Source organism: Streptomyces shenzhenensis (assembly GCF_003688995.1).
Classification (GTDB): Bacteria; Actinomycetota; Actinomycetes; order Streptomycetales; family Streptomycetaceae; genus Streptomyces; species Streptomyces shenzhenensis_A.
In genome coordinates, this window is record NZ_PENI01000049.1 from 1 (window position 1) to 54,704 (window position 54,704).

Sequence of the window (54,704 nt, forward strand, 5' to 3'; positions counted from 1 at the left end):
TTGATCTGTGCGGTGTGCCGCCAGGTGGTGACCGGATCCCCCCATGCCTCCACGTGGTAGGTCCAGTGGCCCATCGCGTCCGGGGTGACGTCCGCGCCCCAGCGGTCGGTGCCGGGGGCCAGTTCGCACATCGGGGTCCAGGGGCCGGGCCGGCCCTCCGGATCGCACAGCACCACATTGGCGGCCACCGCGTCATGGCCCTCGCGGAACACGGTCGCGGAGACCTGGAACGTCTCCCCGACGACCGCCTTCGCCGGGCGCCTGCCGTGTTCCACGGCCGGCCGGACGTCGCGTACCGGGATGCGGCCGATGGCCGGGGTCGCACTCATGGGTCTCGCCTCCGCCGTGCGCGAAGCCGGGCCCGGGGCCCGGCTGGGGATCCGATGTCGGGAACCTTCAGTGCCTTGCCGCCCTGGAACACGGCTTCGCCGGGGGCGCCCGCCGGACCCCGCCCCTGCGTCGCGGCCCGCCGCCCGGCTCCCGCAGGCAGCCCTCCCGGCCACCGCGCAGATAGCGCTCGGCGGCTTCCGCGGCCTCCCGTGCGCAGCGCTTGCCCATGAGCACGCACAGGGTGTAGCCCGAGTCCTCGAACGTGGCCCGCACCGCGCGGTCGGACGGCGCCGCGAGCATCGCGCGTTCCCACGCCCGGTACCGCCGCAACTGCCTGGCCACCTCGGCCTTCGCGGGTATCAGCATGGCCCTGTTCACCCTCCACGGTCTCGACCGGGCGCGTCTCCCGACGGTCGGGTGGACTCCGGGCACGGAGCGGCGCGGATCCGTTACGGCGATCGAGGCATTTCACCCATGGTGCACGGATGGACACGCAGCGTCTTGTTGGTTCTTCAACTACCTCGGGTGTCCTCGTGTTGCACGAATGGCGTAGTGCAGCCACTGTGGATCTGACTCAGAAGCGACCAGCGCTCGACGCTCCGTGATCGGGGCCCATGCCCTTGGGGGGCGATGACGAGCGGGAGTTTCGCCGGTGAGGAGCAAGCGACGATGAAGACCGCAGTGCCCCGCTACTACCACCTCGACGTGGAAGTCAGCCCCGAGCGGGTGGGACAGGTCAGCCGCATCCTGGCCGCCCACCTTCGCTACTGGGACCTGGAGAACCTCGTGGTCCCCGTCCGCAGCGGCGCGGAGCTGCTGTTGCAGGCCATCGACGAACACACCACGGACAAGCAGGCGTCGATCGAGATGTGGTGGAACGGCCAGCATCTCATCACCGCCGTCGGCGACGACGACCGTGATCTGCGCCCCGACCAGGACCTGCGGGCCTGCCTGGCCCGCATCGCGGCGATGAGCGACGGCTGGGGGTGCTGTGCGTCGGAGACCGGCAGCAAGATCATCTGGTTCTCGCAGCGCGCCCGGGCCGGCGAACGCGTCCCGCTGGTCCCGACGGTCCCGGCGCCCAGCCTGCGCCATGTGCGCCAGATGCCGCGCGGCACGCCGGTCGCCGCCCTGGCGGCCCCGTCGCCGGGCGCCCTGGCGGCCGCCCGGTGACGGCGTCGAAGTCCGGTACAGGGGTGTCCGTGTGGAGCGGGCACCCCTACCCGCTGGGTGCCGCCTTCGACGGGCAGGGCACCAACTTCGCCCTGTTCAGCGAGGTCGCCGAGCGCGTCGACCTCGTCCTGGTCGACGACGTGGGCACCGAGACCCCCGTGCCGCTCACCGAGGTCGACGGGTTCGTCTGGCACGGATACGTGCCCGGGATCGGGCCGGGCCGGCGATACGGCTACCGCGTGCACGGCCCCTGGGACCCCGGCCTCGGCCACCGGTGCAACCCGGCGAAGCTGCTCCTCGACCCGTACGCGCGCGCCGTCGACGGGCAAATCGACAACCACGCCTCGCTCTACGAACGCGCCGCTGTCGGCCCCGCCCCGGCCGACAGCGCCGGGCACTCCATGCTCGGCGTGGTGACCGACCCGTACTTCGACTGGGGCGACGACCACCCGCCCCGGCGGCCGTACGCCGAGACCGTCGTCTACGAGGCACACGTACGCGGTCTGACGCGCGCCCACCCGGACGTCCCGGAGCGGCTGCGCGGCAGTTACGCCGCGCTCGCCCACCCGTCCGTGGTCGGGCATCTGACCGCGCTGGGCGTGACCGCCGTCGAGCTGATGCCGGTGCACCAGTTCGTGCAGGACGGCGTGCTCCAGGACCGCGGGCTGTCCAACTACTGGGGCTACAACACGATCGGCTTCTTCGCGCCGCACAACGCCTACGCCGCGTTCGGCACCCGCGGCCAGCAGGTCAACGAGTTCAAGGCGATGGTCAAGGCGCTGCACGCGGCCGGGCTCGAAGTGATCCTCGACGTGGTCTACAACCACACCGCCGAGGGCAGCGAGCACGGCCCCACGCTCTCCTTCCGCGGCATCGACAACGCCTCGTACTACCGCCTCGTGGACGGCGACTGGGCGCACTACTACGACACCACCGGCACCGGCAACAGCCTGCTGATGCGGCACCCCTACGTACTCCAGCTGATCATGGACTCGCTGCGTTACTGGGTCACCGAGATGCACGTCGACGGCTTCCGCTTCGACCTCGCGGCGACCCTGGCCCGGCAGTTCCACGAGGTGGACCGGCTGTCCGCGTTCTTCGACCTGATCCAGCAGGACCCGGTGATCAGCCGGGTCAAGCTCATCGCCGAGCCCTGGGACGTGGGGGAGGGCGGCTACCAGGTCGGCAACTTCCCGCCGCTGTGGTCGGAGTGGAACGGCAAGTACCGGGACACCGTACGGGACTTCTGGCGGGCGGAGCCGGGCTCGCTCGGCGAGTTCGCCTCCCGGCTCACCGGCTCCTCGGACCTCTACGCGCACACCAGGCGCCGCCCTCGGGCCAGCGTCAACTTCGTGACCGCGCACGACGGTTTCACGCTGCGCGACCTCGTCTCGTACAACGACAAGCACAACGAGGCCAACGGCGAGGGCAACCGGGACGGCGAGAGCGTCAACCGGTCCTGGAACTGCGGGGCCGAGGGGGACACCGACGACCCCGCGGTCCTCGGTCTGCGGGCCCGCCAGCAGCGCAACCTCCTGGCGACGCTGCTGCTGTCGCAGGGCATCCCGATGCTGTGCCACGGCGACGAACTCGGCCGCACCCAGCGCGGCAACAACAACGCCTACTGCCAGGACAGCGAGATCTCCTGGATCGACTGGCGGCTGACCGGCGAACAGCGCACGCTCGCCGGCTTCACCCGGTACGTCATCGGCCTGCGCGCCGCCCATCCCGTGCTGCGCCGGCGCCGCTTCTTCCGCGGCGAGACGGCCACCCACGCCGGACAGCCGCTGCCCGACCTGGTGTGGCTGCTGCCCGACGCGCGCGAGATGACCGACCGGGACTGGCAGCGCTCCGACGCGCACTCGGTCGGCGTGTTCCTGAACGGCGACGCCATCGCCGAACGCGACCCCTACGGGCGACGGGTGATCGACGACTCGTTCCTGCTGCTCCTCAACAGCTACTGGGAACCCGTCGACTTCCACCTGCCCGACGACACGTACGGTGAGCGCTGGAGCACCCTGATCGACACCGCCGAGCCCGACGGGATCCCGGACGAACGGGAGCGCAAGGCGGCCACCAGGCTGCACGTCGAGTCCCGCAGCCTGGTACTGCTGTCCCGACCGCCACACACGCCCCCCGACTGACCGCCGAAGCCCCAAAGAGGACGCAGGGAACCGGGCCTGCAGCGCCCCGAAAGGCACGCGGGAATTGTGTCGGGCTGCCCGGAGTGGGACGACTGCAGTGCCCTGAAAGGGGCGCGGGGAACTGCGCGCCCAGCCACCGTGCTGCCCGGGGTGGGACGACGGCAGTGCCTCGAAGGCCGCGCGGGAGTTGTGTCGGGCTACGCGGAGTGGGGCGACTGCAGCGCCCTGAAAGGGGCGCGGGGAACTGCGCGATCAGCCACCGTGCTGCCCGGGGTGGGGCGACGGCGGTGCCTCGAAGGCCGCGCGGGAGTTGTGTCGGGCTACGCGGAGTGGGGCGACTGCAGCGTCCTGAAAGGGGCGCGGGGAACTGCGCGATCAGCCACCGTGCTGCCCGGGGTGGGACGACGGCAGTGCGTCGAATGGCGCGGGGGAATTGTGTCGGGCTACGCGGAGTGGGACGACTGCAGCGTCCTGAAAGGGGCGCGGGGAACTGCGCGATCAGCCACCATGCTGCCCGCAGCCGGGACGACACACACAGCCACGGAAGCCGGACCGCCCCGCCCGAAGCGGAGCGCTCAGGTCACCGCCCGCGCCGCGACGTCACCGTGAACTGCGCGCCGTCCGGATCGCGCAGCACGGCCTCGGCGGCATCCTCCCGCAGCACGCTGCCGCCGTGCTTCTCCGCGGCCCGCCCGCACGTCGTCACGTCGGTCACGAAGAAGTGGATCTGCCAGTGCGGCCGGACCGTCGGATCGGGCGCGGCCTCCACCGCGCCCGAGTCGATGCGTGCCACGACGGCACCCTGGCTGCGCAGCACGACCTCGCCGCCCTCGTACTCGACCTCGCAGCAGCCGCCGGGGATGTCCGCGGCCCAGTCGAGGATCTCGCCGTAGAAGAGGGCCGAGTCGAAGGCATTGCGCGTATGGAGCCGGATGAAGGTCGGTGCCGCCCGCCGCCACGACTCCCAGTTGGAGATCAGCTGGCCCTCCCAGATCCCGAAGGTCGCGCCGTCCCGGTCGGCGAGCAGGGCCGCCCGGCCCGGCGGGAAGGACAGTGGTCCGACCGCGGCCGTACCGCCGCGCTCCCGGGCCCGGCTCACGGCCACGTCCGCGTCCCGCACCGCGAAGTACGGCGTCCACGTCACCGCCATCTGCCACATGGCGGCGACCGCCGCGATCCCGGCGACCGGCACCCCGTTCGCCAGCGCGATCCGGAAGTGGTCGCCGAGCCGGACACTGCGCCACCGCCAGCCCAGCACCGCCGAGTAGAAGTCCGCCGTGGCCTGGAGGTCACGGCTGGTGAGACTCACCCAGCACGGTGCGCCGAAGACGGAGTGCGTGGAGATGACGTCCTTCTTCCTCGGTCCGCCGGAAAGGGGCGTGTCATGGTTCATCACAGTCGCGTCCTGGTCTCGGAGACCGGTGCCCACCGGTGTCTGCCACCAGTGTCCAACCGGAACCCGCTCCCGTGCCTGTCGAGCAGCCCGGTGGCAGGCGGCCGGGCGAGTGAGGACGATGGAGGAACGGGTGACTCCGATGCCGTGGTGGACAGGCCATCCGCAGAGTGGTCGCGCTCGAACGGCGCAACGTCGCCGCACTCGTCCTCATCCGGGGGCGTACGGGAGACACGCCCCCCCGAGGCCGGCGCCGGACCGGAGGACGCGCCCGACCGGCCGGCTCGGTCTCAGCCCGGCTCGGCGAGCAGTTCCTCGCGCAGCCGGTCGCAGCAGCCGCTGATCAGCCGGGAGACGTGCATCTGCGAGATGCCGAGCTGGCTGGCGATCCGGCTCTGCGTCATGCCGCGGAAGAACCGCAGGTAGAGAATGGTGCGCTCGCGTTCGGGCAGCGCCTCAAGACAGGGCCGTACGGCCGCCCGGTCGACGACGAGGTCGAATCCCGGATCCGGCGCGCCGAGGGTGTCCCCGAGGGAGTGGCCGTCGGCGCCGGGCGTCTCCGCGTCCAGGGACAGCGCCGCGAAGCACTCCAGGGCCTCAAGACCGGTGCGCACCTCCGCCTCCGTCAGCCGTGTGTGCTCGGCGATCTCGGCGACGGTGGGCATCCGGCCGGCCGTCGCCGACGCCAGCTCCTTGACGGCGCCGCGGACCCGGTTGCGCAGATCCTGGACCCGGCGCGGCACGTGCAGGGTCCACATGTGGTCGCGGAAGTGGCGCTTGATCTCACCGGTGACGGTCGGCACGGCGTAGGCCTCGAAGGCCCGGCCGCGCGCCGGATCGTAGTGGTCGACGGCCTTGACCAGGCCCAGCGCCGCCACCTGGTAGAGATCCTCCAGTGCCTCTCCCCGGCCGCGGAAGCGGACCGCGATCCGTTCGGCCATGGGCAGCCAGATCCGGACCAGCTCGTCGCGCAGGGCCCGGTGCTCCGGGCCCTCGGGCAGTGCCGCGAGCCGTTCGAACGCGGCGGCGGTGTCGGGGGCGTCGTCGTGCGGATGGGGCTTCGCCCTGGTGGTGGTACCCATCATGGGTGCGCACCTCCCTCAGCGTGTGCCGGATGGACGGACAGCGTGGGAGACGCGCGTTCGGACGGTCGGGAGGGTTCCGGGGCGGCCCGAGAACCGGGTCTCCCACGGAAGTGCCTCCTGTCCGAAGCACTTCCCTGCGGATTCCCGTGACCCGCTATATCGAAACAAATCCATCTGAAGAGTGATGTCAAGCGAGCCCTTCTTGACGTGCTCTTTGGGCTTCCGTGAACGAAATACCTCTGTAGGGGAGGTAATTTTGTGGCGTGACAACGGATCGCCCGGCGACGGACACTTTCTCCGAGGAACTGGCCGACGCGTTGGTCGGGATCCAGCGGCTGATCCGCCGCCGGCTGCGCGGCGGGGTGACCGGCCCCCGGCTGCGCGGCGCCGAGGTGGAACTGCTCCGCCTGGTCCAGACCCGGCCCGGCATCGGCATCAAGGAGGCCGCCCGGGAACTGCACCTGGCAGGCAACTCGGTGTCCACCCTGGTCAACCGGCTCGCCAGGGACGGCCACCTGGTCCGTGAGACCGACCCGGCCGACCGGCGCGCCGCCCGCCTGCAGCTCACCGAGGCGGCCCGCAAGCGGCTGCACGACTGGCAGCGGCGCCGGGCCGCCCTGGTCGACCGGCAGGTGTCCCGGCTGACCGAGGCGGAACGCGGCGCCCTGCGCGCGGCGCTCCCCGCGCTGCACAGGCTGGCCGCGACCCTGCACGAGGAGGCCGAGGAATCATGACGCGCGACACCACCGCGGGCCCGGCCGAGGCCGTCACCTGCACCGCCCTCGCCTACACCTTCGGCGAGACGAGGGCGGTGGACGGCCTCGACCTGTCCGTGCGGGAGGGCGAGGTCTTCGGGCTGCTCGGCCCCAACGGCGCCGGCAAGACCACGGCGATCCGCTGCATCACCACGCTGCTGCCCGTCCCCGCCGGCATGGTCCGGGTCTTCGGCCACGACCCCGCCGCCGAGCGCATGGCGGTGCGCCGCCTGCTCGGCTACGTCCCGCAGCAGCTGTCCGCCGACGCCGGTCTCACCGGCCGCGAGAACGTCGTCCTGTTCGCCCGGGTCTTCGACATCCCCCGCCGGGAACGCGCCGACCGGGTCGCCCAGGCCCTGGCCGCCGTCGGCCTCGCCGACGCCGCCGACCGGCTGGCGAGCACCTACTCCGGCGGCATGGTCCGCCGACTGGAGCTGGCCCAGGCCCTGGTCAGCGCGCCCCGGCTGCTGATCCTGGACGAGCCGACGATCGGCCTCGACCCGATCGCCCGCACCGGCGTCTGGGACCACATCAACGCCGTCCGCGCGGTCACCGGCATGACCGTCCTGGTCACCACGCACTACATGGACGAGGCCGACCAGTACTGCGACCGCATCGGCCTCATGCACCGCGGCCGTATCCAGGCCCTCGGCACCCCGGCCGAACTGCGGCAGGGGCTCGCCGACCGCCGCCGGGCCGCGGGCGCGCCGGCCACGGACCCGCTGCCCACGCTGGAGGACGTCTTCCGGGACATCGCCGGCAGCGGTCTCGACGACCAGTCAGGAGGTTTCCGCGATGTCCGAAGCACCCGCCGCACCGCCCACCGCGTCGGCTGACCGCACCTCGGACGCCGGTACGGCCCTGCTGCTGCGTCCGCCCGAGCCACGGGCCGGCTGGCGGCTGCTGCCCGCCCGGATCGTCGCGATGTGCGCCGTCGAACTGCAGAAGCTGCGCCACGACCGCACCGAGCTGTACACCAGGGCGGTCCAGCCCGCTCTGTGGCTGCTGATCTTCGGCCAGACCTTCACCCGGATCCGGGCGATACCCACCGGCGGCATCCCCTACATCGACTACCTGGCGCCCGGCATCATCGCCCAGTCCGCGATGTTCATCGCCATCTTCTACGGCATCCAGATCATCTGGGAACGCGACGCCGGCATCCTGAACAAGCTCCTGGTCACCCCGACCCCGCGCGCGGCGCTCATCACCGGCAAGGCCTTCGCCTCCGGTGTGAAGTCGCTGATCCAGGCCGTCGTCGTCATCGTGATCGCCGCGCTGCTCGGGGTCGCGCTCACCTGGAACCCGCTGAAGCTGCTCGGCGTCGCGCTGACCGTGGTCCTCGCCTCCGCCTTCTTCTCCTGCCTGTCGATGACCATTGCGGGCATCGTGCTCAGCCGCGACCGTCTGATGGGCTTCGGACAGGCGATCACCATGCCGCTGTTCTTCGGCTCCAACGCCCTCTACCCGGTGTCCGTCATGCCCGGCTGGCTCCAGGCGGTCAGCAAGGTGAACCCGCTGAGCTACGAGGTCGACGCCCTGCGCGGCCTGCTCCTCGGCACCCCGGCGCATCTGGCGCTCGACTTCGGGGTCCTGGCCGGCGCCGCCGCCCTCGGTGTCGCCGCGGCCTCGTCCCTGCTCGGCCGGCTGGCCCGCTGATCTTGCCGCGGACGTGATGTGCGGCACGCGCCGCGAACCGTCCCGAGGCCCCCGGAGCGGATTCCCGCTGCGCAACGCTTGATCAGCGATCAAAGCGGGCGAATCACCTGGCCACAGTGCAATCCACTCATTTGACAGTGTGCTGAGCGCACAGATAAACAGCAGCTCTCCGAGGTCGAAAGGTGCGCTGTGTACGAGCCGAACGTGGTCGGGGACTGGCAGGAGTACGGCGAGCACGCCGGTCTGCGGGTCCGCGTCCACCGTCTGGAGGTGGTGGAGCCGCCGCGCGGACGCGACGACGCCGCCGAGGGGCTGACGTACTTCAGTGTCCGGGTGACCGTCGAGAACCGGGGCGCGCGGCACTGCTCCGTGCAGCTGGAGGACGGCCAGATCGACGTCCGGGTCGGCTCCGACGGGGAGGGCGCGTTCATCGACTGGCGCAATTCCCAGTTCATCGAGGGCTTCGACGTCTACCCGCTGCGCCGGGTCACCGCCGTGCTGTACGCGGCCGGCGCCGAGGCGTCCCTGTCACAGGTGGACGTCCAGGTGCAGCTGCGGGTCGACGACGAGTGGACCGACCGCCGGCTGTGGGCGGGCGGCATCGGGCTGGCGCAGGGTTCGGTCGCGGCGGCCCCGGCGGGCGCCGGTCAGGGCGGGCTTGCCCATCAGGTGAGCGCGTTCCTGCGGGACCAGGCGGAGCCGGACACGGCCTGAGCGCCGCCCGGGCGTTCAGTGCGGGATGCCGTCGATGATCTCGCGGGCGCCCTGCCGCAGCAGGGACACCGCCACCGAGGTGCCCAGTGTGGCGGGGTCGAGCGGGCCCGCCCATTCGTGGGCGTTCAGCCGGGTCTTGCCGTCGGGGGTGAACACACAGGCCCGCAGGGACAGTTCGCCGTTGCGCTCGGCGCGCGCGTAGCCGGCGATCGGGCTGTTGCAGTGCCCCTGCAGAACGTGCAGGAACATGCGTTCCGCCGTCGCCTCGCGATGGGTGTCCGGGTCGCCGAGCCCGCTGACGGCGTCGATCAGGTCGGCGTCGTCCTCGCGGCACTGCAGGGCGAGGATGCCCGCGCCGATCGGCGGCATGATCGTCTCCGGTGACAGCACCTCGCTGATCATGTCGGCCCGCCCGATCCGCTGCAGCCCGGAGACGGCCAGCAGCAGCGCGTCCGCCTCGCCCGCGGCGAGCTTCGCCAGCCGCCGGTTGGCGTTGCCGCGGAACGGCACGCACTCCAGGTGCGGGTGGGTGGCGGCCAGCTGGGCGACGCGACGCACCGCGGAGGTGCCGACGCGGGTGCCCGCCGGGAGTGCGTCCAGGGTGAGACCGCCCGGGTGGACGAGTGCGTCACGGATGTCGTCGCGCTTCAGGAACGCGGCGAACACCGTGCCCGCGGGCAGCGGCCGGTCGGCCGGCACGTCCTTCACACAGTGCACCGCGAGATCGGCGTGACCGGCCAGCAGCGCGGCGTCCACCTCCTTGGTGAACGCGCCCTTGCCCTCGACCTGGGAGAGGTCGCCCAGCCACTTGTCCCCGGTCGTCCTCACCGGCACCACCGCGGTGCGCACCTGCGGATACAGCGCCGTCAGCTCGGCGCGGACGCGCTCCACCTGGGCGAGCGCCATGGGCGAATCACGGGAGACGATACGGATGAGTTCCGGAACGGCCATGGAGACACGATAGACCCTCACCCCGCCCCGGCCGCCCGCGCGCACCGGAAGGCGGCCCCCGTCCCCGCCGGCACACGCTCGGGCACGCGAGCCGGGCCGGCCCACGCAGCCGACCCGGCGCCGGACGTTCCCCGACGGCTGGGGGCGCCGTCTGCCAGCTCGGTGGGGTCGGTGGGCGGTCCGTCGTCACCGGGTGACCGGCCGCCTCGCGGACGTCCAACGTCCTTACGGGGCCGACGCGTTGCCCGGCCGGGGCCACGCCCCATCGTGGTGGGGCGTGGCCGATGCGCTCAGGCGTACGGGTCGAACGCGATGCCGGACGGCTTGGCCGAGGCCAGGTGCGAGGCGAAACTGGCGTCCTTCAGGCCGAAGTTGGCGCTGCCGAAGTCGTACGCGCTCAACTTGTCACGCAGCCCCGCCGGGTAGCCGTTCCAGCCGACCAGCGGCGGGTACTGCCAGGTGCCCTTGTGGTTCTCCGGCGGCTCGTCGTTGGAGTTGGCGAGCCGGAAGCAGTGGGTGCTGATGCCGTCCTTGTGGTAGACGATCTTCGCGTGCGTGCCCTCGAAGCGGACCGAGGACGCCGCGTGCACGGTGAACGAGCCGTGGTTGGACGTCGACACGTACTGCACCTGGCCGTTCTGCACCCACACCGCGACGTGCTCCCAGTCGTGCCGGTGGCCGCCGATGCTGGTGCCGGCGAGCGCCTGGTCCTTCTCGAAGTACAGGTCGTACAGGTAGGCGCACCAGCCGTTGTTGCACTTGTAGCGCGAGTAGCCGTTGGTGTTGTCCAGGTCGGAGGCGTCGCGGCACTGGCCGTTGAGGGCGCCGGTCGGGTTCAGACCGCCGTTGATCGTGCCGTCCGGGCCGATGGCGGGCGACGAGTAGCAGCCGTCGGTGTCGTAGTCGAAGGCGGGCTGGTACGTCAGCTCCGCCGCCTCGGCGTTCTGGGGCAGAGCCTGCGGCGGTGCGGCGAAGGCGACGGCGGGGAAGGCGATGACGAGGGCGGCGGCACCGGCCAGCCCGGTGAGCCAGCGCCCGGGCCGGATACGGAACGTCCGTGACGACACTGCGTCCTCCAACGGCTGTGGGGGGTGGGGGAGTTCAGGATCCTGGTTGATCTGTACATTGCCAAGATGCCCTGGGCGACCCATCGGTGAAGCCCCGCCCAACACTTCGCTCCCGGCACTCTCGTCACATGACGTCGTCGGGCAGGTCGGCGGCCGACTCCTCGGGCGTGAGGTCATTCCGTAGCCGGTACCAGGACGGCTGGCGCAGCAGTCCCGCCCGGGTGCGGGTGCTGTAGCCGACCTCGCCGACCAGCCGGGGCAGCACCCAACGGGCCCCGGCGATCCGCGGGACCGGGTCGAAGGGGCACACGCCGGTCTCGGCGGCCCGCAGCAGCGCGGTCAGTTCAGCCCGTTCGGCCTCGCTCCAGCCGGTGCCCACGCCGCCGACGTACCGCAGCCGGCCGGCCGCGCGCTGGCCGACGAGCACCGCGCCCGGGAGGCCCGCGAGCCGCCCCTTGCCCGGCAGCCAGCCGCCGACGACGACGTCCGCGGTGCGCAGGTTGCGGATCTTGATCCAGGCGCGGGAGCGCACACCCGGCTCGTACACCGAGTCCAGCCGTTTGCACACCAGGCCCTCCAGGCCGTGCTCCCGGGTGGCCCGCAGTGCCTCGGCGCCGTGCCCGACCACGGCGGCCGGGGTGGACCAGTAGGGGCCGTCGAGCGCCAGTTCCTCGAGCCGGGCCCGGCGCCGCGCGTACGGCAGCGCGAGCAGGGGGCGGCCGAGGTGCGGCACGTCGAACAGCACGAGGTGCACGGGGACCTGGGCCGCCCGGCGCGCCGCCCGGTCCGGGGCGTGCGCCAGGCCCATGCGGCTCTGCAGCAACTGGAAGTCGGCGCGTCCGCGGTCGTCCAGGGCCAGCACCTCACCGTCCAGGATCGCGGGCGTGGCGCCCAGGACGCCGCCCAGCGGGCGCAGTTCGGGGTAGGCGCCGGTGATGTCCTCGCCCGAGCGGGCGCGCAGCAGCAGGCTGCCGTCGCCGGGCAGATAGGCCATCACGCGCTGGCCGTCCTGTTTCGTCTCGTAGGCCCACCGGGCGTCCTGGGCGGCCGGCGGCAGTGTGCCGGGGGTGGCGAGCATCGGCGGGATCGTCGCAAGGGTCGCGGTCACGGCAGAAGGTGTCGACCGCGCCCGGCGCGCTCACGCGCCTTTTCCCGCCGGTTCCCCTGAACGGGCCCGTCCCGGCGGACCGCGCGGCGCCGCCCGGCCGCCCCCGACCGGCGGACCACCGGGGCGAGTTGGCGCGCCCGTAGCCCGACCGGGCCACCGTTCGCACCGGACCGGTACGGCACGCGGATCCACGCGTACGGGCTGCTGCGCGGCCATGGCCTACACCGGTGACCTGCCGTCGGGGTGCCACCGGGGGCGATCCGCCCGTGGCGGCAGGCCGTCGCGCCCGGAGCCGCCTGACGGGCCCCGGGCCGGTCGGCCAGCCGCGTGCCGCCGGCAGACTCAGCACGCCGGCGACCACGACCGCCCCGATGCCCGTACGCGCGGCGGCCCCCAGTCCCCGGCCGAGCAACCCCCCGGCGGACCGGGGCGGCGAGGCAGGGCACGGCCGAGGAGAGGACGCCTGGTCGCGGCGACCGCGCGGGCACCGGCGGCCGACGCGGGCGAGGGCATCTGCCGCCACGGGGCACAGCACCGCGGCGCGGACCGCCATCTGCGGGCAATGTGTCCGACAAAATTGTTGACAATATTGTCGGGCTAGATTTACGTTCGACAGGCACTCACTCAGGGAGGGCACATGCCGAACGAAGCCCGTCCGAGCACCGGGGAGCAGGCCAAGCAGCATGCGCTCGCGCGGCTGCGGCAGGCGATCGCGCACGGCGAGATGGCACCGGCCCAGCGGCTGGTGGAGAACGAACTCGCCGAGCAGTTCGGTGTGACGCGGGCCAGCATCCGGGCGGCGCTGATCGATCTGGAGGCCCAGGGACTGGTCGAGCGGATCCGCAACCGCGGCTCGCGGGTGCGGGTGGTGACCGTGGAGGAGGCGGTCGCGATCACGGAGTGCCGCATGGTCCTGGAAGGACTGTGCGCGGCGAAGGCGGCCGTCGCGGCCGACGACGAGCAGCTGACCGTGCTCGCGGACCTGGGGGCGGCCATGACCAAGGCCGTCGCCGACGGCGAGCCGGTCACGTACTCCGCGCTCAACCACGAACTGCACGACCGGATCCGGGAGTTCTCCGGCCAGCAGACCGCCGTGGAACTGCTGGAGCGGCTCAACGCCCAACTGGTGCGGCACCGCTTCCAGCTGGCGCTGCGGCCGGGGCGACCGCAGCAGTCCCTGAGCGAGCATCTGGCGATGATCGAAGCGATCGGGGCCAGGGACCCGCAGGCGGCCGAGGCGGCCGTCCGTGCCCACCTCACCAGCGTGATCGACGCGTTGCGCGACTGACGCACCGGACGCGCGGGGCGGGCGCCCACCTGTCCACCAAGGAGACCTCTGCCATGACGTACCCCAACGCGCCCGCCCGGCCCCCACGCGCCACCCTCGTCGTCACCGCGCACGCCGGGGACTTCGTGTGGCGCGCGGGCGGCGCGATCGCCCTCGCCGCCGCCCGCGGCGAGAAGGTGACGATCGCATGCCTGACCTTCGGCGAGCGCGGCGAGTCCGCGAAGGCGTGGCGCGAGGGCAGGAACCTGGAGGAGATCAAGGGGATACGCCGGGAGGAGGCCGAGAAGGCCGCCGCCGTACTGGGCGCCGGGATCCGCTTCTTCGACGCCGGCGACCACCCCCTCGTGGCCACCGCCGAGCTGACCGACCGGCTCGTCGCCCTCTACCGTGAGACACAGCCCGACGTCGTGCTCACCCACCCTGCCGAGGACCCGTACAACGGCGATCACCCGGCCGCCCACCGCATGGCCCTTCAGGCGCGGAACCTCGCCCAGGCCATCGGCTACCCGGGCCCTGGCGGCATCATCGGCGCCCCGCCGGTCTTCTGCTTCGAGCCGCACCAGCCGGAGATGAGCGGGTTCAGGCCCGAGGTGCTGCTCGACATCACCGAGGTCTGGGAGACCAAGCGCCGGGCGATGGAGTGCCTCGGCGCCCAGCAGCACCTGTGGGACTACTACACCGACCTAGCCGTCCGGCGCGGAGTCCAGCTGAAGCGCAACGCCGGAACCGACCTGGGCCTGGCCCACCGGACGACGGCCGAGGCGTACATGCGGCCCTTCCCGCAGATCACGAAGGAGCTGGGATGAGCGGCGTGATCGTCACCGGCCCGCCGAAGGCCGACCCCCGGGACGTCGACGCACTGGCCGGCTTCGGCGTCGCCACCGTCCACGAGGCGATGGGCCGCACCGGACTGCTCCCGCCGCGGCTGCGTCCCATCCAGCAGGACACCCGGGTCGCGGGCACGGCGGTCACCGTGCTCAGCTGGCCGGGCGACAACCTCATGATCCACGCGGCCGTCGAACAGTGCGGCGAGGGCGACCTCCTGGTCGTCACCACCACCTCGCCCTCCACCGACGGCATGTTCGGCGAGCTGTTCGCCACCGCGTTGCGCCGCCGCGGGGTGCGCGGCCTGGTCATCGACGCCGGTGTCCGCGACACCCGGGAACTGCGTGAACTGGGCTTCCCCGTCTGGTCCGCCGCCGTGTCCGCGCAGGGCACCGTGAAGGCGACCGGCGGCTCGGTCAACGTGCCCGTGGCCATCGGCGGCCGGATCGTCCGGCCGGGCGATGTGATCCTCGCCGACGACGACGGGGTCGTGGTCGTGCCCCGCGAGGGGGCCCGCCGGGCGGCCGAGGCCGCGGCGGCCCGGGAGGAGAAGGAGGCCGCGGCCCGCGCCGCCTTCCTGGAGGGCCAGTTGGGCCTGGACCGCTACGGACTGCGCGAGACCCTCGCCCGGCTGGGCGTGACGTACCAGCGGTACGAAGAGCCGGAAGAGCACGCAGCGCACGCAGTGCAGGTCCGGGACGGAGCCGGCGCGTGACCGGGACCGCGCAGGTGCGCTGCATGCTCATGCGCGGCGGCACCTCCAAGGGCGCCTACTTCCTCGCCGCGGACCTGCCCGCCGAACCCGCCGCGCGTGCTGCGCTGTTGCTGCGCGTGATGGGCAGCCCCGACCCGCGCCAGATCGACGGCCTGGGCGGCGCGCACCCGCTCACCAGCAAGGTCGCCGTGGTCTCCGCGTCCCGGGACCCCGGGGCCGACGTCGACTACCTCTTCCTCCAGGTCGCCGTCGACCGGCCCGAGGTGACCGACCGGCAGAACTGCGGCAACATCCTCGCCGGGGTCGGCCCGTTCGCCGTGGAGCGTGGGCTGGTGGCCGCGGGGGACGGCGAGACGTCCGTCCGCATCCGGATGCTCAACACCGGGGAGCACGCGGTGGCGACCTTCCCGACGCCGGGCGGACGCGTCGACTACGGCGGTGACGCCGTGACGGCCGGGGTGCCCGGGACCGCCGCGCCGGTGCTCATCCGGTTCCCGCCCGGCGACCGCCCGCTGCTGCCCACCGGCAAGGTCCGCGACACCGTCGCCGGTACCGCCGTGACCTGCGTGGACAACGGCATGCCGACCGTGCTGATCCCGGCGTCCGCGCTGCGTGTCACCGGGTACGAGTCGCCCGCGGACCTGGAGGCGGACCAGGCGCTCGGCGAACGGCTCCACGAGATCCGGCTCGCGGCCGGGCGGCTGATGGGCCTCGGCGACGTCGCGCGCACCACGGTGCCCAAGCTGAGCCTGCTCGCCCCGCCCCGGCACGGCGGCGCGGTCACGACCCGTACCTTCATCCCCGTGCGCTGCCACACCGCCATCGGCGTGCTCGGTGCCGCGAGCGTCGCGGCCGGGCTGCGGCTGCCCGGCGGCGTGGGGGAGGGGATCGCACGGCTGCCCGGCCGGGGCGACCGCGTGCGCGTCGAACACCCCACCGGATTCCTGGACATCGACATCAGCGTCGACCCCGGATCGGCCGGCTCCGCGCCGCGGGCCCGCCGCACCGCCGTCGTCCGCACGGCCCGCAAGATCTTCGACGGCACCGTCTTCCCCGCGCCGGCACCAGCCCTTGGAGGCAGCGATGGCCCCGCCTCTCGGTGACATCGCCCATCTCGGCCACGCCCAGTTGTTCACCCCGGACCTGGACGCCAGCGTCGCCTTCTTCACCGACTACCTCGGACTCACCGTCAACGGGCGCCGGGGCGGCACCGTCTACCTGCGGACCTTCGACGACTACGAGCACCACAGTCTCGTCCTCACCGCCCGCGACCGGCCCGGACCCGGCAGGCTCGCCCTGCGCGCCTCCGGCGAGGAGGCGCTCCGGCGCCGGGTCGAGGCGGTCGAACGGGCGGGCGGCCCGGGCCGCTGGGCGGAGGACGAACCCGGCCTCGGCAAGCTGTATGTGACGACCGACCCGGACGGGCACGAGCACGCCCTGTACTGGGAGAGCGAGCACTACCGGGCGCCCAGGGAACTGCGGCCCGCCCTGAAGAACCAGCCGCAGGCCAAGCCCAACCGGGGCGTCGGTGTGCGCCGCCTGGACCACGTCAACTTCCTCGCCGCCGACGTGCCGGCCAACGCCGCGTTCCAGGAACGGGTGCTGGGCGCCCGGCCCACCGAACAGATCCGGCTCGACACGGGGCGGATCGCGGCGCGCTGGCTGACCTTCACCGACAAGTCGTACGACGTCGTCTACACCGCCGACCGGACCGGCTCGGCCGGCCGGCTGCACCACCTCGCCTTCGCGACCGACACCCGCGAGGACATCCTGCGCGCCGCCGATCTCGCCGTCGACACGGGCGTGTTCATCGAGACCGGCCCGCACAAGCACGCCATCCAGCAGACGTTCTTCCTGTACGTGTACGAGCCCGGCGGCAACCGCATCGAGCTGTGCAACCCGCTCACCCGGCTGGTACTGGCGCCCGACTGGCCGCTGATCACCTGGACCGAGGCCGAGCGCGCCAGGGGACAGGCCTGGGGACTGAAGACCATCGAGTCCTTCCACACCCACGGCACACCACCGGCCGGCTGAACGCGGCGGCACCGCCCGTCCGTTCACCGCTGTGCCGCGGGGTCCGCGCCCTCGGCGGACTCGTCGGAGCCCAGGCCCGTGCAGGCCCGCCTGCCGTCCACCTCCGCGCACGCCTCCACGCCCCGGGCCGAGGGCACCGCGAGCATCGGGCTGGTGTACCCGGCGGAGTCCGCGCCGGAATAGGTCGCCGACAGCACGTCCTGGCCCACCCGCACGGACACCTCCCGAGGGCGCGGCGAGCGCACCCGCACCTCCGACCAGGCGGTGCCGCAGGCGGGCGAGTAGCGCAGCCGGACGTCGTACCCGGTGTCCGACACGGCACTCTCGGTCCGCGCGTCCCGCGCGCAGGCCGATGTGTCCGGCAGCGCCCCCCGGCACGACGCGGCGTGGCAGCGGGGGGACGCCATCGCGTTCTGCGCCCCCTGCGGCCCCTGCCGGCCGGACACCGCGAACGCGGTGGCCGTCGCGACGGCCACGGCCAGCAGCGCGAGCGCCGGCAGCGGCGGCCGTGGCAGCCGCGGCAACCGGGGCCGTGGCGGGCCGAGCCGGCCGGCCGTCGCGGGCGCCGCCGGGGACGGCGGGCCGCCGCCGGTCTCCCACAGGGCGACGACCGGGCCGGGGTCGGTGTCGGCGAGCCGGGCGAGCGCCTCGACGGCGGAGCGCGGCGGGCGCTGGATGCCGGCCAGATACCGGTGCCAGGCGGACTTGCTGTACGGGGTGCGGGCGGCCAGCGCCGCCAGGCTCAGGCCCGTACGGTCCTTGAGCGCGCGCAGCCGCACCGCCAGCGGCTCGTCGGGAGAGGTGGGTCCGGGGGGTGGCGGCTGCCGCATGGTGCGTTCCTCGACTCCCTTTCCGCTATGGGCGCTTCGCCCCTGATGTCGCCATGGCTTCCCGGCCGGGCCACGGCCCAACCGGAGTGGGGCAGGAGATGAGTGAGGTGGCGACAGGTCGAAGGCCCGTTCGGGAACGCGAGGTTTCCGAACGGGCCTTCGGCGGTCAGGGTGTCGGGTGGGCCTGAACCGTCAGCACCACGGCACGGCGGTGCCGACCCGTACGTAGTGTGCGGAGACATAGCCCTTGTGGTGCGCCAGCCGGTACCAGGTGCGGGTGCCGAGCACCCGCGAACCGTGCTTCTTGCAGGTGATCGTCACGAGCCGGTTGCCGTGCCGGTGGCCGACCACGCGGTAGCCGGTGCCCGGCCCGGAACGGACGTTCAGGTGGGCGTGGCGGGTGGTCACCCGCCCCGTGGTGACCATGCCGTGCCGGTACGTGGTCCGCCGGGCGATGCTGTGCACCCGGTGCGTGGCGTGGTGCGCGTGGTGCCGCCGGTGCGTGGCGCGGTGCCCCGCCGGGGCGTGCCGGGCGGGGGTGGGCAGCAGGGACGGCAGGGTGGACGGGGCGACGGCGGCCGGCGCCGGGAGCGGTGCGGTCCGGCCCGCATCGGCGGCCGAGGCCGCCGTGGGCAGGAGTGCGAGCGCCACGACCGTGGCCAGCAGGCCGCTCTTCATGGTCCGTCGGATCATGGAAACCTCCGGGCTGTCGTTCTCGTGACCACGAGCCGTGATCACGACAGCCAGCGTTTCCGTGACGGCCGGCCGGAATGCCGTTCCCGCGTCCCGCGGGACGCCCGGGACGTGCCCGGGACGGACCGCCCGCGGGCGGCATGACGGCCGGTGCCCTGCGGAGCCCCGCAAATTACTTGAGTTACGCAACGATATGGTAAAGTGGCGAGCATGTCCCCAGAACCGCTCCCCGCCGCCCCCACCGCCTCTGCCGAGGTCGTCGAGATCGAGCGCGCCCTCTCGCGCATCACCTACCTGAGCACCCGGACCCGGCAGCACGACCGGCTGATGGCGCTGGCCGGAGTGCCGCTGGACCGCGCCGCGGTGGCGCTGCTGCGGCAGATCGTGGACGCCGAGCCGCTGCGGCCGGGCGAGCTGGCCCAGCGGCTGGGCGTCGAGGCGTCCCATGTGACGCGCACGGTGCAGCAGCTCCAGCGGTCCGGCTACGTCAGCCGCGTCCCCGACCCGGACGACCGGCGGGCCCAGCGGATCGAGCTGACCGACGCAGGGCGGGAGGCCATCGGCCGGGTCCGGGCCGCCGGGGCGCGCGGCATGCAGATCGCGCTCGCCGACTGGACGCCCGAGGAACTGCGGCAGCTGGCCACCCTCTTCCACCGCATGGTCGACGACTTCCTCGCGCACTCCGTCGAGGACGAGCCCGCCGAGGCCCCGGCGGCGGACGTGGTACCCCGGCCGTCTACCGTCGAGTAATATCCGGCGGCAGGCCGCCGGCGAGGCGGTGTCGCGCGGAACGAGGAGGGACAGCGGTGACGGAGCGAGTGGACGTCGGTGACACGGTCGAGGACTTCACGCTGCCGGACGAGTCCGGCACGCCACGGCGGCTGTCCGAACTGCTCGCCGACGGGCCCGTGGTGCTGTTCTTCTACCCCGCCGCCCTGTCGTCCGGCTGCACCGCCGAGGCCTGCCACTTCCGCGACCTGGCCGCCGAGTTCGCCGCGGTCGGCGCCCGCCCCGTGGGCATCAGCGGCGACTCCGTCGAGCGGCAGCGGGAGTTCGCCGGACGTCACACCCTCGGCATGCCGCTGCTCTCCGACGCCGACGGAGCGGTCCGCGCGCGGTTCGGCGTACGGCGCGGCTTCTCGCTCGCGCCCACCAGGCGGGTCACCTTCGTCATCGCCCAGGACCGCACCGTCGTCGAGGTGGTCCGCAGCGAACTGCGCATGAACACCCACGCCGACCGGGCCCTGGCCGTGCTGCGCACTCCGCGGAACTGAGGCGGGCCGCCCCCGCGCTTGATGCGCCGCGGCAATGGGATCATCCTGGGGCATATGGAGCATCTCGCGGCCACGGCGGTGATCGACGCCCTCGGAGTCGTCACGGCGTGGAGCGAGGGCGCGCAGAAGCTGACCGGTCACCGGGCCGAGGAGATCGTGGGCAGGCCCGCCGCCCGCCTGCTCGCCGAGGAGACGGCGCCCGGGAACGTCGAGGCGCAGACCACGGTCGTCGCCCTCCGGCACCGTGACGGCCACCGCATGGAGCTGGCCCTCACGGCATGCCCCATGCTCGGCCCCGCCGGGCGGCCCGGTGGATACGTGGTCACCGCGGCCCTGCCCGGGCCCGGCCTGGCCGAGCGGGCCTTCCAGCAGGCGTCCATGTCGATGTCGGTCTTCGACATCCGCCAGCGCTACCTCCGCGTCAACGAACAGGCCTGCCAGGTGCTCGGCGTGCCCGAGGAGGCACTGCTCGGCCGGCACTACCCGGACACCATGCAGGACACCGAGCACACCCGCGGCTTCCTCAGCCGGCTGCGCCGGGTCGCCGAGACCGGTGAGCCGGTCCGCTTCGAGACCTTCACGGGCGCGCCCGCCCTGGACCGGGAGCAGGCCTGGAACATCGAGATGTGGCCCCTCAGGGACGCCTCCGGCGAGCTGTCCGGCGTCGCCCTGGCCGCGTTCGACAGCAGCGAGCAGTACTGGGCCCGGCGGCGGCTGGCCCTGCTGAACGAGGCGGCGACCGGGATCGGCACCACCCTGGACGTGGTGCGCACCGCCGGGGAACTCGTGGACATCCTGGTCCCGCAGTACGCCGACTTCGTCAGCGTGGACCTGCTCGACTGGGTGCTCGGCACCGACGATCAGCCGCCTTCGGTGCCGCACGGAGACCTCGTGCTGCGCCGCGTCGCGCACGGCTCCGCCACGGAGGGCACCCCGGAGGCCGCCGTCCGGCTCGGCGAGCCGGACCCCTGCCCGGAGTCCTGCCCGCCGGCCCGGGCCCTGCGCGAGGGCCGGGTGGTGTTCAGCCAGGGCGGCGACCCGGAGTTCACCCGGTGGGTCGACGAACGCAACGCCCGCTCCCCGGAGGGCAGGCCGCACCGCAAGGGCGTGCACTCGATGCTGGCGGTGCCGCTGCGGGCCCGCGGCATCACCCTGGGCGTCGCGGTGGCCGTACGCATGGCACACCCGGCGGACTACGGAGGTGACGACGTCGCGTTCGCCGAGGAACTCGCGAGCCGCGCCGCGGTCTGCATCGACAACGCCCGCCGCTTCGCCCGCGAACGCAGCACCGCGCTCGCCCTCCAGCACAGCCTGCTGCCCAGCGGACTGCCCGGCCAGGCGGCGGTCGACGTGGCCCACCGCTATCTGCCCTGCGGGTCGCTGGCCGGCATCGGCGGCGACTGGTTCGACGTGATCCCGCTCTCCGGCAGCCGGGTCGCGCTGGTCGTCGGCGACGTGGTGGGGCACGGCATCCAGTCCTCGGCCACCATGGGACGGCTGCGCACGGCCGTACGGACCCTGGCCGATGTGGACCTGCCCCCGGACGAGCTGCTGACCCACCTGGACGACCTGGTCACCCACCTCGCCGCGGACGGCGACGGCGGCGAGGTCGCCGAGTTCGGCGCCACCTGCCTGTACGCCGTCTACGACCCGGTCTCGCGCCGGCTGTCGCTGGCCGCGGCGGGCCACCCGGCACCGGCCGTCGTGCTGCCCGGCGCCGACGCGGAACTCGTCCCGCTGCGGGCGGGGCCGCCGCTCGGCGTCGGCGGCCTGCCGTTCGAGGCGACGGAACTCGAACTGCCGGAGGGCTCGCTCGTCGCCCTCTACACCGACGGCCTCGTCGACGGCCGCGACCTCGACGTGGACCGGGCGACCGGAAAGCTGCTGCGGGCCCTGAACACGCCCACGGGCTCGCCCGACGCCCTCTGTGACACGCTGCTGAAGGCGCTCCTCGACGGGCAGCCCGGCGACGACGTGGCCCTGCTGCTGGCCCGTACCCGGGCGCTCGGCGCCGACCGCGTGGCCACCTGGGACGTGCCGCCCGACCCCGCCCAGGTGGCCACCACCCGGCAGGCGGTGATCGACCGGCTGGCCGCCTGGGGCCTCGAAGAGATCGCCTTCGTCACCGAACTCGTCGTCAGCGAACTGGTCACCAACGCGATCCGCTACGGCGAACCCCCCATCCAGCTGCGGCTGATCCGCGACCGCGCGCTCATCTGCGAGGTCTCGGACGGCAGTTCCACCTCGCCGCATCTGCGCCGGGCGCACGCCTTCGACGAGGGCGGCCGGGGCCTGCTGCTGGTCGCCCAGCTCACCCAGCGCTGGGGCAGCCGGCAGACGGACGGCGGCAAGACGATCTGGGCGGAGCAGCCGCTGCCCGAGGAGTGATCACCGGACCGGGGCTCCGCCGCCCGCGGCGACCTGGGCGAGGGCCCGGCCGCCGCGAACCGAGCGGGCTCACCGGGTCCGGGCTGCCGTGCCCGGCGGACGTGCCGGGCCCCTTGCGAACCAGCGGCCGGACGTCCTCGCCACCGCGGGCCCGGGCCGCGCACCGCGCTCGCCGCCGACGCGCCGCAGCACGCCGAGGAGCAGCAGCCGGGCGGTTCAGAACTCCTCGTGGATCTCGGGATCTCCGCCCAGCCGCCGGTGCGCGCGGTCCGCGACCGCGGACATCTGGGCGTCGCTCAGCTCGAACCCGAACACGTCGAGGTTCGCGCGCTGCCGGGCGGGGTCGGCCGACTTCGGGATGGGCACGGCGCCGAGCTGGACGTGCCAGCGCAGCACCGCCTGGGCGGGTGTCACCCCGAGCGCCTCGGCGACCGCCACCACGGCCGGGTCCGTGAGCAGCCTGACGTCCCGGCCGAGCGGGCTCCAGCTCTCCGTGACGATGCCCTTGGCCGCGTGGAAGGCGCGCAGCCCGTCCTGCGGGAACAGCGGATGCAGCTCGATCTGGTTGACGGACGGCAGCACCCCCGTCTTCTCCTCCAGCTCCCCGATGTGCTCGGGAGTGAAGTTGGAGACCCCGATGGAACGGACGAGTCCGTCCTCGCGCAGCTTGATCATCGCCCGCCACGAGTCGACGTACTTGCCCACGCGGGGCAGCGGCCAGTGGATCAGGTACAGATCCACGTACTCCACGCCGAGCCGCCGCCGGGACTCCTCGAAGGAGGCCAGGGTCTCCTCGTACCCGTGGTGGCGGCCCGGCAGCTTCGTCGTCACCACGACCTCCTCCCGGGGCACACCGCTGCCCGCGATGCCCCGGCCGACCCCCGATTCGTTGCGGTAGTTCGTCGCGGTGTCCACGAGGCGGTAGCCGGCCGCCAGCGCCCCGCCGACGGCCTGTCCGGCCTCGGCGTCGGTCATCGGCCAGGTGCCCAGGCCGATGGCCGGGAGCGTCGTACCGTCGTTGAGCGTGTACGTCGGAATGCTGATCACAGTGAGACCTTCCGTCGGCTGTGTCCTGCGTCCAGCCTCACGGATAGGGTGAGCAGTGATCAACCGGACGGGCGGGATGAGGCCATGACGACGGACAGGGGCACGGAGCGGCGGGCGGAACCGGTGGCCGGGGTCGAGGTGAGACCGGCCGCCGGGCACATCGGAGCCGAGATCACCGGCGTCGACCTGGCCGGCGACCTCGACGCGGCGGTGGTCGCCCTGATCCGGGAGGCGGTGCTGCGCCGGAAGGTGGTGTTCTTCCGCGGACAGCGCCTGGACCACGCCGGCCATGTCGCGCTCGCGCGCCGGTTCGGCGAGCCGGTCGTCCTCGGGCGGCGCGGCAGCGCCTCGCCCCCGGACCACCCGGCGGTGGAGACCACCGCCGACCGGCTGGAGCTGGGCGGCCGGTTCGGCATGGAGCACGAGGAGTGGCTGGACCGGCGCCGGCACACCCTGCTGCGCGGCTGGCACTGCGACCACGGCGCGCGGATCGACCCGCCCGCCGCGACGATCCTGCGCGCCGAGACCGTCCCGCCGTACGGCGGCGACACCACCTGGTCCAATCTGGCCGCCGCCTACGCCGGGCTGTCCGCGCCGGTGCGTGCCTTCGCCGACACCCTGCGCGCCGAGCACCGGCTCGGCGTCGGCTATCAGTCCCGCCCGGGGGACGACGCCTACCTGCGCCATCTGCTGGACCACCAGGTGGCCTCCGTGCACCCGCTGGTCCGGGTGCACCCGGAGACGGGCGAGCGGGTGCTGTACGTCAACGGCTACTACGTCGAACGCATCGTGGACGTCTCCCGGCCGGAGAGCGCGGCGCTGCTGGAGATGCTGCTGGCCCAGGCGGTCCGGCCCGAGTACACGGTCCGCTTCCGCTGGGAGCCGGGCAGCGTCGCCTTCTGGGACAACCGGGCCACGATCCACCTCGCGCCGTCGGACAACGCCCACCTGGGCTTCCCGCGCACCATGCACCGGGTCATGCTCGCCGGTGACGTGCCGGTGGGCGTGGACGGCAGGCCGTCCGAGCCGGTCACCGGCACCGAGCCCGGCCGCTGGTGAGTCAGCCGGTGGCCGGCCGGCCGAGCGCCGGGCCCAGCAGGGTCGCCATGTCGGTGAGGATCTGCACGTAGTCCTCGTGTCCGAAGGTGAACGGCAGCGCGAACGCCACCTCGTCGATCTCGCGGAACGCGGCGTGCGCGTGCAGCCGTTCGGCGATCTCGGCCGAGCTGCCCACCAGGTCGGGTGCGAACAGCAGCCGCCCGGGACCCTGCGGGGTGGTCGTGCGGGGCAGGCGCCGCGCCGCGTACTCGGCGTACTTGGCGCGCTGCTCGGGTGTCGCGGAGTCGGTGGGGATCACCACCAGGCCCTGGGAGACCCGGGCCGCGTCGCCGTCGGGGTGGTGGGCGCGGAACTCACGGATGTGGGAGAGCTGGATCTCGGCGAAGTCCCGGCTCTCCCCGGGGTCCTCGGCCTTGACGACGCTGCTCGTCAGGAAGTTCATCCCGTGCTCGCCCGCCCAGCGCGCCGAGCGCAGGCTGCCACCGCCGTACCAGAGGCGGCTGCCGAGCCCGGGGGAGTGCGGCTGCACCACCTCCGAGAACACTTCGAACCCCTCGACCCCGCCGAAGCCGGTGGCCGGCTTGCCGCGCACGAAGTCCAGCAGCCGGCGCACCCGTTCGTACCCGAACTCCTCGGTGTCCGCCGTGTCCGGGTACAGGGCGTCCTTCACCTGGTCGTAGTGCATCGGCGGGCCCACGCTCACCCCCGGATTGAGGCGGCCGCCGGACAGCACGTCGACGGTCGCCAGGTCCTCGGCGAGACGCAGCGGGTTCTCCCAGCCCAGCGGGATGACCGCGGTGCCGAGCTCGATCCGGCTGGTGCGCTGCGAGGCGGCCGCCAGCACGGCGACCGGGGACGAGATGCCGTACTGCAGATGACGGTGGCGCACCCAGGCGCTGTCGAAGCCCAGCCGCTCGCCCAGCTCGATGATCTCCAGCGTGGACTCGTGGCCGCGGCCCGGATCGGCCGCGTCGAACAGGCCGATCGTGAGGAAGCCCAGCTTGCGCAGCGGGCGGGGAGTGGGCGGCACGGGCTCCTCCGGCGGTCGTACGTCAGTTCCGTCCCGATTGTGGCAGGCGAACATTGCGGGCGTGTGATCGGTTCAGCGGGCACGTCGCCACAACGACCCGTAGGGGACAGGGACGGCGACCAGCGGCGTGATCACCGGCGGACGCGACGCAGCCGGCGTCCCGCACGCGGAACAGCTCCGTGTGCGGGACGCCGCCCGCGTCAACTGAGCGGATCCAGCGTGAGGTACGCCTCCTGCGGGCCGCCGTCGTGCACCAGCGACTCCTGGTTGCCGACGTCGTCGAAGGCGAACGCGTACGCCTTGCCGTCGGCCATCTGCCCGTGGATGAACCGGGCGTAGTGGTTCGTCACCCCGTCCTGGTAGAAGCCGGCCGGGTTGTTGTCGGGCTGGTCGGCGTTCGTCAGCAGCGTGGACCGGTTGAATCCCGCGCACAGGGTGCGGGAGATCGGGCCGCGCACCGCGTCGTTGGGCGCGTCCAGCAGCTTGTGGCAGCCGAACACGCTGTCCGCGTCCGGCTTCTGGAAGCTCGTCACCACCGCGCCGGAGCCGTCGGTGAAGTTCATGACACCGCCCGAGACCCGGCCGTAGAACTTGGTGCCGGGCTGGTCGCCGAACGGCGTGACCGTGAGCGTCGACGTGGCGTACTTGGTCCAGACCCGGTTCACGTAGTCGTCCATGACGGAGGCGGGAAGCGCACCGGACTCCAGGCCGTGCCCCGGCGAGAGCGCCCGCAGCACCGTGCCGTCGGAGCGGGTCTGGATCAGCCCGCCCCAGCCGCCCGCCTGACCGCGCAGCGCGTCGAACACCCCGTTGTAGCCACCCGGCTTGAGATGCCCGGTGGTGTTCACGCCGCCGTCCGCACGCCGCACGCCGACCGCGTACGGCACGGAGAACATGTCGACCTGGGTGCTGTTGAGCCACAGCCCCCCGTCGTTGAGCGTGTATTCGGACCAGTTGAAGAGGATGTCCCGGTTGGGGTCGCTGGGATTCTGCACGGCCGGCTGCACGAGACCGCCGGTGGTCAGCTTGAACACGAGCTTCTGGCCGTAGGAGAAGTAGATCCGGCCGGAGAACTTGGGGATCCGGATCGTCTTCGACTGCCCGGCGGCGGGTCCGGGGATCGCCGCGTCGGGGGCGGGAGTCGGCGGGTTGCCGCCCGCTGGCCAGGCGTGGAACGTGCCGTTCGCGTCGGCCCAGCCCTGCTGTCCCGTGGAGAGCTGGGTGCCGATGTCGTAGAGGTACACCGGGTCGGCGCGGCCGGAGTTGTTGGTCACCGTCAGGGCGATCGTGTCCGGCACCGCGGCCTCGGCTCGGTCCGGTGCGCCGAGCGCGAGCAGCGCGCCGACCAGGGCGGTCGCGGCCGCCAGGGACAGCGCGGGGCGCGTGAGTCGTACGAGCACTCTCCACCTCCGTGTGGGGTCGGGGTTGTACGGGTCTTGGCCCGTACCTGTCTGAGAGCGCTCTCAGCGTTGCGTCGAGACGCGGGCATGTCAATGTGGCGGGCGAAGTCCGTGGGGGCCCGCGGTGCCACGGGCCCCCACGGCGCGGTTCAGAAGGTGCGCTCCAGCAGGCCGAGCAGCGCGGCCCAGTGCCGCTCGTCCGCCGCCCGGTCGTAGGCCGGGGTGTCGGACTGCGTGTACCCGTGGTGGGCGCCCGGGTAGACCTCGCACCGGTGCCGCACGCCCGCCGCGGTCAGCGCGTCCTCCAGCCGCTGGATCTGCTCAGGGGGCAGCGAGGAGTCCTGGTCGGCGTGGCCGAAGTACGCCTCGGCGGTGATGTGTTCGGCGAGCAGGTGCGGGCTGTCCGGGTCCTCGGTGGCGAGCCGTCCGCCGTGGAACCCGGCGACGGCCGCGACCCGGTCCGGACAGGCGCCCGCGGTGAGCAGGGCCAGCCGGGCGCCCATGCAGTAGCCGGTCACCGCGACCGGGCCGTCGGCCACCAGTGGGCTGTCGGCGAGGAAACGCAGATAGGCGCCCGCGTCCCGGATCGCGAGGTCCGGCGTCAGCGACTGCATGATCGGGCCGAGCTGCCGCCAGATGGTCGGGTTCCGGGCCGGGTCGATGAACGTGGGCAGCTCGACGACGGGCACGCGCCCGTGCCGGTAGAACACATTGGGCAGCAGGACCGTGTAGCCGGCCGCGGCCAGCCGGTCGGCCATCGACTGAAGATGCGGGCGCAGCCCGAACGCGTCCTGGTAGAACAGGACGGCCGGACGGGGACGCTCGTCACCGGGATGGACCAGATAGGCGTCGGCGACGCCGTCCTCGGTCGGGATGTCCACGGTCGTTCCCTGTACGGCGGTCATGGCGTGGGAGCCTCCCTGGAGGGTGGTCGCCGGGGAGCGGCGCGCCCCTCGGCGGTGCATGTACGAGCCATGCTGTCACGCAAGATCCAGGACGGCGCAGCGGGTCGCGTCGGCGGGCCGGGGCTCGTCCGGGCTCATTCGAAGCGGGTCGTGTCGCCCGCGCCGCGCCGCACCACCTCGGCCTCGCCGCCGGAGAAGTCGACCACGGTGGTCGGTTCGGTGCCGCACTCCCCGGAGTCGACCACCGCGTCCACCACATGGTCGAGCCGGTCCTTGATCTCCCAGCCCTGGGTCAGCGGCTCCTCCTCGTCGGGCAGCAGCAGCGTGCTGGACAGCAGCGGTTCGCCGAGCTCGGCCAGCAGCGCCTGGGTGACGACGTGGTCCGGGATGCGCACACCGACGGTCTTCTTCTTGGGGTGCAGCAGCTTGCGCGGCACCTCCCTGGTCGCCGGGAGGATGAAGGTGTAACTGCCGGGCGTGGAGGCCTTCACCGCGCGGAACACGTCGTTGTCGACCCGGACGAACTGGCCGAGCTGCGCGAAGTCCCGGCACATCAGGGTGAAATGGTGCCGGTCGTCGAGGTGCCGGATCGAACGGATCCGGTCCATGCCGTCACGGCTGCCGAGCCGGCACCCCAGCGCGTAGCAGGAGTCGGTGGGGTACGCGATGAGGGCACCCGAGCGCACGGCGTCGGCGATCTGGGCGATGCTGCGCGGTTGCGGATTCTCGGGGTGCACGTCGAAGTACTTCGCCATCCGCCGAGCTTATGCCGTCACGGGGACGGTCGCCCCACGGGTGTGCCGGTACGCGCTGTGCGGGCGGGGAGCGGTGGTGTCGGCACGGTAGGGGCGGGGTGCCGCTCGGGCGGCAACGCCGCGCGCACGCGAGGACGCCGACGTGGGTTGCGCGGGTGCACGGATGCGTGGTCGGGATGCCGCGCCGGGGGGTGTGGGGGCGTGCCGCTGGGAGGCGTGGGCGGGGGCGCCGGTGCGCGGCGGTGCGTGCGGGAAACCGGGTCGGCGTGCGAGTGGGGCGGCGCGGTGGTGGTGCGGGCGGGGAGCGCTGTGCCCGGGGCCGGACGGCGACGCGGGGCGGGTCGTGCCGGGCGGTTCGTGTCCGCAGGCATGACCCGCGTCCTTCTGGGAAGCCGACGGACAAGCCGCTCGGGCCCCTCTCCCCCCGGTCCCGAGCCGGCTGTCTCCGTCGGCGGTCCGTCCCCCGGGACCGCCGGCGGAGCCCGAACCCGGCCACCGGGGCCGGCGGCCGGACGGAATCCGTGCCGTGCGTCGGGTAGCGTCCCTCTCCGTAGACCGAGGTCGACGGGATGGACGGGGAGCAGCACGAGATGGCCGGCCTGGCGGACGAGGGCCCGCACACACGGGGCACGCACGGCGAGGACACCGCCTGGGCCGAGGAACTCCTCGACCAGCTGCGGTCCACCGGACGAGACCTGGGCCGGGTCGTCGACTGGCTCGCGCGGGCCGTGGCCGGCACCGTCTGCGTACGGGACGACGCCGGAGCCGTACTCGCGGGCGACCCGGTGCCGCTCGCCGCCCCGCTGGTCGCGGACGTGCTGAGCGGCCGGATCTCGTCCGCCGCGGTCGCGGACGGCGGGCGGCACGTCCGCCTGGTCGCGGTGCGCCACCGCGGGCCGTTCCGGGAGTCGACGGGCGTGCTGGCCGTGGCCCGCGCCACCCCGTTCGACCGGCGCAGCGCGGAGATCGTGACCCGCACCGCCCCGGTCGTCGAACTCCTGCTGCGCGAACGCGAACTGACGGCCGCGGGGCGGCGGCTCAGGCGCGCCACCGCCGATCTGCGGCTGGCGATCCTGCAACTGCTGATGGTGGAGGACACCGTCGCGGCCCGCCGGGTCGCCGCGGGACTGTGGCCCGGACTGCTCGACACCGACACCGCCAGCGTGTACGTCGTCGAAGGGGCCGCCGAGGAACGCGACCGGCTCGTCGACGCGTGCATCGAGGCGACCGGCGGCCGGGCCCTCGTCGTGCGCTGCCCCGCGATGGACCGGCACATCATCGTCCTCAGCCCCGCCACCACGGCGGGGGAGTGGCTGCGCCCGCTCGTCGACAGCCGCCCCGGCACCTATCTCGGCGGCAGCGTCCGGCAGAGCCTCGCCCAGACCTCCCTCGCCTACGGTCAGGCCATCAGCGCCCTCGCCGTCGCCCATTTCCGCCCCGACCAGGTGGCCGTCTACGCCGAACGCACCCAGCCGGAGGCCCTGATGGACCTCGTCGCCCTGCGCGCCTGGTCCGCCGACGTGCTGCGCCCGCTCGACACCCTGCCCCACCACACCCGGGCCGAACTGCTCGCCACCACCCGGCTGGGCCTGGAGTACACCGCGGTCAGCACGGCGAAGGTGCTCGGCGTCAGCCGCAACACCGTCCGGGCCCGCATGGACCGCGTCGAGGCGCTGCTGGACACCGACTTCTCCGACCTCGCCGTCCGCGCCACCGTCCACCTCGCGCTGAACACCCAGGCGGGCTGCGCCGTGCCCGGCGGGCCGGTATCGGTCGCCGGGGCGCCCGCCGTCCGGCTCGGCGGCCTACTCGCCGGGACCGCGATCCGCACCTGGGCGCACGACCTCCTCGACCGTCTGACGCACGACGGACGGGACCTGCGCGGCACCCTGCGCGCCTGGATCGGCGCCGGCGCCAACGCCGAACGGGCCGCCCAGGACCTCGGTGTGCACGCCCAGACCGTGCGCGAGCACGTCCGCAGCGCGGAACCCGTCCTGGAACGCCAACTCCTCGCCTCGGGCAGCGACCTGTACGAGGTGGTCCTCGCTCATCTGGTGGTCGGCGACCTCAGCGAGCCCGTTCTGCGCCGTACGAAACCGGGTCAATCGGACGCGGCTGTGCACAGGTGAGTCCCCGCGGCGCCACAGCGGGCACCGGCGCGATACCCCCACGGCCTATCGCGCACGTAGGTTCGACACTCGGTGGGGGCACGACCGGAACGGGGGTCCGGTCGCGCCCCCACCGTGCGCGCTGCTCCCCGGTACCGGCCCTGGCGGCGGCGCGCGGACCGGCCGCCCTCGGCGCGCGACGCCGGAAGTCCCGTGGACCGCACGGGAGTTGAGCCGAGGCCGGGTACATCGGGCGCTCGGTGCCGGGCCCGCTCACGCGGCCGGGTGGCGGTGCGGCCGTCCGCTTTCGGGTGACCCCGGCAGCCCGGCGCCCGGGCGCCGGGCGGTGGATGTCCGACGATCGCATCGGCCGGGCCGACGGACCCGTGCCCGTGTCCGCCGGGAGAACACCGTGCACATCCTGCTCGTGGCCAGCGCCTTCAACAGCCTCACCCAACGCGTCCACGCCGAACTGCGTGACCGCGGGCACACCGTCGCGGTCGAACTCGCCCTCCCCGGCCGGCGCCTGGCCGAGGCCGTCGACCGCCACGACCCGCACCTGGTCCTCGCCCCCATGCTGAAGACGGCGATCCCCCGCGAGGTGTGGACGGTGCGGCCCTGCTTCATCGTGCACCCCGGCCCGCTCGGGGACCGCGGCCCCTCCTCGCTCGACTGGGCCGTCCAGGAGGGCGCCGAGAACTGGGGCGTCACCGTCCTGCGGGCCGAGGAGGAGATGGACGCCGGTGCCGTGTGGGCGACGGCCGGCTGCCCGATGCCCCCGGTGGCCAAGGGCGACCTGTACCGGGGCGAGATTGCCGACGCCGCGCTGGCCGCCGTCCTGCTCGCCGTGGAACGCTTCGCCTCGGGCACCCACCGGCCCCTGCCGCAGGGGACCGGGCACACCCGCCCCTACCTCGACCAGAGCGTCCGGCGGATCGACTGGACCGCGGACTCCACCCGGACCGTCGTGCGCAAGCTGCGCGCCGCCGACTCACGGCCCGGCGTGCTGGACGTCCTGTGCGGCGCTGAGTGGTACCTGCACGGCGGCCACCCCGAGCACCGGCTGCACGGCGCGCCGGGAACCCTGCTCGCCACCCGGACCGGCGCCGTCTGCCGGGCCACCACCGACGGTGCCGTGTGGATCCCCGAACTGCGCCGCAGACGGGTTCCGGGGCAGCCGCCCACGGTCAGGCTGCCGGCGGTGACGGCCCTCGGGGACCGGCTGCCCGACCTGCCCGAGCTCGCGCCCTCCGCGACGGTGGACACTGGCAGTCCCGGCTGGAGCGACATCTCCTACCGGGAGGACGGCGACGCCGGCTTCCTGGAGTTCTCCTTTCCCGGCGGCGCCATGAGCACCGCGCAGTGCCGGCGCCTGCTCGCCGCCTACCGGGAGGCGTGCGCGCGCCCCACCGCCGTACTGGTGCTGGGCGGCCGGCGCGACTTCTTCTCCAACGGCATCCACCTCGGCGTCATCGAGGCCGCGGCGGACCCCGCCGCCGAGTCCTGGGCGAACGTCAACGCCATCGACGACCTGGTCGAGGCCGTCCTGACGACGACCGACCGGCTGGTGGTCACCGCCCTCGGGGGCAATGCCGCCGCCGGCGGTGTGATGCTCGCCCTCGCGGCCGACGAGGTCTGGTGCCGCTCCGGTGCCGTGCTGAACCCGCACTACCGGCTCATGGGCCTGTACGGGTCGGAGTACTGGACGTACTCGCTGCCCCGCCGGGTGGGCGCGGCGGCGGCCGAGCGGCTGATGGCGGACGCCCTGCCGGTGAGCGCGTCGGGCGCGCTGCGGGCCGGCCTCGTCGACCGGGTGATCGAGTGCGGGCCCGGGGACTTCGCCGCGCGGACGGTCCGGCTCGCGGTCCGGCTCGCCACGCTGCCGGGGACGGCGTCACGGATCGCGGCGAAGAAGGCGGAACGGGAGCGCGAGGAGTCCGTCGAGCCCCTGTCCCTGTTCCGGGGGCGGGAACTGGCCCGGATGCGCCGCACCTTCGACGACCCGGCCGCCCCCTACCACGCGCTGCGCCGGGCCTTCGTACGCAGGCAGCGGCCGTCCGGCACACCGCCGCACCTCGCCCGCGCCACCGGCCCGCGCGCCGGTACGGAGCCGGCCGGCCGGACCGGGCCGCGCGTCACTGGAACGGACCGCGCCGACCGCCCATCGGCCGCGCACGGCTGATAGCAAGAAATGTGGCAGCCGATACGTCTGCCTTGTCCCCTGCTTCTCCTGTCCCCCCTACCTCCCCGAGGAGGCGGTCCCATGACTCCGGCCACGCCCAGCAGTGCCGAGACGACGCACACCGGTGGCACGCCCGCCGGTGAGACGCCCACGATCCATATCCTCTGGATCAACGCCGGGCTGAGCTGCGACGGCGACTCGGTCGCGCTGACGGCCGCCATGCAGCCGAGCATCGAACAGATCGCGCTCGGTGTGCTGCCGGGGCTGCCGAAGATCCAGGTGCACTGGCCCCTCATCGACTTCGACAGCGGTCCGGTCGGCGGCGCCGACACGTTCATCGAGTGGTTCTTCAAGGGGGAGCGGGGTGAGATCGACCCCTTCGTGCTGGTCGTGGAGGGGTCCGTGCCGAACGAGGCGATCAAGCCCGAGGGCTACTGGTGCGGCTTCGGCGACAACCCGGAGACCGGCCAGCCGATCACCACCAGCGAGTGGATCGACCGGCTCGCGCCCAAGGCCCTCGCCGTCGTCGCCATCGGCACCTGCGCCACCTACGGCGGCATCCACGCCATGGCCGGCAACCCGACCGGCGCGATGGGCGTGCCCGACTACCTCGGCTGGAACTGGAAGTCCAAGGCCGGCATCCCCATCGTGTGTGTCCCGGGCTGCCCCATCCAGCCCGACAACTTCGCCGAGACGCTCACCTACCTGCTCTACCAGGCGGCGGGCTCCGCCCCGATGATCCCCCTGGACGACAAGCTCCGCCCGGCCTGGCTGTTCGGCGCCACCGTGCACGAGGGCTGCGACCGGGCCGGCTACTACGAGCAGGGCGACTTCGCCGACACCTACGACTCGCCCAAGTGCCTGGTCAAGATCGGCTGTTGGGGCCCCGTCGTGAAGTGCAACGTGCCCAAGCGGGGCTGGATGAACGGCATCGGCGGCTGCCCGAACGTCGGCGGCATCTGCATCGCCTGCACCATGCCCGGCTTCCCCGACAAGTTCATGCCGTTCATGGACCAGCCCCCCGGCGCGACCCTGTCGACCAAGGCCAGCGGCGCCTACGGCGCGGTCGTCCGCCGGCTGCGCAACGTCACCCAGCAGACCGTCGACAAGGAGCCCAAGTGGCGCCACACCGGCGGCAAGCTCACCACCGGGTACCGGCCGCCCTGGTGACCGCCGCAGGCGGCCCGCCCCCGTCCCCGACCCGTTCGCACCCCCCGCACCTCCCGCTCGCAGAAGGGCACGACTGACACGATGGCACCGACGACCAAGGCGGCCGGAGACGGTAGCGGCCTCATCGAGATGTCCTGGGATCCGATCACCCGGATCGTGGGCAGCCTGGGCATCCACACCAAGATCGACTTCAAGCAGAAGCGGGTCGCCGAGTGCTACAGCACCTCGTCCGTCTTCCGCGGCTACAGCGTCTTCATGCGCGGCAAGGACCCGCGCGACGCACACTTCATCACCAGCCGCATCTGCGGCATCTGCGGCGACAACCACGCCACGTGCTCGGTGTACACGCAGAACATGGCGTACGGCGTCAAGCCCCCGAACCTCGCTGAATGGATCATCAACCTCGGTGAGTCCGCGGAGTACATGTTCGACCACAACATCTTCCAGGAGAACCTGGTCGGGGTCGACTACTGCGAGAAGATGGTCAAGGAGACCAACCCGGGCGTCCTCGACCTGGCCGAACGCACCGAGGCGCCGCACGCGGCGGAGCACGGCTACCGCACCATCGCCGACATCATGCGGTCGCTCAACCCCATGGAGGGCGACTTCTACCGCGAGGCGCTCCAGGTCAGCCGCTACACCCGGGAGATGTTCTGCCTGATGGAGGGCCGCCATGTGCACCCCTCCACGCTCTACCCGGGCGGTGTCGGCACCGTCGCCTCCGTCCAGCTCTTCACGGACTACCTCAGCCGCCTGATGCGCTACGTGGAGTTCATGAAGCGCGTCGTCCCGCTCCACGACGACCTGTTCGACTTCTTCTACGAGGCCCTGCCCGGCTACGAGGAGGTCGGCCGGCGGCGCGTCCTGCTCGGCTGCTGGGGAGCGCTCAACGACCCCGAGTACTGCGACTTCACCTACGCCAACATGACGGACTGGGGCCGGCGGATGTTCGTCACCCCGGGCATCGTGGTCGACGGCAAACTCGTCACCACCGACCTCACCGAGATCAACCTCGGCATCCGCATCCTGCTGGGCAGCTCCTACTACGACGACTGGGCGGGCCGTGAACAGTTCGTCACGCACGACCCGCTCGGCAACCGGGTCGACCCGCGCCACCCGTGGAACCAGCACACCATCCCCGCCCCGCAGAAGCGGAACTTCGAGGACAAGTACAGCTGGGTGATGTCCCCGCGCTGGTTCGACGGCAAGGACCATCTCGCCCTGGACACCGGTGGCGGCCCGCTCGCCCGGCTGTGGACCACCGCCCTGGCGGGCCTGGTCGACACCGGCGGGGTGAAGGCCACCGGGCACAGCGTCGTCATCAACCTGCCGCGCACCATGACCCGGCCCGAGACCACCTTCGAGTGGCGGATCCCCCGGTGGAGCAACGCGCTGGAACGCAACCGGGCGCGCACCTACTTCCAGGCCTACACCGCCGCCCTCGCCCTGCACTTCGCCGAGCAGGGCCTCGAAGAGGTGCGCGCCGGACGCACCCAGACCTGGGAGAAGTTCGAGGTCCCCGACGAGAGCATCGGCGTCGGATTCACCGAGGCGGTCCGCGGACTCCTCTCCCACCACATGGTGATCCGCGACGGCAAGATCGCCAACTACCACCCGTACCCGCCCACGCCGTGGAACGCCAGCGTCCGTGACCCCTACGGCACGCCAGGACCCTACGAGGACGCCGTGCAGAACACCCCCATCTTCGAGGAGAACCCGCCGGACAGCTTCAAGGGCATCGACATCATGCGCACCGTGCGCAGCTTCGACCCCTGTCTGCCGTGCGGCGTCCATATGTACGTCGGCGACGGCCGGACCGTACAGAAGATGCATGTGCCCACCGGCCTGAGCGGCCTGGGCGGATGAGCGCCACCGCGACACCGGCCCACGCGGAGCGGGCCGGCCGGCGCATCGAGGAGATGCTCGACCGGCTCGCCGCCACCGCGGACCCGGCCGCCGTCGCCGCCGCCGAGGAACTCGTGCGCTCCCTCATGGAGTTCTACGGCGCGGGACTCGCCCGGATCCTCGAACTGCTGTCGGCCCCCGAGGACGGGCGGCGCGCGAAGGCCCTGTTCGGCGACGAACTCGTCGCGAGCCTGCTGCTCCTGCACGACCTGCACCCCGAGGACCTGAACGCCCGTATCGACCGCGCCCTGCACAGCATCGACGGCGTCGGCCTCGACGTCCTCGGCTTCGACGAGGCGACCGGCACACTGCGGCTGCGCGCCTCGTCCGGCGGAGGCTGCGGCTGCGCCGCCGGCGCACCGGACGTGCGACGGGCCGCCGAGGACGCGCTGCTGTGCTTCGCCCCCGAGGTCACGGCCGTCGAGGTACGCACCGAGCCGAGCCCCGGGGAGCCCGCACTGCTGCAGATCGGCGCCCGCCCCGGGGCCGGTGCATGAGCGCGGCCCCGGCCCCGGCGGCACCGGACGGCCGCGGCCTGCGCCGGTTCCTGACCGAACGCCCCGCGCTGCCCGAGCGCTGCGGACTGTGCGCGGCACCGGTGGCGGACACCGGCCACCGGCACCTCGTCGACACCGAGCAGCGGTCCCTGGTCTGCGCCTGCCCGTCCTGCTTCCTGCTGATGGAACGGCCGGGCACCGGCGCGGGCCGCATCCGCCCCGTACCCACCCGCTGTCTCACCGACCCCGGCCACCCATTCGACGACCGCGCCTGGGACACCCTGCGCATCCCGGTCGGCGTCGCCTTCTTCTTCCGCAACGCCGCCCTCGACCGGTTCGTCGCCCTCTACCCGAGCCCGGCCGGGGCCACCGAGAGCGAACTGGATCCGCAGACCTGGACCGCGGTCCTCGGCGAGAGCGTCCTCGCCGGCCTGCTCGAACCGGACGTCGAGGCACTGCTGCTGCGCCGCACCGACGACGGCTGCGCCTGCTTCCTGGTGCCGATCGACCTCTGCTACGAACTCGTCGGCCGGATGCGGCTGTTGTGGCAGGGCTTCGACGGCGGCGCCGAGGCCCGGGCCGCCCTGGACACGTTCTTCGCCCACATCGAGGACCGGGCCCGGCCCGTCGGCACCGAGGACCGGCCATGACCGAACTCACCTTCACCTGCACCGGGGTGCGCGCCGACCGCTACGCGGCCGGTCCGACCCTGGTGTTCCGGCTGCGCGTCGGCACACCCGGCGACGAACCCGTGCACGCCCTGGCACTGCGCTGCCAGATCCGCATCGAGCCCGCCCGGCGCGGCTACGACCGCGCCGAACGGGACGGGCTCGTCGACCTGTTCGGCGAACCGTCCCGCTGGGGCAGCACCCTCCAGCCGGTGCAGTTCGCACAGGTCCCGCTGATGGTGCCCGGCTTCACCCGGGAGACCGAGACCGATCTCGCCGTGCCCTGCACCTACGACATGGACATCGCCGCCACCCGCTACCTCGCCGCGCTCGACGGCGGTGAGGTGCCCCTGCTGATGCTGTTCTCCGGAACGGCGTTCACCGGAACCGGCGGCTTCCGCGTCGAACCCGTCCCCTGGGACCGGGAGGCCGCCTTCCGGATGCCGGTCGCGACCTGGCGCGAGATGGTCGAACAGCACTTCCCCGGCTGCGGCTGGATCCGGCTGCCCCGCGACACCATGGACGCCCTGCTGGCCCACCGCTCGCGCCGGGCGCTGCCCTCCTGGGAGGCGACCGTGCGGGATCTGCTCGCCCGGGCCGCGCCGGGACCCGCCCTCACCAGCACGACCGGAAGGACCGCTCCGTGAGCGTGACCGCGTTCGCCCCGCAGACCGAGGCGCGCCTCGCCCTCGCCCGGAAAGTCGCCGACGCCGTCCTCTTCGAGGGCTATGTGCTCTACCCCTACCGGGCGTCCGCCGCGAAGAACCGGCTGCGCTGGCAGTTCGGCGTGCTGGTGCCGCCCGGCTGGGGCGCCGAGTGCGAGGAACACGCCTTCCAGCACACCGAGTGCCTGCTGGAGCCCAGGGCCGGCGCCACCCTCGCCGTCGAACTGCGCTTTCTGCGCGCCCGCCGCCGCACCGTCCAACGGGCGTGCGGTGACGGCGAGTTCGAGACCGTCCCGGAACTCCGCCTGGCCGACCGGGTGCTGGTCCCCTGGGACGAGGGCGTCGAGGAGCGCGTCGAGACGGCCGTACCGGTCGCCGACGTCCTCGCCGCGGACGTCACGGTCCCCTTCCAGCGGCCCGCGGGCACCGAGCACGAGGCCGTCCTCGACCCGGCGGGCCGGACGGCCGGCCGGACCGTCCACCGGTACGCGCCGCTGACCGGCCGGCTGCGGCTGTCGGCCGCCGAACTCGACGGCCCCCACCGGGTGGTGCGGCTGACCGCCGTCGTCGAGAACACCAGCGACTGGACCCCGCCGGCCGGCCACGCCGCCGCCCGCGACGCGGCACTCCCGCGCTCCCTGGTGGCCGCCCACCTCCTGATGGCCGTGGACCGGGGATCCTTCCTGTCGATGACCGACCCCCCGCAGTGGGCCAGGGGCGCGGTCGCCGCCTGCCGCAATCTGCACACCTGGCCGGTCCTGGCCGGCGAACCCGGCCGCGCCGACGTGGTGCTGTCCTCACCGATCATCCTGGAGGACCACCCGGCCATCGCCCCCGAGAGTCCCGGCGCCCTGTACGACGCGACCGAGATCGACGAGATCCTCGCGCTGCGCACCGCCGCCCTCACCGACGAGGAGAAGCGGGAGGCGCGGGGCACCGACGAGCGGGCCGCCGCCGTGCTCGACCTGGCCGACTCGCTGCCGCCCGAGGTGCTGGAACGCCTGCACGGCGCGGTCCGCGGCCTGCGCGAGGTGACCCGGCCGGCCACCGGGACCGGGTTCCCCGACGAGCACGGCGTACCGCGGCCGGACACCCCGTGGTGGGACCCGGCGGGCGACGCGGGCATCGACCCCGGCCACGACCGCGTCCTGGTGGACGGGCGGCCGGCGGGCGCGGGCAGCCGCCTCGTGCTGCGCCCCGGGCTGCGCCGCACCGACGCCCAGGATGTGTTCCTGTACGGGCGCACCGCGACCGTCGAGGCCGTGCTGCACGACGTGGACGGCGTGGTGCACCTCGCGGTCACCGCGGATGGCGACCCGGGCGCCGATCTCCGCCGCGAACAGGGCCGCTTCCTGTACTTCCGGCCCGACGAACTCGCCTGGCCCGAGGAGGACGGATGAGCGCGCGCCCCGCGGCCGGCCGGGTCCTCGTCGCCGGCATCGGGAACGTCTTCCTCGGCGACGACGGCTTCGGCGTGGAGACCGTCCGCGCCCTGGCCACCCGCCCGCTGCCCCGCCGGGCCGAGATCGTGGACGTCGGGGTACGCGGAGTGCACCTCGCCTACCAGCTCCTCGACGGGTACGACACCCTGATCCTGGTGGACGCCACCGCCCGCGGCGGACCACCGGGCACCCTCTACGTCATCGAGCACGAGAGCGCCGCCACGGCCGGCCCGGCGGGCGCCCCGCTGGACGGCCACCGCATGACCCCGGACGCCGTGCTCGCCCTGCTCGGCACCCTGTGCGCGGGCACCGGTGGGCAGCCCCCGCGCCGCACGCTCGTCGTGGGGTGCGAACCGGCCTGTGTGGCCGAGGGGATGGGGCTGAGCGGGCCCGTGTCCGACGCCGTGCCGCAGGCCGTCCGGCTCGTCGAGGACCTGCTGGGCGCGTCCCCCGAGCCCGAGCCACGTCCGCTGGCCGGCGAAGCCGCGAAGTGAGGAGAGACCCATGAAGAAGATCGTCCTCGGCGCTCTGACCGCCGCAGCCGCCGCGGCCGCCGCGCTCGTCGTGCAGTCCCTGCCCGACCTCCGGCGCTATCTGCGCATCCGCAGCATGTGACCTCGGGCCCGGCGCGCACCCGGCCCCGGCGGGTGCGTGCTGCGGCAAACGACGGACGCGGCCTCGCGGTGGCGGCGCGCCGGACCGTCGGCCCGGCACCCCGCACCTCTAATGGGACGCGGCCGTTCGCGCACGTACGGCCCGCGCTCGGCGCACGTACGGCCCGCCCTCTGCACATGTACGGCCCGCCGGGACGGAGGCAGATGCACGAGATGTCCATCGCGCTGGCGGTGATCGACCAGGTCACGGAGGCCGCCGAACGGGCCGGTGACGTCACCGCGGTCCGCTCGGTGCGGCTCCAGGTGGGCGAACTGGCCGGTGTCGTACCCGAAGCCCTGACCTTCTCCTTCGAACTGGCCCGCGCCGGGACCCTGTTGGAAGGCGCCGAACTGGTCGCCGACACGGTGCCCGGACGGGCCCGCTGCGCGCCCTGCGACCACGAATGGGCCGTCGGCATGCCACCCCGGCTGAACTGCCCGCGGTGCCGGGGCGCGACCACCGACCTGCTGTCCGGCCGCGAACTGCGCATCGTCCAGGTGCGCTGGGCCGACCGCACGGCGTCGGCACCCACCCGTGAACCGAGCGAGGAGCGCTGAACCATGTGCCGTGCGATGGATCTGCACCAGTCCGTGCTCGCCAGGAACGACGAGTCCGCGCACGCCCTGCGCGCCCGGCTCGCGGCCCGCGGCACCACGGTCGTCAACCTGCTCTCCAGCCCCGGCAGCGGCAAGACCGCCCTGTTGGAGCACGAACTCACCCTGGCCCGCGAGCGGTCCGTGCCGGTGGCCGCGCTCACCGCCGACCTCGCCACCGAGAACGACGCGGCCCGGCTCGCCCGTTCCGGCGTCCCGGTCAAGCAGATCCTCACCGACGGGCTGTGCCATCTGGAGGCCGGGATGCTCGCCCGGCACCTCGAGGACTGGCTGCCGGAGCCCACGCGGCTGCTGTTCGTGGAGAACGTCGGCAACCTCGTCTGCCCGGCCTCCTACGACCTCGGCGAGACCCTGCGCGTGGTCCTCGCCTCCGTGACGGAGGGTGAGGACAAACCGCTGAAGTACCCCACCGCCTTCGGCCTCGCCCATTTGGTGGTGATCACCAAGACCGACATCGCCGCGGCGGTGGACTTCGACGAGCCGGCGTTCCGCGCCCACGTCGAACAGGTCAACCCGGGCGTCGAGGTGGTACCGACCTCGGTGCGCGGCCGGCGGGGGCTCGGCACCCTGCTGGAGCGGGCCCTGGCCGCCGCGGCCGGCGCCCCGCCGCACACCCCCGTCATGGCCCGCCGCCCGCACGAGCACGCCGGGCACACCCACGCCGCCCTCCCGTCCCGCTCGTGAGCGTCACCGGCGCCCCCGGCGGGACGACCCTGCGCCGCCGGGTCACCGTGCGCGGCGTGGTCCAGGGCGTCGGCTTCCGGCCGTATGTGCACGCGCTCGCCACCTCGCTCGGACTGACCGGACACGTCACCAACACCCCCGACGGCGTGGTCGTCGAGGTCGAGGGCGGCCCCGGGGCCGTCGACCGGTTCTGCGCCCGCCTCGCGCCGGACGCCCCGCCGCTGGCCCGCGTCGACGGCGTCGACCACCAGGACGTGCCGGTCACCGGCGACGGCGCGTTCACCATCCTCGCCTCCCGGGCCGGCGGCCGGGCCGGCGCCCTGATCCCCCCGGACACGGCGACCTGCGCGGCGTGCCTGGACGAACTGGCCGACCCCGCCGACCGGAGGCACCGCCACCCCTTCGTCAACTGCACCCACTGCGGGCCCCGCTTCACGATCGTCACCGGCCTGCCCTACGACCGGGCGCACACCACGATGGCCGGCTTCCCGCTGTGCCCGCGCTGCGCCCGCGAGTACGCCGACCCCGCCGACCGGCGCTTCCACGCCCAGCCCGTCGCCTGCCCGGACTGCGGCCCGCGGCTGCGCCTGCTGGTCCGCCACCCGCGGGCCGCCGGCGCCGCCGAGGAGATCACGGACGCGGACCCGGTGGCCGGGGCACGCCGACTGCTGGCCCGGGGCGCGGTCCTCGCGGTGAAGGGGCTCGGCGGCTACCACCTGGCGTGCGACGCGACCGACCCCGCGGCCGTCGCGCTGCTGCGGCGCCGCAAGGCGAGGGGCGACAAGCCCTTCGCGCTCATGGCACGCAGCGCCGATGACATCGGGCACCTGGTGTCGCTCACCGCCGCGGAGCGCGAGCTGCTCGGCGGTGCGGCCCGCCCGATCGTGCTGCTGCGCCGCCACGCCATCGGCGGGGCCGCCGGCCCGCGCCCGGCCGAGCAGGTCGCGCCCGGCAGCCCCGACCTCGGCGTCATGCTGCCCTACACCCCGCTGCACCACCTCCTGCTGGGCCTGCCGGGCGATCCCGACGGGCCCCGGCTGCTCGTCATGACCAGCGGCAACGTGTCCGGCGAACCGATCGTCACCGACGACGGGGAGGCCCTGGAGCGGCTCGCGCACCTGGCTGACGCCTGGCTCACCCACGACCGGCCCATCCGGGTGCCGTGCGACGACTCCGTGGTGCGGCTGTGCGACGGGAAGCCGCTCGTCGTGCGCCGCGCCCGGGGCTATGCGCCACTGCCGCTCGACCTGCCCGTCCCGGTGCGCCCGGCCCTCGCGGTCGGCGGCGACCTGAAGAACGCGTTCTGCCTCGGGGAGGGGCGGCGGGCCTGGCTGTCGGCCCACATCGGCGACATGGACGACCTCGCCACCCAACGGGCCTTCGCGCGCGCCGTGGCACAGCTGGAGGCGATCACCCCGGTGCGGCCCGGACTGTTCGCGGCCGACCGGCACCCCGGCTACCGCTCCGCCCGGTGGGCCGTCCGCACCGCCGCGGGACGCGGCGTGGGCGGGGTGGTCCGGGTCCAGCATCACCACGCGCACATCGCCGCCGCGATGGCGGAACACGGACTGGACGGCACAAGGCCGGTGCTCGGCGCCGCCTTCGACGGCACCGGCCACGGCGACGACGGAGCGGTGTGGGGCGGGGAGTTCCTGCTCGCGGACTACGCCGGCTTCCGCCGCCTCGGGCACCTGGCCTACGTACCCCTGCCCGGCGGCGACGCCGCCGTGCGCCGGCCCTACCGCATGGCCCTCGCGCACCTGCGCGCGGCCGGGCTCGACTGGTCCCCCGACCTGCCCTGTGTGACCGCCTGCCCCGCCACCGAACTCACCGTGCTCTCCCGGCAGTTGGCGCGCGGCATCAACTGTGTGCCCACCTCCAGCATGGGCCGCCTCTTCGACGCGGTGTCGTCCCTGGCCGGCGTGTGCCACCGGGCCGGCTACGAGGCGCAGGCCGCCGTCGAACTGGAGGCCGCCGCGCTGTCCGCGCCCGGCGGGGACGGCACCGCCTACGCCTTCGCCGTGCGCGAGGCCGCGGCCGGCGAAGGCCCGCTGCGGGCCGACCCGGCGCCCGTCCTGGCCGCGGTCGTCGACGATCTGCGGGCGGGCGTGCCCACGGCGTCGATCGCGGCCCGCTTCCACCGCGCCGTCGCCGGCCTCGTGCACCGCGTCTGCCTGCTGATCCGGGACCGCCACGGAGTGGACACCGTCGCCCTCACGGGCGGCGTGTTCCTCAACTCCCTGCTCTCCTCGGCCTGCGCCGCGGCCCTCGCGGCGGACGGTCTCACCGTGCTGCGCCACCACCTGGTCCCGCCCGGCGACGGGGGGCTGGCCCTGGGGCAGCTGATGGTGGCCGCCCGGGCGGGCGGCCCCGGCGGCCCGACCCCCTGACGACCGACGCACGACCCCACAGCGAGGAGAGGCCCATGTGCCTGGCGGTACCCGGCAGAGTGCTGGACATCGGCGAACGGGACGGCACCCGGGTGGCCACCGTCGACTTCGGCGGCGTGGTCAAGGAGGTGTGCCTGGAATACCTGCCCGACCTGAAGGTCGGCGAGTACGCCATCGTGCACGTCGGCTTCGCCCTGCAACGGCTCGACGAGGAGTCGGCCCGGCACACGCTGGAACTCTTCGCCGAACTCGGCATGCTCCAGGAGGAGTTCGGCGACCCCTGGGAGGCGGCCGCCGGTACGGGCGGCGCGCACGGCGGCGAGGAGGCGCACCGGTGAAGTACCTCGACGAGTTCCAGGACCCGGAGCTGGCCCGGCGGCTGCTCGACGAGATCCGTGCCACGGTGACCAGGCCGTGGGCGCTGATGGAGGTCTGCGGCGGCCAGACGCACTCCATCATCCGGCATGGCATCGACCAACTCCTGCCCGAGCAGGTCGAGTTGATCCACGGTCCGGGCTGCCCGGTGTGTGTCACGCCGCTGGAGGTCATCGACAAGGCCCTGGAGATCGCCTCCCGCCCCGAGGTGATCTTCTGCTCCTTCGGCGACATGCTCCGGGTGCCCGGTACGGGCCGCGACCTGTTCCAGGTGCGCGGGGAGGGCGGTGACGTACGGGTCGTCTACTCGCCGCTGGACGCGCTGCGGATCGCGCAGCGGCACCCGGAGCGCGAGGTGGTGTTCTTCGGCATCGGCTTCGAGACCACCGCGCCGCCCAACGCGATGACCGTCCACCAGGCCCGCAAGCTGGGCATCCGCAACTTCAGCCTGCTGGTCTCGCATGTGCGGGTGCCCCCGGCCATCGAGGCGATCATGCGCTCGCCGAGCTGCCGGGTGCAGGCCTTCCTCGCCGCCGGGCACGTGTGCACCGTCATGGGCGTCGGCGAGTACCCCGAACTGGCGGAGCGGCACCGCGTGCCCATCGTCGTCACCGGCTTCGAACCGCTGGACATCCTGGAGGGCGTACGCCGGACCGTGACGCAGCTCGAACGCGGCGAGCACACCGTCGACAACGCCTACCCGCGGGCCGTGCGCGCCGAGGGCAACCCCGCCGCGCTGGCCATGCTGGAGGACGTCTTCGAGGTCACCGACCGCTCCTGGCGGGGGATCGGCGTGATCCCCGGCAGCGGCTGGCGGCTGTCCCGCAGGTACCGCGACTACGACGCCGAACTGCGGTTCGCCGTCGACGGCATCCGTACCGAGGAGCCGGCCGAGTGCCGCAGCGGCGAGGTGCTGCAGGGCCTGCTCAAGCCGCACGCGTGCGAGATGTTCGGCACCCGCTGCACCCCGCGCACCCCGCTCGGCGCCACCATGGTCTCCAGCGAGGGCGCCTGCGCCGCCTACTACCTCTACCGACGCCTTCAGACCACCCCCGCGCCCCGGGAGGCGAGCCCCGTTGCCTGACACCACCGACACCCTGGACGTGACCGGCTTGACCTGCCCGGCCCCGCTGCGCGACCGGCCCCGCGTCGTCATGGGCCACGGCGGCGGGGGCACGCTCTCCGCCGAGCTGGTCGAGCAGGTCTTCGCGCCCGCCTTCGGCGGGGCGGCCCTCGCCGAACGCGGCGACGCGGCCACGCTCCGTCTGGGCGGGGTACGGCTGGCCTTCTCCACCGACTCCTTCGTGGTGCGGCCGCTGTTCTTCCCCGGCGGCAGCATCGGCGACCTCGCTGTCAACGGCACCGTCAACGACCTCGCCATGAGCGGCGCCCGGGCCGCCTACCTCTCCTGCGGATTCATCCTGGAGGAAGGGGTGGAGATCGAGACCGTCTCCCGGGTGGCCGAGGCGCTCGGCGCCGCCGCGCGGACCGCGGGCGTGGAGGTCGCGACGGGCGACACCAAGGTGGTCGAGTCCGGGCACGGCGACGGCCTCTTCGTCAACACGTCCGGCATCGGCCTGATCCCGGCCGGTGTCGATCTGCGCCCGGCCCGGGTGGTGCCCGGCGACGTGGTGATCGTCAGCGGGCCGGTCGGCGCGCACGGCGTGGCCGTCATGAGCGTGCGCGAGGGCCTGGAGTTCGGGGTCGAGATCGTCAGCGACTGCGCGGCGCTCGGCGGTCTGGTGGCGGCCATGCTGGCCGTCACCCCGGATCTGCACGTCCTGCGCGATCCCACGCGCGGGGGGCTCGCGGCCTCCCTCAACGAGATCGCGACCGGATCGGGCACGGGTGTCGTCATCACGGAACGCGAGGTGCCCGTCCCGCCGGCCGTGGCCAGCGCCTGCGCCGTGCTGGGCCTCGACCCCTTCTACGTCGCCAACGAGGGCAAGCTGGTGGCGTTCGTCCCGCGCGAGCACGCCGACGCCGTGCTGGAGGCGATGCGGGCCCATCCGCTGGGCGCGCAGGCCGCGATCATCGGCGAGGCGGTGGCGGAGCACCCCGGGATGGTGGTGGCCCGCACCGGTCTCGGCGGCACCCGGGTGGTCGACATGCCGCTGGGGGAGCAGCTGCCGCGGATCTGCTGAGCGGCGCCGCCGGCCGGCTCGGCCGGCGGCCCGGCTCAGCCGGCGTCCGGCGGCTGGAGGACGGCCAGCGTGCCGTGCGCCTGGCGCAGGGCCACCTCCAGCGCGGTCGGGGCGTGCAGGGTGCCCGATCCGTCCGGCGGGACCAGCCACTCCATGAGCCCGGCCGGACGGTACGGCGGGGGCACCGCGACCCACGCGCCCCTGCTCGCGTGCCGCAGCCCGGCCCCGACCCAGCGGCTGCCCGGGTCGGGCGGCAGGAAGAAGCCGACCCGGTGTGCGGTGCCGTCCGCGAGCGTGGGGCCCGGCAGCGGCAGGGACGGGCTCCACAGCAGATCGAGGGTGAGCAGCCCCAACTCGTCGGGGACGCTGAGCACGTCCCAGTAGCGCCCGGCCTCCAGAAGGGCGATGCCGTCGCCCTGGTCCCAGTCCCGCTTGCAGTTCCGGGGGTCGCAGGAGGCCGCCGCCAGCCATTCCACGCCCCGCATCCACATCGCGTCCGTCATCTGCCGCTCCGGATGCCGGGAGCACGACGAGAGGGCCGCACCGTACGGCACACCGACCCGGCATATGCATCCTTGTAGATATTTCTAAGCCGGGGAAGGGGTGGCGTGCCCTGGCGCTTTATGTCAGGCATACAGACGCCCGAATCGAGCGTCACGACGATCGATTCCACTGCAAACCCTTGCTAGTGCGGCGTATTCGAACGTACTTTTCCGGCATTCCGTCGTCTTCACGTTCGAGGTACGCCATGGACCGCACCCGGGCGGCCGGCGACCCCGAGCTGGAGGACTTCCTCCACCTCTATCTGGCCAACCGCGGCATCCTGCTGACCCCCTTCCACAACAAGGCGGCCCTGGCCGAACTGACCGGCAGAGACACGCCGTTAAGGTGGGGCGGAGCCGGGCCGACGGCGGGAGAGGACGAACGTGGACGAGATCGACCGGGCCATCCTGCGCGAACTGCAGACCGACGGACGCATCGCGTACGCCGACCTCGGCCCGAAGGTCGGCCTGTCCGCCTCGGCCGCCCGACAGCGGCTGCAACGGCTCCTGGACTCCCGGGCCGTCCAGGTCGTCGGCGTCGCCGACCCGATGGCCATGGGCGGCCAGGCCATGGCGCTGCTCGGCATCGGCGTGGACGGCGACCCGCGCGCCGTCGCCGACCAGCTGTCCGGCCATCCCGAGGTGATCTACGCGGTACTGACCTCCGGCGGCTTCGACCTGTTCGCCGAGGTCGTCACCCCCGGCCCCAAGGACCTGCTCGACTTCGTCAACGACGTCGTGCGGCCGATCGACGGCGTACGGCAGATCCAGTCGTTCCCGTACTTCGGCATCCACACCCACCGCTTCCTGTGGGACGTGGGCTGAACCGCGGCGTCCTGCGGGCAGGGCTCAACCGGAGGACAGCGGGGTGAGGACCAGCATGGTGGCGTCGTCCCGGATGGCGTCGGAGTGCGACAGGAGGTCCGCCCACACCCGGGCGGTCAGCGCGGCCGGGTCCTCGGCGGTGAGCGAACGAAGCCGCTCGGCCAGCGGATAGAAGGCACCGGAGGCGTCCCGTGCCTCCCACACCCCGTCCGAGGCCAGGAACAGCCGGTCACCGGGCTCCAGACCCACCGTGACCTCCTTGGGCGGATCGACGCCGAACGGGCCGATGCCCAACGGGATCCCCGGACTGACACCGATCTCGCGGACCTGCCCGTCGCGCAGCAGCATCGGCGGCGGATGCCCGCGGACCACGACCCGCACCGCCCGGACGTCGACGGAGAACTCCAGCAGCACGCCGGTGGCGAACATCTCGGTGTGCCGCTCGCCCGCCGAGTCCGCCGCCAGCCTGCGGTCCAGCCGGGCCGCGACCCCCTCCAGGTCCGGCTGGTCGAGCACCGCCTCCCGGAAGGCACCCAGCAGCGACACCACGGTCGGCACGGTGGCCAGCCCGTGCCCCTGCACATCGGCCATCACCGCCCGCACCCCGTACGGTCCGTCGCGCACGTCGAAGAAGTCCCCGCCGACCAGCGTCCCGCGCTGGGCCGCCCGGTACAGCCCCGAGCATCCGACGTCGCCGACCCGTTCCGGCAGCGGCGGCGCGATGGCCCGCTGCACCGCATGCCCGACCGTCCGCTCGGTGATCAGCTGGGCGTCCCGCCGACTGCGCACGTAGGAGACGAACACACTCAGCAGGACGACGAAGACGATGGTCAGCAGATCGGTGTTGCCGGGCCGGTTCAGATGGGTGGCCGGCACGTTCAGCACGACCACCACCAGGGCACCCATGAGCGCCGTGGCCAGCGGCCCGTACGACAGGACGGTGAGCGGCGGGATGGCCCCCAGCAGAAAGCCGATGTCGAGCGCGTTGCTGCTGAGCACGGTGGCCATGGTGACCGCCACGAGCAGGGCGACGGGCAGCACCCGCACCCAGCGCGGCGGCGGCGCTCCCCGCAGCCAGTCACGCTCGTCCCGGTACCGGCGCCAGAGCCGGCCGCGGACCCTTCTCACACGCCCACGCTACGCCCGGCTCCGCCGCCCGGCCGCCCACGAGCCCCCGGACAGCGGGCCGGGCCCCCGGACCGCCGCCGGAAAAGCAGTGGACCGGGTGCCCGGCCCGCCCCTAGCGTTACAGCGCACGCCCGGACCCGACGGAAGGAGGCGAGTGCCATGCGGTTCACAGTCACCCAGCGCTCCCTCCCCGTTGTCCCGGCGTGCCACGGCTGATCCGGCCGGGAGCGCATCCGTACGTACGCATCCCGGAGGAATCCATGACCGATCCGGTCATCCGGACGCTCGACGAGCACACCGCCGCTCTCTTCGACACCCTGCCCGACCCGCTGCGCGCACACGAGGCGCACCGGCTGACCCGGCACCGCCCCGACTGGAAGCGGGTGGCCCTGCGCGACGGCCAGGTGGTGGCGCGGGCCGCCTGGTGGGGCGGACCCGACGACGCGCAGCCCCGCATGGTCAACTGGTTCGACGTGGCCGAGGGCGAGGAGGAGGCGGGGGCCGCGCTGCTGCGGACCGCGCCCTGGCAGGTCGACGACCTCGAGTTCAACCTGCCCGCCGGCTGGCGCGACGTGCCCGCGCCGAAGGCCGCCGCCGAGACCCGCTTCGCCGCGGCGCGGGCGGCCGGCTACCGGCACCTGGTGGAGCGCCTCGTCTACCGCTGGACACCGCGGTGCGGACTGCCCGCGCGGCCGGGCCGGCTGGTCTTCCGGCCCGAACCCGACGACGCGGTGTTCTTCGACGCCCTGCGCCGTATCCACTCCGCCACCCTGGACGCTCATGCCCGCAGGGCCGTCGAGCGGGGCGGAGCGGAGCTGGCCGCCCAGGAGGAGATCGACTTCTTCCGGTGGTGTCCCTCGCCGCGCGCCTGGTGGCAGGTCGCGCACACCCCGCAGGGCGAGCCCGTCGGCATCCACATTCCCGCGCACAACCCGGTGGGGCCCTGCATCGGCTTCATCGGGGTCCTGCCGGAGCAGCGCGGACACGGATACGCCTACGACCTGCTCGCCGAGTGCACCCACTTCCTGGTCGAACGGGGCGCCACGGCCGTCGCCGCGGCGACGGACCGGGGGAACTTTCCGATGGCCGCGCACTTCTCCCGGGCCGGGTACCCCGTCGTACGCGAACGGGTCCATTTCCATCGCGCTCGTGGAGCCGTTGTCCGGGGTGAGTGACATCCTGACGACGGGCTGACCGACGAGGGACGGCGGAGGCGGGCATGGGGTTCGACGGCGATGTCTGGCACGTGCGCAGCGGGGACGCGGCGGTCGGCGAGATCCTGATCGACGAAGCCGACTTCCCGTGGCTGTCCGGACGGTTCACCCCGGGGCCGGCCTTCGCCTCCGTCCGTGATCTGTTCGCCCGCGAACTCGCCCTGGCCGACGCGGACGACGAGGGGCACCGGGAGCGGTGGGAGGCCGCCCAGGACGAGATCCACCGACGGGTCTCCCTGATCTCCCCGGACGGCCCGGTCCCCGAGTTCCTGCTGCACATCGAGGGGGACCGGGCCTGGTTCCGCTGGAACGCCGAGCCGTTCCGGCAGACGGACGACGACGGGAGCTAGACCAGGTCGGCGGTGCGCTCGCCCCGCAGGGAGTCGGCGGCGGCGAGGATCTCGGTCACTCGCAGGGCGAAGGCGGCGTCGCACGGATGCGGCCGGCCGGTGCGCGCGGCGTCCAGCAGCGCGTCCACGGCCCGCCCGTAGGCCGGGAGGGCGCCGTCGGAGTTCTCGGGCAACGTGCTCACGCCGGCCTCGCCCCGCAGCTCGACGGTGGTGCCGGTCGCCGCCGACGGGGCGGTCAGGCTCAGCGTCAACGTGCTGGAGGCGCCGCCGAGATGGTCGAGGACCACATGCGCGGTGTCACCGGGCCCGTGCGCCGCCGCGGTCACCCGGCGCACCTCGCCCAGCACCGGCAGCACCACCGACAGGGCATGCGGCCCCACGTCCCACAGGGCGCCCTTCTCCCGGCGCCACGGCGACGCCCCGAACGGGCTGTCCGTCGTGAACACCGAGCCCAGCCACTCTGCCCGCGCGGTGAACCAGCCGCCCCTGTCCGCCTGTTCGGCGATCCAGGCGTCGGTCCCGGGATGGAACCGCCTGGTGAAGAACACCACGGAGGCGACCCCGGCCTCCCGCGCGGCCTCGACCACCTCCCGGCCGTGCGCCACCGTGGCGGCGAGCGGCTTGTCGAGCAGCAGATGACGCCCCGCGCGGGCCGCCCGCGCGGCGAGCGCGGCCTGGACGTCCGGCGGGAGCGCCACGGCGACCGCGTCCACGTCGGCGAGCAGCGCGTCCACGTCGTCGTAGGCCCGGGTGCCGTGCCGGTCCGCCAGCTCGGCCGCGGCGTCCGCGCGCCGCCCCCACACTCCGGTGAACTCCACCTCGTCGTGCCCGCTCAGGGCGGGGGCGTGGACCATCTGTGCCCAAGGGCCGGTGCCGAGCAGTCCGATGCGCATCGCGCTGCCTCTCCAGGGTGCCGAACGTGACGACCGGCGCCGGCCGCCGGTCCTCCGCGAGGGTTTCACAGATCGTCCGTTCGTGGGCTTACCATGAGCACGGCACAGTCCCTAGGATGTACTCCCTGTAATCACCGGCCAGTTGACACGGTATGTACCGGGGGAGCAATGCACACGGGAAACCAGCCGTCCAAGGAGATCGACCCCACGGTGCCGACGGCAGCGCGGATGTACGATCACTACCTCGGCGGCAAGGACAACTACGCGGCCGACCGGGCGGCGTGCGAAGAGCTGGACAAGGTGGTGCCGAGCACCCGGCGGCTCGCCGTCAACAACCGCCGCTTCCTCCGGCGCGTCGTGCGGACCCTCGCCCAGGACCACGGCATCCGGCAGTTCCTCGACCACGGTTCCGGGCTGCCCACCCAGGACAATGTGCACCAGGTCGCCCAGTCCGTCGACCCCACGTCCCATGTCGTCTACGTCGACAACGACCCCATGGTGCTGGTGCACGGCCGGGCGCTGCTGGAGCAGGACGAGCGCACCGCCGTCATCCAGGCCGACATGCGCGACACCGACGGGATCTTCGGGCACCCCGAGACCCAGCGGCTCATCGACTTCTCCCAGCCGGTGGCCGTGCTCTTCGTGTCGGTCATGCACTGTCTGCCGGACAGCGAGAGCGACGGCCCGCCGGCGCTGTCCCGCCGGGTGGCCGAGCGCCTCGCCCCCGGGAGCTTCCTGGTGATGTGCCAACTGGTCAGCGAGGACCCCGAGGTCCGCAAGTTCGTCACCGACTTCATGGACCAGACCACCCAGGGCCACTGGGGGCGGGTGCGGCAGGAGAAGGACGTCGCAGAACTCTTCGACGGCCTGGAGATCCTGGAGCCGGGCCTCGTCGAGGTGTCGACCTGGCGTCCGGACTCCGAGGTGGCCCCGCGCCAGCTCACCCACGAGTGGATCGAGTTCGGGGGCGTCGGCCGCATCGGCTAGGCGGACCCCCGGGGAACCGAGGGGGAAGGGAGGCGGGCCGTGCGCGCACGGCCCGCCCGGCGTTCTCAGGGGGCCGGGTAGCGCTCCGCCATGACGCGGCCCAGCAGATCGACGGACGGCCGCGGCTGCAACGCCTCGTCGGCCAGCCGGTCAAGGACCACCCGGTACTCCTCGGTCTCGTCCCGGTCCTCGAGGAAGTTGGCGCTCCTGATGTGCTCCAGGTAGACCACATCGGGCAGGTCGAGCCCGCCGAACCGCAGATAGGTGACGGGGATCGCGGGCGCCGAGGCGTTCGTCACGTCCAACGGGACGATCTGCAGCGTGACATGCGGCCGTTGCGCCATCCGCAGCAGATGCTCCAGCTGCTCGCGCATCACCTCGGGGCCGCCCAGGACGCGCAACAGCACCGACTCGTCGATGATGACCCACACCTGGGGCGGGTCCTGGCGCCGCAGCAACTCGGCCCGCCGCATACGCAGTTCGACGCGTCTGCGGACCTCGTTCTCGGGCGCCGTCGGAAGCCCACGCCGGACCACCGCGCGGGCATAGGCGGGTGTCTGCAGCAGGCCGGGAACGTACTGGATCTCGAACGTACGGATCGCGACGGCGGCCTCCTGCAGCCCGACCAGCCGGTCGAACCACTCGGGCATCAGCCGTTTGTCGTACCGCTGCCACCAGCCCGGCTCACCGGCCCGCCGTAGCAGCCTGAGCAGGACCGAGGCCTCGTACGCGTCCGTGCCGTACAGCGTCAGCAGCGCCTGGACATCGGCCTCGGACGGGGGCCGCCGGCCCTTGCCGGCCTCGATCCGGGACAGCTTCGCCGGGCTGAAACCGAGCGTCCGCGCCGCCTGTTCCTGGGCCAGTCCCGCGTCCTCGCGGAACCCCGCGAGCTGGACGCCCACCAGCATCTTCAACAAAGTCGGGGCGGGTTCTGCCCGGTCCAGATAGGGTTCGAGGCGGGAGACGCGAGGGGACTCGGCTGACATCCTTGCTCCCGGCAGACCGGCGGTGGAGACCGTCAGACTAACCCATGCGGCGCACCTCGGCCCATGTCCCTGACATATATGGGAGGTTGGGTTCCGGGGAGGTGCGCCGCGGGGAGTGTGGCTACAGCAGATGGTCGAACTCGCCGTCCTTCGCGCCCGCCAGGAAGGCGGCCAGCTCGGCGGGTGTGTAGACGAGCGCGGGCCCGTCCGGGTCGCGGGAGTTGCGGACCGCGACGCAGCCGCCGGTCAGGGCCGCGACCTCCACGCAGTTGCCCTCGGCATTGCTGTGTCTGCTCTTGATCCACCGGGCGTCAAGCGAGCTGGCTCGCACCCCGTTCGGCACTGGTGACATCACAGCCTCCTTGCGTGTTCGCGTCCCGCCCGGGGAACAGGCGGCTCGCCTGGCGCGAGACCGCCCGGAGCGGGCCCCGTGTCCCCTACCCACTTTTCGCGCAATTTCCCGTGCAATTGCACGCGGGCGCTGTTGACATGGATAATAACGGCGACGCCTGCCGGGGGCCGGCGTCATGACCTGACCGCGAATCAGGGAGATACCGTGTCATCGCCTGCGCCTTGGACCAACTCCTCCAGCACGCGGCGGACCGAGCCCGCGACACCCTCGCTCGGGGCGCCGGCGGTCGCGCCGCTGGCGGCCGTCGACGAGGTGCCGTGGCACGAGATCAAGGACTCGACCGGATCCGCCGAGGGCATCCCGCCGCTGCTGCACACCGTCGCCCGCGCCGACGAGGCCGGGGCCCGGCAGGCGCTCGGCGAACTGAGGGAACGTATCTGCCAGTACGGATTCGTCGTGGAGCAGGCCACGGCGGCCACCGTGCCCTTCCTGTGGGAACTGGCCCAGCTGCCCCGTGTCGCCTGCCGCGCCCAGATCATCGAACTCCTCGGCAGCATCGCGGCGGCACGCCAGTGGGAGGACACGGCCGCCGTCTACCCGAAGCTGCTCAACCACCGGGAGAACCACGTGGTCTGGGAGCGCAACGCCCGGGAGGCGGTCCGGTCGGGCCGGGGTCTGATCCGTCATCTGCCGCCGGCCGAAGGGCCCGAGGTCGCCAGGGCCACCAGGGAACTGGCCCGCGCGCTGGGGGAGTAGCCACCCCTCCGCGTCCGGCGGACCGGATGTGGGAACGCGATGGCCGGGCAGCGAGCGGTTGTCCAGCGGGCCGGCACGAGGACTCCGGCGCCGTGGCGGGGCCTGCACCCTGAAACCGGGAAACCGGGAAACTTGGGAAACCGGGAAAGGGGAATGAACTCCGGTTTTCCGGGCAGGCGCAGCGCGTCACCCGAGAAAGGGGCAGTCCCGTGCCGGTCCCGGACCCCAAGGTCGTCAGACAGTTGCTGACCCGCTATGCGGTGCTGCGCATCGCCCAGGCCGAACGGCCGACACCGGCGGCGGCGCGGGACCTGGCGGAGGTGACCCGTGGCCTGTGCGCGATGACCGGCACCGCGGACATCCGCGAGGCGATCGCCCGGGCCGATGCCCTGCTGGCCCGGGCGCGCAGGACCGGCGAGGAGAACGGTCTCCCGCTCGCCGGATGACGGCGGCGCCCGCCGCTTCACGCCCCGGCCGGGGCGTCGGTGTCAAGTCCTGTGGGGGATCCTCCACCAGGACCGGCGCCGATCCTTACACTCGTCAGCTGTGCCCCA

56 protein-coding genes are annotated in these 54,704 nt (G+C 73.3%); 37 read left to right on the forward strand and 19 right to left on the reverse strand.

The genetic code is table 11. From position 1 onward, the window contains the following. Together CTZ28_RS42665 and CTZ28_RS42670 are read right to left on the reverse strand one after the other, a co-directional pair. Positions 1–329 (reverse strand): maltotransferase domain-containing protein (locus tag CTZ28_RS42665; RefSeq protein ID WP_121895207.1); only part of this gene is annotated, 329 nt, incomplete at its 3' end. A 67-nt stretch (positions 330–396) separates the two neighbouring features. Beyond that, positions 397–696, reverse strand: a complete 300-nt coding sequence (locus tag CTZ28_RS42670; RefSeq protein ID WP_121895152.1) for a DUF5133 domain-containing protein — start codon at positions 694–696, stop codon at positions 397–399. Between the two features lie 303 nt (positions 697–999). On the opposite strand from CTZ28_RS42670, the gene CTZ28_RS42675 reads away from it, so the two are divergent. Next, positions 1,000–1,503: a pep a2 gene (locus CTZ28_RS42675; RefSeq protein ID WP_121895153.1), complete on the forward strand. Its 504-nt coding sequence runs from the start codon at positions 1,000–1,002 to the stop codon at positions 1,501–1,503. 23 nt (positions 1,504–1,526) lie between these two features. Next, positions 1,527–3,647, forward strand: coding sequence for a glycogen debranching protein GlgX (gene glgX, locus CTZ28_RS42680; protein ID WP_121895154.1), 2,121 nt, complete (start codon positions 1,527–1,529; stop codon positions 3,645–3,647). Between the two features lie 580 nt (positions 3,648–4,227). Here the strand turns inward: glgX and CTZ28_RS42685 are convergent. After that, positions 4,228–5,040 carry a VOC family protein gene (locus CTZ28_RS42685; protein WP_183154868.1) on the reverse strand — a complete coding sequence of 271 codons (813 nt, stop codon included), beginning with the start codon at positions 5,038–5,040 and terminating at the stop codon, positions 4,228–4,230. A gap of 290 nt (positions 5,041–5,330) precedes the next feature. Further along, positions 5,331–6,122 (reverse strand): RNA polymerase sigma factor SigF, encoded by a 792-nt coding sequence (locus CTZ28_RS42690; RefSeq protein ID WP_121895208.1) that lies wholly within the window; start codon positions 6,120–6,122, stop codon positions 5,331–5,333. 266 nt (positions 6,123–6,388) lie between these two features. Here CTZ28_RS42690 and CTZ28_RS42695 point away from each other — a divergent pair, with 266 nt between their 5' ends. From CTZ28_RS42695 to CTZ28_RS42710, 4 genes are all read left to right on the forward strand, one after another. Beyond that, positions 6,389–6,859 (forward strand): MarR family winged helix-turn-helix transcriptional regulator, encoded by a 471-nt coding sequence (locus CTZ28_RS42695; protein ID WP_121895156.1) that lies wholly within the window; start codon positions 6,389–6,391, stop codon positions 6,857–6,859. Then, positions 6,856–7,716, forward strand: coding sequence for an ABC transporter ATP-binding protein (locus CTZ28_RS42700; protein ID WP_121895157.1), 861 nt, complete (start codon positions 6,856–6,858; stop codon positions 7,714–7,716). Before CTZ28_RS42695 ends, CTZ28_RS42700 begins: the two co-directional genes overlap by 4 nt. Continuing rightward, entirely contained in the window at positions 7,676–8,536 is an 861-nt protein-coding gene (locus CTZ28_RS42705; RefSeq protein ID WP_121895158.1) for an ABC transporter permease, read from the forward strand. The genes CTZ28_RS42700 and CTZ28_RS42705 overlap by 41 nt, the downstream gene beginning before the upstream one ends. Before the next feature lie 189 nt (positions 8,537–8,725). Beyond that, complete coding sequence (locus CTZ28_RS42710) at positions 8,726–9,250, forward strand: hypothetical protein (protein ID WP_121895159.1); 525 nt, start codon at positions 8,726–8,728, stop codon at positions 9,248–9,250. 15 nt (positions 9,251–9,265) lie between these two features. Here the strand turns inward: CTZ28_RS42710 and hemC are convergent, their stop codons facing one another. The 3 genes from hemC to CTZ28_RS42725 all read right to left on the reverse strand — a co-directional run bounded on the left by hemC (position 9,266) and on the right by CTZ28_RS42725 (position 12,346). Beyond that, on the reverse strand, positions 9,266–10,201 hold the full coding sequence (gene hemC, locus CTZ28_RS42715) for a hydroxymethylbilane synthase (RefSeq protein ID WP_121895160.1): 936 nt from the start codon (positions 10,199–10,201) through the stop codon (positions 9,266–9,268). Between the two features lie 290 nt (positions 10,202–10,491). Continuing rightward, a complete protein-coding gene (locus CTZ28_RS42720) occupies positions 10,492–11,268 on the reverse strand; it encodes an NPP1 family protein (RefSeq protein WP_121895161.1) in 777 nt (258 codons plus the stop codon). A 124-nt stretch (positions 11,269–11,392) separates the two neighbouring features. Continuing rightward, the gene (locus CTZ28_RS42725) at positions 11,393–12,346 is read right to left on the reverse strand and encodes an ATP-dependent DNA ligase (RefSeq protein ID WP_121895162.1); all 954 of its coding nucleotides are present in this window, start codon (positions 12,344–12,346) and stop codon (positions 11,393–11,395) included. 667 nt (positions 12,347–13,013) lie between these two features. Between CTZ28_RS42725 and CTZ28_RS42730 the strand changes: the two genes are divergently transcribed. The 5 genes from CTZ28_RS42730 to CTZ28_RS42750 are packed head-to-tail and all read left to right on the forward strand — an operon-like array spanning position 13,014 to position 17,238. Next, positions 13,014–13,664 carry a GntR family transcriptional regulator gene (locus tag CTZ28_RS42730; protein WP_121895163.1) on the forward strand — a complete coding sequence of 217 codons (651 nt, stop codon included), beginning with the start codon at positions 13,014–13,016 and terminating at the stop codon, positions 13,662–13,664. 53 nt (positions 13,665–13,717) lie between these two features. Continuing rightward, positions 13,718–14,470 carry a PIG-L deacetylase family protein gene (locus CTZ28_RS42735; protein WP_121895164.1) on the forward strand — a complete coding sequence of 251 codons (753 nt, stop codon included), beginning with the start codon at positions 13,718–13,720 and terminating at the stop codon, positions 14,468–14,470. Beyond that, positions 14,467–15,204 carry a 4-carboxy-4-hydroxy-2-oxoadipate aldolase/oxaloacetate decarboxylase gene (locus CTZ28_RS42740; protein ID WP_121895165.1) on the forward strand — a complete coding sequence of 246 codons (738 nt, stop codon included), beginning with the start codon at positions 14,467–14,469 and terminating at the stop codon, positions 15,202–15,204. Before CTZ28_RS42735 ends, CTZ28_RS42740 begins: the two co-directional genes overlap by 4 nt. Further along, positions 15,201–16,307: a 4-oxalomesaconate tautomerase gene (locus tag CTZ28_RS42745; RefSeq protein WP_121895166.1), complete on the forward strand. Its 1,107-nt coding sequence runs from the start codon at positions 15,201–15,203 to the stop codon at positions 16,305–16,307. The genes CTZ28_RS42740 and CTZ28_RS42745 overlap by 4 nt, the downstream gene beginning before the upstream one ends. Continuing rightward, positions 16,288–17,238: a VOC family protein gene (locus CTZ28_RS42750; RefSeq protein ID WP_121895167.1), complete on the forward strand. Its 951-nt coding sequence runs from the start codon at positions 16,288–16,290 to the stop codon at positions 17,236–17,238. The genes CTZ28_RS42745 and CTZ28_RS42750 overlap by 20 nt, the downstream gene beginning before the upstream one ends. A 23-nt stretch (positions 17,239–17,261) precedes the next feature. Here the strand turns inward: CTZ28_RS42750 and CTZ28_RS42755 are convergent, their stop codons facing one another. Together CTZ28_RS42755 and CTZ28_RS42760 are read right to left on the reverse strand one after the other, a co-directional pair. After that, on the reverse strand, positions 17,262–18,068 hold the full coding sequence (locus tag CTZ28_RS42755) for a helix-turn-helix domain-containing protein (RefSeq protein WP_121895168.1): 807 nt from the start codon (positions 18,066–18,068) through the stop codon (positions 17,262–17,264). 192 nt (positions 18,069–18,260) lie between these two features. Further along, on the reverse strand, positions 18,261–18,761 hold the full coding sequence (locus tag CTZ28_RS42760) for an SH3 domain-containing protein (RefSeq protein ID WP_121895169.1): 501 nt from the start codon (positions 18,759–18,761) through the stop codon (positions 18,261–18,263). Positions 18,762–18,971: 210 nt separating this feature from the next. Here CTZ28_RS42760 and CTZ28_RS42765 point away from each other — a divergent pair, with 210 nt between their 5' ends. The 3 genes from CTZ28_RS42765 to CTZ28_RS42775 are packed head-to-tail and all read left to right on the forward strand — an operon-like array spanning position 18,972 to position 22,423. After that, positions 18,972–19,511 carry a MarR family winged helix-turn-helix transcriptional regulator gene (locus tag CTZ28_RS42765; RefSeq protein ID WP_121895170.1) on the forward strand — a complete coding sequence of 180 codons (540 nt, stop codon included), beginning with the start codon at positions 18,972–18,974 and terminating at the stop codon, positions 19,509–19,511. A 56-nt stretch (positions 19,512–19,567) separates the two neighbouring features. After that, positions 19,568–20,035 carry a peroxiredoxin gene (locus CTZ28_RS42770; protein ID WP_121895171.1) on the forward strand — a complete coding sequence of 156 codons (468 nt, stop codon included), beginning with the start codon at positions 19,568–19,570 and terminating at the stop codon, positions 20,033–20,035. Between the two features lie 54 nt (positions 20,036–20,089). Continuing rightward, the gene (locus CTZ28_RS42775; RefSeq protein ID WP_121895172.1) at positions 20,090–22,423 is read left to right on the forward strand and encodes a SpoIIE family protein phosphatase; all 2,334 of its coding nucleotides are present in this window, start codon (positions 20,090–20,092) and stop codon (positions 22,421–22,423) included. A 216-nt stretch (positions 22,424–22,639) separates the two neighbouring features. Here CTZ28_RS42775 and CTZ28_RS42780 read toward each other — a convergent pair whose 3' ends face one another. Next, positions 22,640–23,470, reverse strand: coding sequence for an aldo/keto reductase (locus CTZ28_RS42780; RefSeq protein ID WP_121895173.1), 831 nt, complete (start codon positions 23,468–23,470; stop codon positions 22,640–22,642). Between the two features lie 84 nt (positions 23,471–23,554). Here CTZ28_RS42780 and CTZ28_RS42785 point away from each other — a divergent pair, with 84 nt between their 5' ends. Next, complete coding sequence (locus CTZ28_RS42785) at positions 23,555–24,529, forward strand: TauD/TfdA dioxygenase family protein (protein ID WP_121895174.1); 975 nt, start codon at positions 23,555–23,557, stop codon at positions 24,527–24,529. A gap of 1 nt (position 24,530) precedes the next feature. Here CTZ28_RS42785 and CTZ28_RS42790 read toward each other — a convergent pair whose 3' ends face one another. The 4 genes from CTZ28_RS42790 to CTZ28_RS42805 all read right to left on the reverse strand — a co-directional run bounded on the left by CTZ28_RS42790 (position 24,531) and on the right by CTZ28_RS42805 (position 28,619). Further along, complete coding sequence (locus CTZ28_RS42790; protein ID WP_121895175.1) at positions 24,531–25,559, reverse strand: LLM class flavin-dependent oxidoreductase; 1,029 nt, start codon at positions 25,557–25,559, stop codon at positions 24,531–24,533. Positions 25,560–25,759: 200 nt separating this feature from the next. Then, positions 25,760–26,959 carry a glycoside hydrolase family 64 protein gene (locus CTZ28_RS42795; RefSeq protein ID WP_121895176.1) on the reverse strand — a complete coding sequence of 400 codons (1,200 nt, stop codon included), beginning with the start codon at positions 26,957–26,959 and terminating at the stop codon, positions 25,760–25,762. A 149-nt stretch (positions 26,960–27,108) separates the two neighbouring features. Next, entirely contained in the window at positions 27,109–27,864 is a 756-nt protein-coding gene (locus CTZ28_RS42800; RefSeq protein WP_121895177.1) for a dienelactone hydrolase family protein, read from the reverse strand. Positions 27,865–27,998: 134 nt separating this feature from the next. Then, positions 27,999–28,619 (reverse strand): L-threonylcarbamoyladenylate synthase, encoded by a 621-nt coding sequence (locus CTZ28_RS42805; RefSeq protein ID WP_183154869.1) that lies wholly within the window; start codon positions 28,617–28,619, stop codon positions 27,999–28,001. Between the two features lie 590 nt (positions 28,620–29,209). Here CTZ28_RS42805 and CTZ28_RS42810 point away from each other — a divergent pair. The 16 genes from CTZ28_RS42810 (at position 29,210) to hypE (ending at position 46,117) form a co-directional block, all read left to right on the forward strand. Beyond that, positions 29,210–30,748, forward strand: coding sequence for a helix-turn-helix domain-containing protein (locus CTZ28_RS42810; RefSeq protein WP_121895210.1), 1,539 nt, complete (start codon positions 29,210–29,212; stop codon positions 30,746–30,748). 391 nt (positions 30,749–31,139) lie between these two features. Beyond that, positions 31,140–32,909, forward strand: coding sequence for a hydrogenase maturation protein (locus CTZ28_RS42815; RefSeq protein WP_121895178.1), 1,770 nt, complete (start codon positions 31,140–31,142; stop codon positions 32,907–32,909). 81 nt (positions 32,910–32,990) lie between these two features. Continuing rightward, positions 32,991–34,079, forward strand: coding sequence for an NADH-quinone oxidoreductase subunit B family protein (locus CTZ28_RS42820; RefSeq protein WP_121895179.1), 1,089 nt, complete (start codon positions 32,991–32,993; stop codon positions 34,077–34,079). A gap of 81 nt (positions 34,080–34,160) precedes the next feature. Next, a complete protein-coding gene (locus CTZ28_RS42825) occupies positions 34,161–35,945 on the forward strand; it encodes a nickel-dependent hydrogenase large subunit (RefSeq protein ID WP_121895180.1) in 1,785 nt (594 codons plus the stop codon). Continuing rightward, positions 35,942–36,481 carry a hypothetical protein gene (locus CTZ28_RS42830; protein WP_121895181.1) on the forward strand — a complete coding sequence of 180 codons (540 nt, stop codon included), beginning with the start codon at positions 35,942–35,944 and terminating at the stop codon, positions 36,479–36,481. Before CTZ28_RS42825 ends, CTZ28_RS42830 begins: the two co-directional genes overlap by 4 nt. After that, a complete protein-coding gene (locus tag CTZ28_RS42835) occupies positions 36,478–37,131 on the forward strand; it encodes a DUF5947 family protein (RefSeq protein WP_121895182.1) in 654 nt (217 codons plus the stop codon). Before CTZ28_RS42830 ends, CTZ28_RS42835 begins: the two co-directional genes overlap by 4 nt. Continuing rightward, positions 37,128–37,796 (forward strand): DUF6084 family protein, encoded by a 669-nt coding sequence (locus CTZ28_RS42840; RefSeq protein ID WP_121895183.1) that lies wholly within the window; start codon positions 37,128–37,130, stop codon positions 37,794–37,796. Before CTZ28_RS42835 ends, CTZ28_RS42840 begins: the two co-directional genes overlap by 4 nt. After that, positions 37,793–39,214 carry a hypothetical protein gene (locus CTZ28_RS42845; RefSeq protein ID WP_121895184.1) on the forward strand — a complete coding sequence of 474 codons (1,422 nt, stop codon included), beginning with the start codon at positions 37,793–37,795 and terminating at the stop codon, positions 39,212–39,214. The genes CTZ28_RS42840 and CTZ28_RS42845 overlap by 4 nt, the downstream gene beginning before the upstream one ends. After that, the gene (locus CTZ28_RS42850) at positions 39,211–39,750 is read left to right on the forward strand and encodes a hydrogenase maturation protease (protein ID WP_121895185.1); all 540 of its coding nucleotides are present in this window, start codon (positions 39,211–39,213) and stop codon (positions 39,748–39,750) included. Before CTZ28_RS42845 ends, CTZ28_RS42850 begins: the two co-directional genes overlap by 4 nt. Before the next feature lie 10 nt (positions 39,751–39,760). After that, complete coding sequence (locus CTZ28_RS49840) at positions 39,761–39,871, forward strand: DUF6893 family small protein (protein WP_398657900.1); 111 nt, start codon at positions 39,761–39,763, stop codon at positions 39,869–39,871. A gap of 203 nt (positions 39,872–40,074) precedes the next feature. Further along, positions 40,075–40,467, forward strand: coding sequence for a hydrogenase maturation nickel metallochaperone HypA/HybF (locus tag CTZ28_RS42855; protein WP_121895186.1), 393 nt, complete (start codon positions 40,075–40,077; stop codon positions 40,465–40,467). A 3-nt stretch (positions 40,468–40,470) separates the two neighbouring features. Next, positions 40,471–41,208, forward strand: coding sequence for a hydrogenase nickel incorporation protein HypB (gene hypB, locus CTZ28_RS42860; RefSeq protein ID WP_121895187.1), 738 nt, complete (start codon positions 40,471–40,473; stop codon positions 41,206–41,208). Beyond that, entirely contained in the window at positions 41,205–43,598 is a 2,394-nt protein-coding gene (gene hypF, locus CTZ28_RS42865; RefSeq protein WP_121895188.1) for a carbamoyltransferase HypF, read from the forward strand. Before hypB ends, hypF begins: the two co-directional genes overlap by 4 nt. 35 nt (positions 43,599–43,633) lie before the next feature. Next, positions 43,634–43,936, forward strand: a complete 303-nt coding sequence (locus CTZ28_RS42870) for a HypC/HybG/HupF family hydrogenase formation chaperone (RefSeq protein ID WP_121895189.1) — start codon at positions 43,634–43,636, stop codon at positions 43,934–43,936. Further along, the gene (gene hypD / locus CTZ28_RS42875; RefSeq protein WP_121895190.1) at positions 43,933–45,057 is read left to right on the forward strand and encodes a hydrogenase formation protein HypD; all 1,125 of its coding nucleotides are present in this window, start codon (positions 43,933–43,935) and stop codon (positions 45,055–45,057) included. Before CTZ28_RS42870 ends, hypD begins: the two co-directional genes overlap by 4 nt. Next, positions 45,050–46,117, forward strand: a complete 1,068-nt coding sequence (hypE, locus tag CTZ28_RS42880; RefSeq protein WP_310887656.1) for a hydrogenase expression/formation protein HypE — start codon at positions 45,050–45,052, stop codon at positions 46,115–46,117. Before hypD ends, hypE begins: the two co-directional genes overlap by 8 nt. A 35-nt stretch (positions 46,118–46,152) precedes the next feature. Here hypE and CTZ28_RS42885 read toward each other — a convergent pair whose 3' ends face one another. After that, positions 46,153–46,620 carry a hypothetical protein gene (locus CTZ28_RS42885; RefSeq protein ID WP_121895212.1) on the reverse strand — a complete coding sequence of 156 codons (468 nt, stop codon included), beginning with the start codon at positions 46,618–46,620 and terminating at the stop codon, positions 46,153–46,155. A 423-nt stretch (positions 46,621–47,043) separates the two neighbouring features. Here CTZ28_RS42885 and CTZ28_RS42890 point away from each other — a divergent pair, with 423 nt between their 5' ends. Then, positions 47,044–47,484, forward strand: coding sequence for an Lrp/AsnC family transcriptional regulator (locus CTZ28_RS42890; RefSeq protein WP_121895191.1), 441 nt, complete (start codon positions 47,044–47,046; stop codon positions 47,482–47,484). 24 nt (positions 47,485–47,508) lie between these two features. On the opposite strand, the gene CTZ28_RS42895 is transcribed toward CTZ28_RS42890, so the two are convergent. Then, on the reverse strand, positions 47,509–48,612 hold the full coding sequence (locus CTZ28_RS42895; protein ID WP_121895192.1) for a PP2C family protein-serine/threonine phosphatase: 1,104 nt from the start codon (positions 48,610–48,612) through the stop codon (positions 47,509–47,511). Between the two features lie 260 nt (positions 48,613–48,872). Between CTZ28_RS42895 and CTZ28_RS42900 the strand changes: the two genes are divergently transcribed. Together CTZ28_RS42900 and CTZ28_RS42905 are read left to right on the forward strand one after the other, a co-directional pair. Further along, complete coding sequence (locus CTZ28_RS42900; RefSeq protein ID WP_121895193.1) at positions 48,873–49,787, forward strand: GNAT family N-acetyltransferase; 915 nt, start codon at positions 48,873–48,875, stop codon at positions 49,785–49,787. A gap of 44 nt (positions 49,788–49,831) precedes the next feature. Then, entirely contained in the window at positions 49,832–50,176 is a 345-nt protein-coding gene (locus CTZ28_RS42905) for a hypothetical protein (RefSeq protein WP_121895194.1), read from the forward strand. On the opposite strand, the gene CTZ28_RS42910 is transcribed toward CTZ28_RS42905, so the two are convergent. Then, positions 50,173–51,069, reverse strand: coding sequence for a Gfo/Idh/MocA family protein (locus CTZ28_RS42910; protein ID WP_121895195.1), 897 nt, complete (start codon positions 51,067–51,069; stop codon positions 50,173–50,175). The two genes, CTZ28_RS42905 and CTZ28_RS42910, sit on opposite strands and share 4 nt — an antisense overlap. A gap of 168 nt (positions 51,070–51,237) precedes the next feature. Here CTZ28_RS42910 and CTZ28_RS42915 point away from each other — a divergent pair, with 168 nt between their 5' ends. Further along, positions 51,238–52,056, forward strand: coding sequence for an SAM-dependent methyltransferase (locus CTZ28_RS42915; protein WP_121895196.1), 819 nt, complete (start codon positions 51,238–51,240; stop codon positions 52,054–52,056). Between the two features lie 65 nt (positions 52,057–52,121). On the opposite strand, the gene CTZ28_RS42920 is transcribed toward CTZ28_RS42915, so the two are convergent. Both CTZ28_RS42920 and CTZ28_RS42925 read right to left on the reverse strand, forming a co-directional pair. After that, entirely contained in the window at positions 52,122–53,042 is a 921-nt protein-coding gene (locus CTZ28_RS42920) for a helix-turn-helix domain-containing protein (protein ID WP_121895197.1), read from the reverse strand. A 121-nt stretch (positions 53,043–53,163) separates the two neighbouring features. Next, positions 53,164–53,394, reverse strand: a complete 231-nt coding sequence (locus CTZ28_RS42925) for a DUF397 domain-containing protein (protein WP_121895198.1) — start codon at positions 53,392–53,394, stop codon at positions 53,164–53,166. Positions 53,395–53,598: 204 nt separating this feature from the next. Between CTZ28_RS42925 and CTZ28_RS42930 the strand changes: the two genes are divergently transcribed. Both CTZ28_RS42930 and CTZ28_RS42935 read left to right on the forward strand, forming a co-directional pair. Then, entirely contained in the window at positions 53,599–54,150 is a 552-nt protein-coding gene (locus tag CTZ28_RS42930; protein ID WP_121895199.1) for a hypothetical protein, read from the forward strand. 209 nt (positions 54,151–54,359) lie between these two features. Further along, positions 54,360–54,596 (forward strand): DUF5133 domain-containing protein, encoded by a 237-nt coding sequence (locus CTZ28_RS42935; RefSeq protein ID WP_121895200.1) that lies wholly within the window; start codon positions 54,360–54,362, stop codon positions 54,594–54,596. Positions 54,597–54,704 lie beyond the last annotated feature (108 nt).

What these genes read in the sequence shown, in the direction of transcription:
- CTZ28_RS42820 (WP_121895179.1), top strand. Translation starts at nt 32,991, where the DNA reads ATGACTCCGGCCACGCCCAGCAGTGCCGAGACGACGCACACCGGTGGC.
- CTZ28_RS42850 (WP_121895185.1), top strand. Translation starts at nt 39,211, where the DNA reads ATGAGCGCGCGCCCCGCGGCCGGCCGGGTCCTCGTCGCCGGCATCGGG.
- CTZ28_RS42700 (WP_121895157.1), top strand. Translation starts at nt 6,856, where the DNA reads ATGACGCGCGACACCACCGCGGGCCCGGCCGAGGCCGTCACCTGCACC.
- CTZ28_RS42925 (WP_121895198.1), bottom strand. Translation starts at nt 53,394, where the DNA reads ATGTCACCAGTGCCGAACGGGGTGCGAGCCAGCTCGCTTGACGCCCGG.
- CTZ28_RS42885 (WP_121895212.1), bottom strand. Translation starts at nt 46,620, where the DNA reads ATGACGGACGCGATGTGGATGCGGGGCGTGGAATGGCTGGCGGCGGCC.
- CTZ28_RS42800 (WP_121895177.1), bottom strand. Translation starts at nt 27,864, where the DNA reads ATGACCGCCGTACAGGGAACGACCGTGGACATCCCGACCGAGGACGGC.
- CTZ28_RS42730 (WP_121895163.1), top strand. Translation starts at nt 13,014, where the DNA reads ATGCCGAACGAAGCCCGTCCGAGCACCGGGGAGCAGGCCAAGCAGCAT.
- CTZ28_RS42685 (WP_183154868.1), bottom strand. Translation starts at nt 5,040, where the DNA reads ATGAACCATGACACGCCCCTTTCCGGCGGACCGAGGAAGAAGGACGTC.
- CTZ28_RS42705 (WP_121895158.1), top strand. Translation starts at nt 7,676, where the DNA reads ATGTCCGAAGCACCCGCCGCACCGCCCACCGCGTCGGCTGACCGCACC.
- CTZ28_RS49840 (WP_398657900.1), top strand. Translation starts at nt 39,761, where the DNA reads ATGAAGAAGATCGTCCTCGGCGCTCTGACCGCCGCAGCCGCCGCGGCC.
- CTZ28_RS42840 (WP_121895183.1), top strand. Translation starts at nt 37,128, where the DNA reads ATGACCGAACTCACCTTCACCTGCACCGGGGTGCGCGCCGACCGCTAC.
- CTZ28_RS42670 (WP_121895152.1), bottom strand. Translation starts at nt 696, where the DNA reads ATGCTGATACCCGCGAAGGCCGAGGTGGCCAGGCAGTTGCGGCGGTAC.
- CTZ28_RS42910 (WP_121895195.1), bottom strand. Translation starts at nt 51,069, where the DNA reads ATGCGCATCGGACTGCTCGGCACCGGCCCTTGGGCACAGATGGTCCAC.
- hemC (WP_121895160.1), bottom strand. Translation starts at nt 10,201, where the DNA reads ATGGCCGTTCCGGAACTCATCCGTATCGTCTCCCGTGATTCGCCCATG.
- CTZ28_RS42765 (WP_121895170.1), top strand. Translation starts at nt 18,972, where the DNA reads ATGTCCCCAGAACCGCTCCCCGCCGCCCCCACCGCCTCTGCCGAGGTC.
- CTZ28_RS42900 (WP_121895193.1), top strand. Translation starts at nt 48,873, where the DNA reads ATGACCGATCCGGTCATCCGGACGCTCGACGAGCACACCGCCGCTCTC.
- CTZ28_RS42905 (WP_121895194.1), top strand. Translation starts at nt 49,832, where the DNA reads ATGGGGTTCGACGGCGATGTCTGGCACGTGCGCAGCGGGGACGCGGCG.
- CTZ28_RS42740 (WP_121895165.1), top strand. Translation starts at nt 14,467, where the DNA reads ATGAGCGGCGTGATCGTCACCGGCCCGCCGAAGGCCGACCCCCGGGAC.
- CTZ28_RS42870 (WP_121895189.1), top strand. Translation starts at nt 43,634, where the DNA reads ATGTGCCTGGCGGTACCCGGCAGAGTGCTGGACATCGGCGAACGGGAC.
- CTZ28_RS42810 (WP_121895210.1), top strand. Translation starts at nt 29,210, where the DNA reads ATGGCCGGCCTGGCGGACGAGGGCCCGCACACACGGGGCACGCACGGC.
- CTZ28_RS42915 (WP_121895196.1), top strand. Translation starts at nt 51,238, where the DNA reads ATGCACACGGGAAACCAGCCGTCCAAGGAGATCGACCCCACGGTGCCG.
- CTZ28_RS42675 (WP_121895153.1), top strand. Translation starts at nt 1,000, where the DNA reads ATGAAGACCGCAGTGCCCCGCTACTACCACCTCGACGTGGAAGTCAGC.
- hypB (WP_121895187.1), top strand. Translation starts at nt 40,471, where the DNA reads ATGTGCCGTGCGATGGATCTGCACCAGTCCGTGCTCGCCAGGAACGAC.
- CTZ28_RS42735 (WP_121895164.1), top strand. Translation starts at nt 13,718, where the DNA reads ATGACGTACCCCAACGCGCCCGCCCGGCCCCCACGCGCCACCCTCGTC.
- CTZ28_RS42785 (WP_121895174.1), top strand. Translation starts at nt 23,555, where the DNA reads ATGACGACGGACAGGGGCACGGAGCGGCGGGCGGAACCGGTGGCCGGG.
- CTZ28_RS42755 (WP_121895168.1), bottom strand. Translation starts at nt 18,068, where the DNA reads ATGCGGCAGCCGCCACCCCCCGGACCCACCTCTCCCGACGAGCCGCTG.
- CTZ28_RS42855 (WP_121895186.1), top strand. Translation starts at nt 40,075, where the DNA reads ATGCACGAGATGTCCATCGCGCTGGCGGTGATCGACCAGGTCACGGAG.
- CTZ28_RS42750 (WP_121895167.1), top strand. Translation starts at nt 16,288, where the DNA reads ATGGCCCCGCCTCTCGGTGACATCGCCCATCTCGGCCACGCCCAGTTG.
- CTZ28_RS42805 (WP_183154869.1), bottom strand. Translation starts at nt 28,619, where the DNA reads ATGGCGAAGTACTTCGACGTGCACCCCGAGAATCCGCAACCGCGCAGC.
- CTZ28_RS42830 (WP_121895181.1), top strand. Translation starts at nt 35,942, where the DNA reads ATGAGCGCCACCGCGACACCGGCCCACGCGGAGCGGGCCGGCCGGCGC.
- CTZ28_RS42690 (WP_121895208.1), bottom strand. Translation starts at nt 6,122, where the DNA reads ATGGGTACCACCACCAGGGCGAAGCCCCATCCGCACGACGACGCCCCC.
- CTZ28_RS42725 (WP_121895162.1), bottom strand. Translation starts at nt 12,346, where the DNA reads ATGCTCGCCACCCCCGGCACACTGCCGCCGGCCGCCCAGGACGCCCGG.
- CTZ28_RS42920 (WP_121895197.1), bottom strand. Translation starts at nt 53,042, where the DNA reads ATGTCAGCCGAGTCCCCTCGCGTCTCCCGCCTCGAACCCTATCTGGAC.
- CTZ28_RS42835 (WP_121895182.1), top strand. Translation starts at nt 36,478, where the DNA reads ATGAGCGCGGCCCCGGCCCCGGCGGCACCGGACGGCCGCGGCCTGCGC.
- CTZ28_RS42760 (WP_121895169.1), bottom strand. Translation starts at nt 18,761, where the DNA reads ATGATCCGACGGACCATGAAGAGCGGCCTGCTGGCCACGGTCGTGGCG.
- CTZ28_RS42825 (WP_121895180.1), top strand. Translation starts at nt 34,161, where the DNA reads ATGGCACCGACGACCAAGGCGGCCGGAGACGGTAGCGGCCTCATCGAG.
- CTZ28_RS42775 (WP_121895172.1), top strand. Translation starts at nt 20,090, where the DNA reads ATGGAGCATCTCGCGGCCACGGCGGTGATCGACGCCCTCGGAGTCGTC.